Origin of the sequence: Photorhabdus africana, assembly GCF_035181445.1 — a bacterium.
GTDB lineage: Bacteria > Pseudomonadota > Gammaproteobacteria > Enterobacterales > Enterobacteriaceae > Photorhabdus > Photorhabdus laumondii.
In genome coordinates this window covers 1-57,671 of the sequence record NZ_JAXBVE010000008.1, presented here as the reverse complement: position 1 = coordinate 57,671, position 57,671 = coordinate 1, and the positions used below count along the sequence as shown (strand labels likewise).

Genomic DNA, 57,671 nt, shown 5'->3' with positions numbered 1-57,671 from the left:
ACCGGCGCCACCAGTGATTATGACTTTCATTGCGACTCTCCTTGTTTAGTAGCTTTGGTTATATATACCCGTCATCTTTCAAGCTGTCTCTTTGTTGGCTGCACTCGCTCACCCCAGTCACATCGTTTGCTATGCTCCCGGGGATTCACTCCCTTGCCGTCGCGATGCATCTTGAAATCCATAAGGTATAGGGTTTTTATCCTTATACGCTGACAGTATGCAATATCAGATTATGTTCTCGTAATTGTTGCTGCACTTTCGGTGAGAGCTGGTTGTCACAGACAATATCATTCAAACTAGAGAGCGGGCAGACCCGAAACATGCCGTATTTGCCATATTTACTGCTATCAGACACCAAAACACGCCGGCGGGAGATTTCCAATACTGCTTGTTTGACTAAAACTTTCTCTTCATACGGCGTGGAGACACCATGCTCCAGATCCCATGAACTGGTGCTAATAAAGGCAATATCTACATTCAAGTTGCGAAGCAACATGGCGGCGATAGGGCCAACACAGGAATGATTTCTCTTATCTACCTGTCCCCCGGTATGGAACAGATTTAATTGGGGTTTGTTCATCAGGTATTGGGTAATGGAGAAGTCATTTGTGATGATGGTGAGGTTAAAACGCTCAGCCAGGACTCTGGCAATTTCAAATGTGGTTGTGCCAGCGTCAAGATAGACCACTTGCCCATCTTCAACCAGAGATACTGCATAGTGACCAATTTCCCGCTTATGACGATGATTAAGTCGGGCTTTTTCATTCCAAGGCAACTCCTGACGTAAAACATCACTAAGTTGCACACCGCCACTGACACTAACGACCTTTCCTTCCTCCTCCAGAGTGTGGATATCCCGCCGTATTGTCATATGTGAGACATTCATCAGTTTAACCAGCGTACTGATGGAAATTGTCTGATATTCATGTACGTAGCGATAAATAAAGTCTCTACGCTCTGATGGAAGCATATCTTCTCCTGATTATTTCTGTGCTTTGGTCAACCAATCCAGACCATCTTCGGTGTAACCCGCAGGGTGATATTCACAGCCCAACCACCCTTGATAGCCCATTTCATCCAGTTTGTTAAATAGCCACGGATAGTTCACTTCGCCGCTATCGGGTTCATGGCGTTCGGGCACCGAGGCAATCTGGATGTGACTGAATTTGCCCCATAGACGTTCAATGGTGCGTAGCAAATCCCCTTCCATAATCTGGCAGTGATAAAGATCCAACTGGATAAGAACATTTTGACGCTCAATTTTTTTGAGTAATGTTTCAGCTTGATGCTGAGTTGTCAGAAAGTAACCTGGCATATCACGAGTATTAATCGGTTCAATTAATACGTTGATGTTATGTTCTGCCATCACATCAGCGGCATATCGAATGTTTCTGATATAACACTCACGTTGTTGTTCTGGCGTGAATTGTTCATGTAATTTTCCGGCCATCGCATGAACTTGTTTGCAGTTCAGCGCCAGTGCATATTTCAGCGCGGTTTGCACACCTGCGGCAAATTCTTTTTCACGGCCAGGCATAGAGGCTATTCCTCTTTCTCCCGCCGCCCAGTTTCCGGCGGGCATGTTGAACAGAGCTTGTGTTAATTGATGCTGTTTTAATAGGGCAGCAAGCTCTTCCGCTGCGACTTCATAAGGAAACAGATATTCAATGCCTTTAAATCCAGCTTTGGCTGCACGGGCAAAACGTGCTGTGAAAGGTACGTCATTGAACATCATGCTCAAGTTTGCCGCGAATTTAGCCATGACGAACTCCTTGTTTGTTCACTCAGTTTTTGGGTAACGAGTTTCAAGTTCTTGTACTTGCTCTTCATTTAATGTCGTGAAGCCGAGTGGCAATAAGGTTAAATAGAGCCGTGCGGTATCTTCCAATTCCTCTGCGTTGAAAAAAGCTTGCCGTAAAGTTTTGCCGCCGACAACAGGTCCGTGGTTCGAAAGGAGGATTGCGTTGTGTTTTGTGGCCAGCTTCGCAATTTCTTCACCGATTCTTTCATCTCCTGGTGGCAGATATTTGACCAGAGGCAGCTTTCCAACTTGCATTACATAGTAGGGCGTAATGGGTGGCAGGCAGTTATTTTTATCCAGATTGGGTAGGCAGGAAAGGGCAGTTAACCAAGGGGAATGTAGATGGACCACCGCATGGCATTCGGGACGGTTGCGGTACATTGCCAAATGCATGGAAACTTCTTTTGTGGGTTTGTCACCGGATAGCCAATTACCCTCTGCATCTAGCTTACTCAGGCAATCAGCTTGCAAGTCACCAAAACTGGAGTTGGTCGGTGTGATGATCATCGTGCCATCTTCCAGTTTTGCGCTGATGTTACCTGCACCGCCACTGCTATAACCCCGGTAGAACATTGAACGAGCCCATTCGACTAATTCTGTCCGTAGTGCCTGTTCACTCATGAAACATCTCCTGTACATGCAGGAAGAAATCAATATTGCCGAAGTTACCTGATTTTAATGCCAACCAATAATTGTGTTGTTGATCGTGTACCCAAGGTACGCCGGGAGTAATGGGTGCACCGATACTGAATTGTTGGATGTCCAGACTTTGTACTATCTTACCGGCAGTCTCGCCGCCTGCGACAATAAAGGTATTGAATCCGAACTGACGCAGGCTTTTTACAACGCTGGCGAAGGTGTTTTCTACAGCTTCGCTGGCAGTAGTCGCACCATATTGTTGTTGGATTTTCTGTAATGTTTTTGGGGGGTGAGTTGCGTATAGCATCGGTGCCAGATAGTTTTCGGATTGTTGAATAACCCACGTAACCAGCTTTTCAGCATATTGTGGATCATTGATACATGAATCAATATTCAGGGCCTTAGTTGGGGCTAATTTCTGATATAGAGCAACTTGTTTGTTGGTCATGACGGAACAACTGCCAGAAAGGATCACGGTGCATCTATTCTCGGCGGGTGGGGTTGCCCCTCCCTGTTGGCATGGCATCAATGGCTTACCGGTGTCTGTGCTGGCAAGGGCAGCACCAAGACCGGAACCACCAGTGATTAATTTCAGCTCTGATGCCGCTCTGGCAATAGGCAGTAGGTCATTCATGGAGAGGGTATCTGTTATTGCGTAGCGTATGTTGTGTTGCTGTAAATGATTTAGCCTTAAGCGGATTGCCTGCTCGCCCTGATGTACACATGCCAGATCCACCAGATCTGCTTTCCCCTGAGCTTGTTGTTCCATCAGGCGCAGTAGATTGGCATCTGTCATTGGTGTCACCGGATGGTGCTGCATGCCACTTTCATTAAGTAGTTGACCGTTGACGAATAGATGCCCATGCACAACTGTTCGTCCGTTAATGGGAAGGGCTGGGGAAATCAGCGTGATGTCTGTTTGTAGTTCATCCATCAGGGCATCGGTGACCGGCCCAATATTGCCTTTGCTGGTAGAGTCAAAAGTTGAGCAGTATTTGAAGAATATTTGCTGACAAGCTGTTTTCTGACGTAACCAGCGGCAGGATTTCACTGCGTTATTCACGGCTTCGTCCATCGGGCAGGAGCGGCTTTTCAGGCTGATAACAATAGCATCAATATTCTGTGGAATGGTGGTATTTTCATCAGGTGTATCCAGTAGCTGGACAACTCGCCAACCGCTTTGTGCCATAAAACCGGCGATATCGGTTGCGCCGGTAAAGTCATCAGCAATAACGCCCAATTTAATGGTCATTATTTTTTCTCCGGCAAAGTAATACCTTTAAATGTTTTGATAACTGCGCTGTCATCCCATTGGCCAAAACCTTCATTACTGGCAGCGAGGAACATTTGATGTGCAGTGGCTGATAATGGTAATGGGAATTTCAGATCCTTACCTGTTTCTAGGACTAATCCCAGATCTTTGACAAAAATGTCTACGGAGGATTTAGCCGTGTAATCCCCTGCCAGAATATGCGGAACGCGGTTTTCAAACATCCAAGAGTTACCCGCCGCATGGGTTACAATGTCGTATATCAGCTCTAGGGAAATGCCGGCTCTGGCCGCCAATGCCATACTTTCAGCTGCGGCAGCAATATGTATACCGGCAAGTAATTGATGGATTGTTTTGACGGTAGAGCCTTGACCAATTTCATTTCCAACATGGTAGAGACGTTCGGTGGTGGCATCAAATACGGGTTTTAGTTGTTCAAATAATGCTGGTTCACCGGAAGCCATAACGGTGAGTTGGCCTTGTTCAGCCTTTAGTGCGCCTCCTGAAATAGGCGCATCTAGCATGTTTAGATTGTATTGGCTAAGACGATGGGCAAAATCTTTAGCCTGTTCTGCGGCAACGGTACTGTGAAGCACAATGATCGTACCGGCTTTTAACTGGTTGACTAACGGTGTTTCGCCTTCAAACAGGATGCTTTCTATTTGAGCACCATTGGTAACAACAAGTAAGATAGCATCCAGCTCTGATGCGCAATTTGCTGCGTTGTTTGTCGCCGCTTTAGCGCCTGCTTGTAGTAGTTGGTCACAGGCTTTTTGGTTTAAATCAAATCCATACGTGGGAATGCCCGCGCGTATTAACGCGCGGGCAATTCCCATGCCCATAGCCCCCAATCCTATAATTCCTATTTTTTGTATTGATTGGCTCATGGTGGTTCCCTGGTGTTGTTGTTATAATTTGTTATTCTTTTATCATTATTTCACACATCATTTCACAAATACACGATGGTTATCACATTCGAATGCCCGCTGTTTGAAGGTGATTTTTATTATAATCACTTGATTTATATAGTTTATTGTTAATTATTGCGAAATGTTAAGTTTCACATAAAGGTGTGATAAGAAATATAATTGTAGGTACGTTAAGGTTGGGTAAGCGCTTTTCACTGAATTTTTTAAAGATGTTAGTTAGTTTCTGGAACTGTTAAGGATGGGTAATTTAGGAGCGTTGCTGTTGGTTGTCAGTCTTCGGAGAAATAAGGGTATAAATGAGGAGTATGTTCTTATTGGGTTTGTTTGTAAGGTTTGAAGGGTATTTGTGGTGGTGGGGGAAGGATTCGAACCTTCGAAGTCTGTGACGGCAGATTTACAGTCTGCTCCCTTTGGCCGCTCGGGAACCCCACCAGATTTTGAAATATATCACTGTTGCTAACAGTGGCCGGAATCATACCAAATGAGCCGCCGCTGTAAAGTAGATATTTAAAAATAAGTGACGATATGCTGATTTTCCATCCTTATTGATCTTGTTGTGAGCAAAGAAGTGGTCTGTTTGCTGGTGGCGGGGAAAGGATGACTCGTCACTGCGCTCCTCGCCCTTAAATAAGGTTATCGAGGTTATTTTTTATTGATATTTGGAGTTATTGGGGTTATGATTTTTACCAAGTTAAACAGATAGGAGTTGATTTGAGAAGTGCAGATTTAATCAAAGAAGTTGAGAAAAAAGGGTGGGTGCTGGTAAGAATCAACGGGAGCCATCATCATTTTAAGCACCCCGGACGTAATGACTTGTTGACAATTCCACATCCCAAACAAGAAATCAAAGTGGGGTTGCTTAGGAAAATACAGAAGCAAGCGGGGCTATAAGCCCCCTTATCTGCATCTGCACTAATCAAATTTCTTAAAATTATTGGAGGAGTATAACGTGTTATATCCTATTGCGATTGAAATTGGTGATGAGAACCACGCTTACGGCGTGGTTGTGCCCGATATATCAGGTTGTTTCTCGGCGGGTGATTCAATGGAGGATGCAATAAAAAACTCCAAGGAAGCGATTACTGGGCATTTAGAGTTATTGGCCGAAATGAACCAATTACCCCCTGAAGCAAAGTCATTGGATTACTGGATCAAAGATGAAGAATACGCAGGGTGGGCATGGGCCGTAATTGACATTGATGTTGAACCATATTTAGGTAAATCGACAAAATTCAACGTCACTCTGCCTGATTTGTTATCAAAGAAAATCGATGATCAAGTTAAAGCAAGCCCAAACTTGTACAAGAATCGTAGCCACTTTTTGCAAGTGGCTGCTTTGCATGAATTGCAAAACAGTATTTAGCAATAATGATGATCAATCAGCCTCATATTTTTTATGAGGCTTAATTTAATGAGGGCGTTTAAATCTGTACTTGTATATGTACATGCTACACGTAAGGATTACATTTCAAATTCAACTGGATAATCCGGCTCTCCTTCAAAACCACGTCCTTTGTAATACAGAAGTTCTCGGTTTTCTTTACTAAGAGGAAACGGCCGGACCGACCAGACGGTTTAGATGAGCCGCTTACGATTTTCCATCCTTATTGATCTTGTTGTGAGCAAATAAGTGGTTTGTTTGCTGGTGGCGGAGAAAGGATGATTCATCATTTTTGAAAAGTCACCACTACTGCTTACAACGGCCAGAATCACATCAAATGAACTGCCGCTGTAAAGCATATGCTTGAAAATAAGTTACCGTGTGCGGTTTTTGGACCTCAATTAATTCAGCCTCAAAGAATTACAGTACGGTTGCCGTAAACAAAAACCCGCTGAGCAAGAACCCAAAATAAAGCATGGCTCAGAACATTTTTTTCAACATCCCGGCCCGCTCTCATCATATCTTCAGCCGTGTATGTGTGGTCTATGTTAATGACCTTCTGAGTAATAATTGGACCTTCATCTAGGTTATTATTCACATAATGTGCTGTTGCGCCGATGATTTTTACCCCTCTCTCATAAGCCTGATGATAAGGACGCGCCCCGATAAATGCAGGTAAAAAGGAGTGGTGAATGTTAATAATCTGATTTGGATAATGCTGGACAAATTCTGGTGTCAGTACTCGCATGTATTTAGCTAATACCACGTAGTCAGGTTTGTATTGGTCAATCTGGGCAATCAGTTTTTCATCATGTTGTTCACGGGTTAAACCCTCGTGACTAATTAAATGGAAAGGAATGCCAAATTGCTCAACCAACGATTGTAATGTTGCGTGGTTGCCGATAACCGCAGCAATTTCAACATCAAGCCCATCATAAGCGCTTTTCATGAGCAAATCCCCAAGACAATGCGCTTCTTTTGTCACCATAATGACAATACGCCGACGCCCCGCACTATGTAATTCCCGTTGAGAACCTACCGGCAGTGCATCATCTAAATCAGCAAGCAATGTCTCATCATTGAAAATGCCTTCAAGCTCAGTACGCATAAAAAAGCGACCAGTATGATGATCGACGAATTCATTATTCTGAACTATATTCAGTTGGTGTTTGTAGCAAATATTAGTAATTTTGGCGATCAGTCCTTTAGCATCAGGGCAAATAGTGCGTAGAATTTTCTTTTGTATATGTTGGTGCTGCATGGATGGGATTATCCTTAAATATTTTGTGTTTGCTGTTTATGGGCCTTAACCACAACATTTTTTGTATTTTTTACCCGAACCACATGGGCAGGGGTTATTACGGCCAATTCGAGGTTTTACGCCGTCAATATAGAACCAACGCTGGTCTATACGAAGAAAACGTGAACGCTCATGAATAAGTTGCTTATCTTGGGATTTTTGATCAAGAAAGCAAGCTGAAAATTCAACATAGGCTTCGTTATCATTTTCGCCTTTTTCAGTTGTAATGACATTGAGTCCGAGCCACTGGGTAACAATAAAACTCTGTTCTATATCTAAACGCCACTTTTCAGCCTGGCAGTCAGGATGCCAACTGGTCATTAGATAATCGGCGTTGTGCTTTACATAGGCACTATATCGGGAACGCATCAGTGATTCGGCAGTTTGGGCAAATTTTATGTTTTGGAGATAAGGGGAACAGCAATCCGCAAAATCTATTCCACTACCACAAGGACATAGCTCTGTCAAAATAACTCCAAATTGTAAAGGGTGAAATACCATTTTTATGGGTTTTCTATTGCAAAGAAACGTAAGAGAACAAATGATAGTCACTTAATTGAACTAATATGAGTGATAGTACCTAAGAAAAGGTGAAGGTCGCAATATTAAGGTAAGGGAGCGTATTTATGGAAAAGGCATTGGCAGGCAAAAAAATTTTGATTGTGGAGGATGAACCTGTTTTTTGTTCTTTGCTGGCAGGGTATTTGCGAACGTTGGGCGCGAAGGTATTGGTCGCCTCTAATGGCGCTGTTGCACTACAGGTGCTAGGACGCGAAGCTCATGTTGAACTTATTTTATGTGATTTAGATATGCCGGTTATGAATGGCATTGAATTTATTGCGAAATTGACGAATGAGGGTATTAGCATTCCAGTTATTATTATTTCAGCGACTAACAAGATGGCCGAAATTGATGAAGTGCTTCGTTTGGGAGCAAAAGATGTTTTATTAAAACCGGTTTCAGATCTTAATGAGATAAAAAAATCGGTGTTGGCCTATTTACATCCTACGGTCTTTATGTCTGGTGCGATTGAACAGAATAACTTGAATAAAGATTGGTTAACTCTAAAGCATAATTCAGATGAAGCATTAAATATGCTTAAGCAGTTGCAACCCCCAGTTTCTCAAGTGATTGCCCACTGTAAAGTCAATTACCGAAAATTAAATATGATTGATAAACCAGGATTAATTCTCGATATGGCGGCATTATCTGACAATGAATTAGCTTTTTATTGTCTAGATATCAGCCGTTCAAAAGAGTATGGTGTGATTTCAGCACTATTACTTAGAGTCATATTTAACAGTTTGTTACAAGAGCATATCATCCACCATTCCCGGCGTTTACCCAATATGGCAGGTATTCTAAATAGAATTAATAACTTACTGGAAGGTGCAGGGTTACAAGGGCAATTTCCGTTGCTACTTGGGTATTACCATACCGTCAATAAAACGGTTTTGCTCACTTCCGCAGGGTTACATGCCAGTATTAAGTCGGGTAATCGCCAAATCCAATTAGACAGTGGTGTTCCTCTTGGGACATTGAGAACGATTTGTTCGAACCAAGTTTGTTCTCAGAGTGCTGAATGGCAATGTCGGATTTGGAATACAAATAGTCAAATAAATCTGATGCTTTCTTCAATATATTCTGGGTGAATATTACCAAGGTGGAATTTTGTTTAAAATGGATTTTAAACATCAAGTCACGGTAATGTAATTAAACAGAATGGTGATGTTTATCGAAGAGAATTAGCTGGTATACTCCGCCTATTATGCTTGGAAGTCTATCTAATCAGGCTATTTTATTTGCCGCTCTTTGCTACAAAGAGCGGATTTAGCACTGCTCAGATAAAAGTGATAACTTTTTGAGTGGTCAGAAGGGTGAGCGAAGCAGTGAACTTTTGTATGCATTGGTTCCTGCGTGCTGTTTGCGCGCGCGGTTTATTGACACAAAATAATCAGTAATAGTGATGACTTATTAAAGAATTGGCACTGATTTTGGACGGATTTGTTTCAGCCAAAAAACATCGGGAGAAAGGTTAATGCCATTAGTAAACGAACCATCAGTGGAAAGACCATCGGTGGAAAAAATAGTAAAGAAAGCCGTTATTCCAGTCGCGGGCTTGGGAACGAGGATGTTACCTGCGACGAAAGCAATTCCTAAAGAGATGTTGCCTTTAGTAGATAAACCTCTTATTCAGTATGTTGTCAATGAATGTATTGCCGCTGGCATTAATGAAATTATCTTGGTGACTCATTCATCAAAAAATTCAATTGAAAACCATTTTGATACCAGTTTTGAGTTAGAAGCTATCCTTGAAAAAAGGGTGAAGCGTCAGTTATTGGACGAAGTTCAATCTATTTGTCCAAGTCATGTCACCATTATGCAAACTCGTCAGGGAATTGCTAAAGGATTAGGGCATGCGGTGTTATGTGCCAAGCCTTTAATCGGTGATGAACCTTTTGCTGTGATACTGCCTGATGTTATTCTTGATGAATACAGTACAGATCTAACTAAATATAATCTGAGCGAAATGTTGGTTCGGTATAATGAAACGGGCGCGAGTCAAATATTAGTAGAACCTGTACCTCATGAAGAAGTTTCTAGTTATGGTATTGTCGATTGTCAGGGGGAAAATCTTCAACCCGGTGACAGCAAACTCATTAAGCGTGTGGTTGAAAAACCTAAACCGAAAGAAGCACCATCAAATCTTTCTATTGTTGGCCGTTACGTATTGTCCGAGAAAATTTGGCCATTATTAGCAAAAACAGCACCCGGTGCCGGTGATGAAATTCAACTTACTGATGCGATCGCGATGTTAATAGAAAGGGAACCTGTGGAAGCCTATCATTTGCAGGGTGTAAGCCATGATTGCGGTAATAAGCTTGGTTATATGCAGGCATTTGTCCAGTATGGTATGAAACATCATGCTTTGGGCAAAGAATTTACGGATTGGTTAGCGGCGTTGCAGGATCGGGTTAAAGAATAATTTTACGGAATTTAGGGATTATATGAAAGTTACGGTGTTTGGGATTGGTTATGTTGGCTTGGTTCAGGCGGCGGTTTTAGCTGAAGTCGGTCATAATGTTCTTTGTATTGATATAGATGCAAATAAAGTTGAAAATTTGGAAAACGGTCAAATTCCCATTTTTGAACCTGGATTAGCGCCACTGGTGAAAAAAAATTATGAAGAAGGCCGTCTGAATTTTAGTACAGATGCAAAGGCGGGTGTTGCACACGGTAAATTGCAATTTATTGCTGTCGGTACTCCTCCAGATGAAGATGGTTCAGCAGATTTGAAGTATGTGACAGCGGTTGCTCGTACTATTGCCGAACATATGGATAGCTATAAGGTGATTATCGATAAATCTACAGTTCCTGTTGGTACCGCAGATAAAGTTAATGCCGTTGTTAATGAGACTCTGGGTCAACGTAATATTGATATTCCATTCGATGTGGTTTCTAACCCTGAGTTCCTTAAAGAAGGCGCGGCTGTTGCAGATTGTATGCGTCCTGAGCGGATTATTATTGGGTGTGACAATGAAAGAGTCGTTGACCTAATGCATGAATTGTATGAACCATTTAACCGTAATCATGATCGTATGATTGTGATGGATATCCGTAGCGCAGAACTGACAAAGTATGCTGCTAACTGTATGTTGGCAACAAAAATCAGTTTCATGAATGAGATATCTAATTTAGCTGAAATGCTTGGCGCTGATATTGAGCATGTTCGTCAAGGAATTGGTTCTGATTCCCGTATTGGCTACCATTTTATCTATCCAGGCTGTGGTTATGGTGGTTCATGTTTCCCGAAAGATGTGCAGGCGTTAATTCGTACCGCAGAGCAAATTGGTTATCAACCTAAAATTCTTCGTGCTGTGGAGCAAGTGAATGAACTGCAAAAGCATAAATTGCCTTCTTTTGTAACGCGCCATTTCGGTGAAAATTTATCCGGTAAGACATTTTCTGTCTGGGGATTATCGTTCAAACCAAATACCGATGATATGCGTGAAGCATCAAGCCGTGTTTTGATGGAAGCATTATGGCAGGCCGGAGCCAAAATACAGGCTTACGATCCTGAGGCGATGCAGGAAGCTCAGCGTATTTATGGTCAGCGTGATGATTTATTATTGATGGGGACTAAAGAAGCCGCGCTTAAGGGAGCCGATGCCTTGATCATTTGTACTGAATGGCAAAGTTTTCGTGCGCCAGATTTTGATGTCATTAAAGAGTCTCTCAAAACGCCGGTTATCTTTGATGGCCGGAATCTCTATGATCCTGAACGCCTGCAATCCCGAGGTTTTACTTATTATGGGATTGGTCGTGGTGCTTCCATTAATCCGGTTATCTGAGTAATACAATGAAATTCTTAGTCACAGGTGCTGCTGGTTTTATTGGCTTTCATGTGAGCCAGAGATTATTGCAAATGGGGCATGAGGTTGTGGGTATCGACAACCTTAATGACTATTATGATGTGAGTCTCAAACAAGCACGGTTAGATCTATTATTTGATAAGTCAGGTTTTAAATTTGAAAAGCTAGATTTAGCTGACAGAATAGCCATTCCCGATCTTTTTTCGCGACACCAATTTCAGCGGGTTATCCATCTGGGGGCTCAGGCGGGTGTTCGCTATTCGTTGCAAAACCCAATGGCTTACATTGATTCGAATATAATAGGGCATATCAATATTTTGGAAGGTTGCCGTTACAATAATGTTGAGCATTTATTATATTCTTCTTCTAGTTCTGTTTATGGATTAAATAGAAAGCAACCGTTTTCTACAAACGATTCGGTTGATCATCCAGTTTCACTATATGCGGCCACGAAAAAATCAGATGAATTAATGTCTCACAGTTACTCTCATCTTTATCAGTTGCCGACGACAGGTTTGCGCTTCTTTACAGTATATGGTCCGTGGGGACGTCCTGATATGGCTTTATTTAAGTTCACCAAGGCTATGTTATCAGGGCAGCCTATTGATGTTTATAACCACGGTAATATGGTGAGAGATTTTACGTATATAGATGATATCGTTGAATCAATAATCAGATTGCAAGAGATCATTCCCACACCAAATGAGAGCTGGGTGGTTGAAGATGGGCAAATATCTGCCAGTTCCGCCCCTTACTGTATTTATAATATTGGTAATGGTCAACCAACTAGACTAGGTGATTTTATTGAAGCAATAGAAGAATCATTAGGCATTCGGGCTAAGAAAAATTTTATGCCCATGCAAGATGGTGATGTTCTGTCGACCTGTGCTGATTCAAGTGACATTTTCCAAACAATAGGGTTTGCCCCAAATACATCTGTGAAGCAGGGTGTGAAGCAGTTTGTAGAGTGGTATTTGAGTTTCTATCATAACTCTAAATAAGATAAGGAGCCGTTGGCTCCTTATCTATTGAATCAACGACCGTGACCAGAGAGAAGTAAATAGTTGTGCCTGTTTGATTATTAATTTATCTAGGCATTGGCTAAGTGAGTAACTAGCCTTGCTTTGCCATAAAGAAATGATACAAAAAACGGGCAACTTGACTAAATTCTTCTCAAGGATACTTATCTTGCTTACTACGATAGGCGTTAATTCTTTTGTCAGCTAAGTTGTTTCATAATAAAAACACCCTTCTATTTTAAAAGGGTGTTTTTAATTAAATTAACTTGAAAAACAATGAATTAGAGCAAGAAACTTTCCAGTGTTTTTCCTTCATCTTCAATTGCTTTTTTGATAACAGCAGGTGTACGTCCTTGGCCAGTCCAAGTTTTAGTTTCACCGTTTGTATCAACATATTGGTATTTAGCTGGACGTGCGGGACGTTTTGCTTTACCAGCAGATTTGCCGGCGCTCATTGTCTGAAGCAATTCGCTTGGATCAATTCCTTGGTCAAGAATCATTTTACGAACTTCTTCCAATTTACGTGTACGTTCCTCTAATTCAGCTTGTACCTGACTTTCTTCTTCACGACGTTCTTCAACAACGACGGTCAGTTTTTCAAGTATTTCATCTAAGAACTCAAGTTGGCATTCTCTTGCTTGGGCTCGTAAAGTACGGATGTTATTTAGGGTTTTTAAATCGCTCATTGTCCTGGTCTCAAATTATTAATGATGATGGCTGATGTGGATATAATAATAGAATGCTATTTTATTTTCTGCAATAGTCAATTTCTCATATTCCGATAAAATAGCTCTTTTTTTTTAAACGTAATTTCTTTACAAAAGTTATATAGCGCTTTTTATACAACTATTTCGATTGTCATTCCACAATAACATGTTCAGGGTACCTTTAACAAAGAGGTGACATGATAATCTCTCTAATTTATAAACCAGGTATATACTAAATCGGTAAGTAATTTTAACTGTTTCTTATCATACCTGATAAAGCAGAATAATACTAAGTTAAAAAAAACTTATGACTAATCCATGAGTTATCGCTGATTTACTGTTACCGTTTTCTAGAAGTAAATCACGCACATTATTAATTTGCATACGATATGCAACAAATCAGTCTGGCTTTCATTTTTTAATTTAAGCATGAACATTTGTCATTCAAATGCGCTTTATTACTCGGTTGGTGTGATGGTTGTCATGAATCATTAAGACATCACTAAGCTAAATACTTCGGTATATCAACCCGTGCAGCTTACTGAGATGGATAATCACGACTCAAGTTTATGGTAAACTCATCTGACTATATGGCTTTATAAATTTTGTTAAGGGGCAGGGTTGATGGCTCAACTTTATTTTTATTACTCCGCAATGAATGCTGGAAAATCGACATCTTTGTTGCAATCTTCTTATAACTATAATGAAAGAGGGATGAGAACGCTGGTTTTTACCGCGGAAATTGACACCCGGTTTGAAAATGGAAAAGTCAATTCTCGGATTGGATTATCTTCTGATGCGCTTCTGTTTAGTCAACAGACAGATATTGGTGAGTTGATCAGAAATGAAAATAAGCAGGCAAAAGTGCATTGTGTGCTTATTGATGAGTGCCATTTTCTCACGAAAGCACAGATTGAACAGATATGTAAGGTGACCGACTATGATGATATTCCGGTTCTTTGTTATGGGCTGAGAACTGATTTCAGAGGCGAGCTTTTCAATGGTAGCCAGTATCTTCTAGCGTGGGCTGATAAGTTAGTTGAATTGAAAACTATTTGCTATTGTGGACGCAAAGCGAACCGTGTATTACGTTTTGATAGCGAAGGTGCGGCCATTTATGATGGCGAACAAGTTGATATCGGTGGCAATGAAAAATATGTGTCTGTTTGCCGTAAGCACTATATGGATGCGATTAGTGAGGCGAGGAAAAACAGAAAAGACAGCGTGTAATGGAGAGACTTTCTGTGAAGCGGTCGGATGTCCGTTTTGAGAGTTTGTATTAAGATATTAAAAATAGAGCGGCGGTAAGTTAAAGGGTGCTGATATTAGCACCCTTAAGTGGTATTTAATCAGTTAATAAATTTGTTCTTATTGGCTTTTTTCTGTTGCAACGGCTTCTGTGAATTCTCGTCCATAGTATGAATCCAACAGCAATTGTTTCAGTTCGGAAATTAGTGGGTAGCGTGGGTTAGCACCGGTACATTGGTCGTCGAAGGCATCTTCAGATAACTTATCAATTTTTGCCAGGAAGTCAGCTTCTTGAATGCCCGCTTCACGGATAGATGTCGGGATACCTAGCTCAGATTTGAGCGCTTTCAGCCAGGCTAACAGCTTTTCAATTTTTGTGGCAGTATGGTCACCAGTAGCCGATAAACCGAGATGATCGGCAATTTCAGCGTAACGACGGCGGGCCTGTGGGCGATCATATTGACTGAATGCAGTCTGTTTGGTTGGGTTATCATTAGCGTTATAACGAATAACATTACAAATCAGCAATGCGTTAGCCAGGCCATGTGGGATATGGAACTCAGAACCCAGTTTATGCGCCATAGAGTGGCATACCCCCAAGAAGGCATTAGCAAATGCAATCCCTGCAATAGTTGCTGCATTGTGAACCCGTTCACGGGCAACTGGGTTAGTGGCCCCTTCATGATAGCTGGTTGGGAGGAACTCTTTTAGTAGTTTTAGCGCTTGCAGTGCTTGTCCGTCAGAGTATTCGTTTGCTAAGACTGATACATAAGCTTCCAAAGCGTGAGTGATGGCATCTATCCCACCAAAAGCACAGAGTGATTTCGGCATATCCATGACTAGATTGGCATCAACGATAGCGATATTAGGCGTCAATTCATAATCAGCCAGTGGATATTTCTGACCGGTTGCATCATCAGTGACAACCGCAAATGGTGTCACTTCAGAACCTGTGCCGGAAGTTGTGGTAATGGCGACCATTTTCGCTTTAACCCCCATTTTGGGGAATCTATAGATGCGTTTACGGATATCCATAAATCGTAGAGCTAGCTCTTCGAAATGAGTTTCTGGGTGTTCATACATCACCCACATAATTTTGGCCGCGTCCATTGGGGACCCTCCCCCTAGGGCAATAATGATGTCCGGTTTGAATGAGTGCATTTGTTCCGCACCCTTACGAACAGTGCTTAGGGTAGGGTCTGCTTCAACTTCAAAGAAAACTTCTGTTTCTATCCCGTGGGATTTCAGCACATCAGTGACTTGATCAGCATAACCATGATTAAATAAAAAACGGTCTGTTACGATAAAAGCGCGTTTTGCACCGTCGGTTGCAATTTCTTCTAATGCCACAGGCAGGGAGCCGCGACGGAAGTAAATTGATTTCGGAAGTTTATGCCACAGCATATTTTCTGCTCTTTTCGCCACGGTTTTGGTATTGATGAGATGTTTGGGCCCTACATTTTCAGAGATGGAATTTCCTCCCCAAGAGCCGCAACCTAGTGTCAGAGATGGGGCAAGCTTGAAGTTGTAGAGATCACCGATACCGCCCTGAGAAGCAGGAGTATTCACGAGAATACGCGCTGTTTTCATTTTATCGCCGAAATACTGGATTCGTGCCGCCTGATTGTCCTGATCGGTATACAAGCAGGAAGTGTGACCAATTCCGCCCATTTCAACCAATTTTTCTGCCTTTTCTACGGCATCTTCAAAGCTATTACCACGATACATAGCGAGCAGTGGAGACAATTTTTCGTGAGCAAAGGGTTCTGCTTCATCAGTTAAACTCACTTCTCCAATCAAGATCTTGGTCCTTTCTGGAACATTAATGCCTGCCATTTCGGCAATTTTTGTTGCAGATTGACCAACAATTTCCGCATTTAGACTACCGTTTTTCAGAATGATATCTTGAACAGCTTGCAGTTCCTTGCCTTGTAACAGATAACCGCCATGAGTAAAGAAACGTTTACGCACTTGATCATAAACTGCATCCACCACGATAACGGATTGTTCTGAAGCGCAGATGACGCCGTTGTCAAAGGTTTTAGACATCAGAATAGATGCAACAGCACGTTTAATATCAGCTGATTCATCAATGACAACCGGGGTGTTACCGGCACCGACGCCGATTGCGGGCTTACCAGAGCTGTAAGCCGCTTTTACCATACCTGGACCACCGGTCGCCAGGATGAGATTGATGTCTTGGTGGTGCATCAGTGCATTGGAAAGTTCAACGGAGGGTTCATCAATCCAGCCAATAATATCTTTTGGCGCACCAGCGGCAACCGCAGCGGATAGAACCAATTCTGCTGCTTTGGTTGTTGCTTTTTTGGCGCGTGGGTGGGGTGAGAGAATAATGCCGTTACGGGTTTTTAGGCTGATGAGGGCCTTAAAAATAGCGGTAGATGTTGGATTGGTGGTTGGCACGATACCGCAGATTAAGCCAATAGGCTCGGCGATAGTGATGGTGCCGAATGTTTTGTCTTCAGATAAAATGCCGCAGGTTTTCTCATCTTTATAAGCGTTATAGATATATTCAGAAGCAAAGTGGTTTTTGATTACTTTGTCTTCGACAATACCCATACCGGATTCTGCTACAGCTAATTTTGCTAAAGGGATACGTGCATCTGCCGCTGCAAGGGCCGCTGCGCGGAAGATTTTGTCAACTTGCTCCTGAGAAAAGTTAGCAAATTCACGTTGTGCTTTTTTTACCCGAGCAACGAGTTCGTTCAGTTCAGTAACATGAGTTACAGTCATAAAGAAGTACTCCTGGAAAATATTAAAAACCCTTTAATATCAATGAATAAGTATTTTTTAGACCATTTAATTGGGTGATTTTTTGGTAACTACAGGTTACCATTTGGTATTAAATATATATTGATCTTAATCACATAAATTCCCAAGCTGATTCCTTTCAGCTTGGGTCAGTGATAATTATTATTGATTGGGTTGTAAATAGCGTTAAAAGGTTGAATTTTTAATCTAATAAAAATATCGGGTTAACAACTTGTTATATAAGATATTTTAAATTAAAAAAAGCGTTGTGGTTGATGGAAAAGGGAACTTCGCCAGTATAAAGTGAAGAAAAAATTAAGTTTTATATGATCTTTGGGAGAGCAATCATGAGGATGTTTTTAACAACACAGCGTAACTCAATAGAGGTTCTTCGTGGGTGACTTACTGCTGGATCTGCCTGGTTACATTAAGTTTTTTGTTGGGCTGTTTGCACTGGTCAATCCTGTTGGTATTTTGCCGGTTTTTATCAGTATGACTCACTACCAAGCCCAATCGGCGCGTAATAGAACTAACTTTATTGCTAATATTTCTGTTGCCATCATTTTATGGACAGCTTTGCTGTTAGGTGACTCGATACTGCGTATGTTTGGCATTTCCATTGACTCTTTTCGTATTGCCGGTGGGATTTTGGTTGTGACCATCGCGATGTCGATGATTAACGGTAAACTTGGAGAGGACAAACAGAATAAGCAGGAAAAATCAGAAACAGCCGTTAGAGAAAGTGTTGGTGTGGTGCCGCTGGCATTGCCGTTAATGGCAGGTCCCGGTGCAATCAGTTCTTGTATTGTCTGGAGTTCTCGTTATCAGGGATGGCAGAATTTTATTGGGTTGGTGCTTACCAGCGCGTTGTTTGCTTTTTGCTGTTGGTTATTATTTCGATCTGCACCTTTAGTCGTCAAATATCTTGGGCAAACAGGCATTAACGTTATCACCCGAATTATGGGGCTGCTATTGATGTCTTTGGGGATTGAACTGATTGTGACGGGGATCAGAGCGCTATTCCCAGGGTTGCTTTGATATGATTTACGATAAAAGGTGTTAGCTCTCTTTCTGGTGAAATTACAAATTATAATATTCTTATCATCTTTATTATAAAGCCTATTTCATAGGCTTTTCTCCCTTCTTTTACCGGTACTTCCTGAATTTTATACAAATAACCCAATATTTTTCTAAATTATTCTTTCCTGCTAGTTCAATGTGTAACTGGTTGCTTCCACCACTGTTTTGTGATGAATGTAGGTTTTTAATTTGCATTGATTGCAATTTGTTAAAATTATGTTTATTTTCATCTTTAGTCTAGCTTTGTTTACTATTTTAGTTAAGTTTTAAGTTGATAATGTTATACATATCAATTAGTTGTAATGAATTTTGGGATATTTTATCAATTAATGTAATAAGTTGTACTAAGTTGTTTGTAAGGATGATTTTTGCAATATGGGAGCGATATTTTAACAATTGGTATGATAAGTTGCCTTTAATATTTAATCCGTTACTTTGGGTTAAATAATGTGAAGATACCGGCCTTGATGGGATATGTGGAATGAACCGGTCCATCAAACTGGAGGTAAAAAATGAAGATCAAACGATTAAAATTACATAAGTTTATTTCCTGTATATTTTTATTATCGGCGTTTTCTGTTACAGCCGTGTCTGCCGCTGAACTTCCAGATGGTGTGAAACTTGCGGATAAACAGCAGATTATTATTAATAATGGCGCAGAAGTTGCTTCGCTTGATCCACATAAAGTCGAAGGTGTTCCAGAAAGCAACATTATTCTTAATCTCCTGGAAGGGCTAGTGAGTACAGGCTCCGAGGGGGAAGTTGTGCCAGGTGTTGCGGCCCATTGGGAAAATCAGGATTACAGGGTATGGACTTTTTACCTGCGTGATAATGCTAAATGGAGTGATGGAACGCCTGTCACTGCCCACGATTTTGTCTATAGCTGGCAACGGTTAGCTGACCCAAAAGTGGGTTCACCTTATGCCAGCTATCTTCAATATGCTTACGTTGAAAATATTAGTGATGTTCTAAAGGGTAAAAAATCGCCTGATCAGTTGGGTGTAAAAGCGCTGGATGATCATCGTTTAGAGGTGACTCTGACGCATCCTGTGCCTTATTTCGTCAGTATGCTCAGCCATACGGCAATGAAACCGGTGAAAAAGGATGTAGTTGAAAAGTTGGGCAATAAATGGACGCTGCCAGAAAATTATGTCGGTAATGGGGCGTATCTGTTAAAAGAGTGGGTGGTCAATGAGCGGATAGTGATCGAACGCAACCCGCGATATTGGAACAATGCAAAAACAGTTATTGATCAAGCGACTCTTTTACCCCTTCAATCCGAAACCAGTGATATTAACCGCTATCGTAGTGGAGAGGTAAATATCACCAACAGCGCCATTCCGCCGACTCTGTATCAGAAAATGAAAAAAGAGCTCCCTGAACAGGTTCGTGTCAGTCCTTATCTTTGTACGTTTTATTACGAAATTAACAATAAAAAACCGCCGTTTACTGATGTTAGAGTTCGAGAAGCCGTCAAATTAAGTCTCGACCGGGATATTATCGCGGGGAAAATTATGGGGCAGGGGCAAATACCGGCTTATGGTTTCACGCCAATATTTATCGGTGGTGGCGATTTTGTTAAGCCAGAATGGGCTAATTGGACACAGGAACAGCGCAATAAACGCGCCAAAGAATTGTTAGCCCAAGCCGGTTTCAATCAGGCGAATCCATTGAAGTTCACCTTGTTGTACAACACCTCTGAGCAAAATAAACAGCAGGCTATTGCTGCCGCTTCCATGTGGAAAAAGAATCTGGGAGCGGAGGTGATTTTGCAGAATCAGGAATGGAAAACCTCCCTTGAAAGCCGCCATCAAGGGAATTATGAGGTGACCAGAGCAACCTGGTGTGCTGACTACAATGAACCTACAGCATTTTTAAACATGTTGTTGTCAGACAGCAGCAATAACACGACTTTCTATCAAAATAAAAATTTTGATAGCTATCTGGAACAGGCACTAATTGCTAAGGATGCTATTGAGCGTAAGAAATTATACCAACAAGCCGAGTTTCAATTGGATAAAGACTCGGTGCTGATTCCCGTTTATTACCGGGTGAGTGTACGGCTAGTTAGCCCATCAGTGGGAGGGTTTTCAGGGAAAGACCCATTGGATTATATGGATATTAAGCGACTGTATAGGATAAAAAATTAGACAGTCGCTTTATTCAAAAGAGTTACTGAGATCCTGCAAACAAAATCGTTCCTTTTGTATGCGGGTAGTAATCCACCCCTTATTTCTGGGCCGTCAGGCTGATAACAAATCTGACGGTATAAAATTGGAGTAGAAAAAGATGATAAACACAACGAAAAAGAGACTACTTACTGTCAGCATCAGCGCTGCACTGAGTATAGTAATGGCAAGTCAGGTCTTTGCTGCAAAAGTGCCTGATGGTGTTCAATTAGCTGATAAACAGGTTTTAGTCCGTAATAACGGCTCTGAACCGCAATCGTTAGACCCGCATAAGATTGAAGGAGTACCAGAATCACATTTGGCCCGCGATCTGTTTGAAGGGGTCGTCATCGTTGGTCCGAATGGCGAAATTTTACCGGGTTCTGCGACCAGTTGGGAAAATAAAGACTTCACCGTCTGGACATTCCATATGCGTAAAGATTCCAAGTGGTCTAATGGTGACCCTGTCACAGCACATGATTTTGTTTACAGTTGGCAACGTCTGGCCGATCCTAATACTGCTTCTCCCTATGAAAGTTACCTCCAGTATGCCCATATCACCAATATTGATGACATCATCAGTGGTAAAAAGAAACCAGATGCTCTGGGAGTAAAGGCGCTGGATGACTATACATTGCAGCTTACATTGAGCGAAGCGGTTCCTTATCTACCAAGGCTTTTGGCTCACTCTTCAATGTCACCGGTGCATAAAGCGACGGTAGAAAAATATGGCGAAAAATGGACTCAGTCACAGAATTTTGTCGGTAATGGGGCTTATAAACTGAAAAATTGGGTAGTTAACGAACGTATTGTGATGGAGCGCAGCCCAACATATTGGGATAACAAAAATACCGTTATTGATCAGGTTACTTTCCTGCCAATTTCGTCAGAGGTCACGGATGTAAACCGTTATCGCAGTGGTGAAATTGATATGACTTATACCAATTTACCGATTGAGCTATTCCAGAAGCTGAAAAAAGAGATCCCGGACGAATTACGCATTAGCCCACTTTTATGTACTTATTACTACGAAATTAATAACGAAAAACCCCCATTTAATGATCCCCGCGTTCGTACCGCACTGAAATTGGCTATGGACCGCGACATTGTGACCAATAAAGTAAAAGCACAGGGTGATATCCCGGCTTCCGGTTATACACCGCCGGTGACTGATGGTATGAAAGAGATGAAACCGGTGTGGTTTACTGGTTGGAGTCAGGAACAGCGCAACCAGGAAGCCAAAAAATTACTGGCGGAAGCCGGTTATACTAAAGATAATCCACTGAAGTTTAACTTGCTTTATAACACCTCTGATCTACATAAAAAAATTGCAATCGCGGTATCTTCTGTTTGGAAGAAAAATTTAGGTGCTGATGTTCGTTTAGAAAACCAAGAGTGGAAAACTTTCCTTGATACTCGACATCAAGGGAATTATGACGTAGCCCGTGCTGGCTGGTGTGCCGATTACAACGAACCTTCTTCATTCCTGAATTCAATGCTTTCTTACAGTAGTAATAACACGGCTCATTATAAGAGTGATGAGTTTGATAAACTGATGAAACAATCTCTGAAAGTGGCAACAGATGATGAGCGTGCTGCTGTTTACCAGCAAGCAGAAGCGCAGTTAGATAAAGATTCGGCTATTGTCCCTCTCTATTACTATGTGAATACCCGGTTAGTGAAGCCCTATGTTGGTGGCTATACAGGGAAAGATCCTTTGGATAATTTACACACCAAAGATTTTTATATTATCAAACACTAACGTTTTAAAGCAGCCCGGAGAGGGCTGCTTTAGGGTCAAATTATTTTAAGGCCAGGGTTGAGGGCCAACACATAGGAACGGGCGATGCTTAAATTTATTTTACGCCGTTGTTTAGAGGCGATCCCGACACTTTTTATCCTTATCACTATTTCGTTTTTCATGATGCGGTTAGCGCCGGGCAGCCCATTTACCGGTGAACGGAAATTGCCACCAGAAGTGCTGGCAAATATTGAAGCGAAATATCATCTGAATGATCCAATTTATAAACAATATTTTGATTACTTAATTCAACTCACTAAAGGAGATTTTGGGCCCTCTTTTAAATATAAGGACTACTCTGTTAACGATCTCGTGGCAACAGCGTTTCCAGTATCGGCTAAATTAGGCGTCTCGGCATTTATCATGGCGGTTGTCTTGGGGGTCAGCGCCGGGGTTATTGCGGCACTTAATCAAAATACCAAATGGGATTATACGGTTATGGGGTTCGCCATGACGGGGGTTGTTATCCCGGGGTTTGTCGTGGCACCGTTACTGGTGCTGGGGTTCGCTATTCATCTTAAATGGCTACCGGGAGGAGGCTGGAATGGCGGTGCGCCTAAATATATGATTTTGCCGATGGTGGCATTGTCTTTGGCTTATATCGCCAGTATCTCCCGTATTACCCGGAGTTCAATGATAGAAGTGCTGCACTCTAACTTTATTCGTACTGCGCGAGCTAAAGGGTTGCCATTGCGCATCATTATTTTCCGCCATGCTTTAAAGCCCGCATTATTACCGGTTATCTCTTATATGGGGCCTGCTTTTGTCGGCATTCTTACCGGCTCAATGGTGATTGAAACGATCTTCGGGTTACCGGGAATAGGGCAGTTGTTTGTTAATGGTGCATTGAACCGTGACTATTCGTTGGTGTTAAGTCTGACTATTTTAGTTGGTAGCTTAACGATTCTGTTCAATGCGATTGTTGATGTATTGTACGCTGTTATCGATCCGAAGATTCGTTATTAAGACTGGAGCACGCAATGATAGTTAATAAACAAAATAGCGAAGCTCTGGAAAATTTCTCTGAGCAATTAGAAATTGAAGGCCGTAGTTTGTGGCAGGATGCACGACGTCGTTTTATTCACAACCGGGCAGCGATTACCAGTTTGTGTTTGTTATCTTTGATTACCTTGTTTGTGATCTTGGCACCGATGTTAGCTCAATTTACTTATGACGATACTGACTGGGCCATGATGTCGATGCGGCCTGATTTTGAATCTGGTCACTATTTTGGTACCGATTCTTCCGGTCGTGATTTGCTGGTGCGTGTTGCCATTGGGGGGCGCATTTCATTGATGGTTGGGGTGGCAGCCGCTTTGGTGGCGGTCGTCGTCGGGACCTTATATGGATCATTATCCGGCTATATGGGCGGAAAAATAGATTCAGTCATGATGCGTATGTTGGAAATTTTAAACTCATTTCCATTTATGTTCTTTGTGATCCTGCTGGTGACCTTCTTCGGACAGAATATTTTTCTGATATTTATCGCCATCGGTATGGTGTCATGGCTGGATATGGCGCGTATTGTCCGCGGTCAGACACTGAGCTTGAAACGTAAGGAGTTTATTGAGGCGGCGTTGGTGTGTGGTGTGCCAACCCGTCATATTGTGCTGCGCCATATTGTCCCTAATGTGTTGGGAGTGGTGGTGGTTTATGCCTCTTTATTGGTGCCAAGCATGATTCTGTTTGAATCATTTCTTAGTTTTCTGGGATTGGGAACTCAAGAGCCGTTAAGCAGTTGGGGCGCATTGTTAAGTGATGGTGCGAATTCGATGGAAGTTTCCCCGTGGTTGCTGATGTTTCCCGCCGGTTTTCTGGTGGTGACACTGTTTTGTTTTAACTTTATCGGCGATGGCTTGCGTGATGCCCTCGATCCGAAAGATCGTTAAGGAGGTAACATGGACAGCGTTAGAAACCAGAAAAGTTCTGAGCCGTTGTTAATTGTTAAAGAGTTGGACGTGACTTTTAGTACCCCAGATGGGGATGTTACAGCGGTGAACAAGCTGAATTTTGATTTACGAGCAGGGGAAACACTAGGCATTGTGGGTGAATCGGGTTCTGGCAAATCACAAACCGCTTTCGCTTTGATGGGGCTACTGGCCAGAAACGGCAAAATTGGTGGTTCCGCTATTTTTAATGGCAGGGAAATTCTTAACCTTGAAGAGAAAGCGCTTAACCGCATGAGAGCAGAAGAGATATCAATGATATTTCAGGACCCAATGACATCTCTCAATCCCTATATGCGTATCGGCGATCAGCTTACAGAAGTATTGATGTTGCATAAGCATATGAGTAAAAGTGAAGCATACCTTGAATCGATACGGATGCTGGATGCCGTCAAAATGCCAGAAGCACTTAAGCGAATGCGGATGTACCCTCATGAATTTTCTGGTGGGATGCGTCAGCGTGTGATGATCGCAATGGCGTTGTTATGTCGACCAAAATTGCTTATTGCTGACGAACCGACAACCGCACTTGATGTCACGGTTCAGGCTCAGATTATGACTTTACTGAATGAGCTGAAACGGGAATTTAATACTGCAATTATTATGATTACTCACGATTTAGGGGTGGTTGCTGGTATTTGTGACAAAGTGTTGGTGATGTATGCAGGGAGAACGATGGAATATGGTTCGGCCCGTGAAGTGTTTTATCAACCAACCCATCCTTATTCTATTGGCTTGCTTAATGCTGTTCCACGTCTTGATGGTGATGAAGCATCGTTGACGACCATTCCCGGAAATCCACCTAACTTATTACGGTTGCCGAAAGGGTGTCCGTTCCAGCCACGCTGCCAGTTTTCAGTAGATCGTTGTGTAAATTGTGAACCAAGGTTAGAGACATTTGGCAACGGGCGTTTGCGAGCTTGTTTTAAAGCACCGGGGGAATTGGTATGAGTCCGATTGAAGAAAGACGTGTGCTGCTGGAAGTAGCAGATCTGAAAGTTCACTTTGATATCAAAGATGGCAAACAATGGTTTTGGCAACCAACAAAAACCTTGAAAGCGGTTGATGGTGTCACATTAAGATTATACGAAGGGGAAACCCTTGGTGTGGTTGGTGAATCCGGTTGCGGTAAATCGACTTTTGCGCGTGCAATTATCGGATTGGTTAAGTCTTCCGGTGGTTCGGTAACGTGGTTGGGGAAAAGCCTGCTGGATATGGATGATAAACAGTGGCGGGATATTCGTAGTGATATCCAGATGATATTCCAAGATCCATTAGCATCCTTGAACCCGCGAATGACGATTGGCGATATTATCGCTGAGCCACTGCGCACTTATCATCCAAAGATGAAAGGGCTGGAAATTAAAGAGCGGGTAAAAGCCATGATGATGAAGGTCGGGTTATTACCGAATTTGATTAACCGTTATCCGCACGAATTCTCTGGTGGTCAATGTCAGCGTATTGGAATTGCTCGTGCGCTTATCCTTGAACCTAAATTGGTGATTTGTGATGAGCCGGTATCTGCACTTGATGTATCCATTCAGGCTCAGGTCGTTAACTTGTTGCAAAAATTACAACGGGACATGGGGCTGTCGCTGATTTTTATCGCTCATGATCTGGCGGTGGTTAAACACATATCTGACCGTGTATTGGTGATGTACCTTGGGCATGCTGTGGAATTGGGCACTTATGATGAGGTTTACCATAATCCACAACATCCTTACACCAAAGCGTTGATGTCGGCGGTACCGGTGCCTGATCCAGATAAAGAACGAAATAAGCACATTGAATTGTTGGAAGGTGAATTACCGTCACCTATCAACCCGCCATCAGGATGTGTTTTCCGTACGCGTTGCCCAATGGCAGATCCTGAATGTGCTAAAACACGGCCATTGATGGAGGGAAGTTTCCGTCATGCCGTGTCTTGTTTGAAGGTTGATCCATTGTAGTTATTGAGGAACTTTATAAGATATTCAATGTGAGAGTGACTTTTGGGGTTTTATATCAGGATTCAGACCTGCATTAAAACGGGTCGCTCTCACTTTTTGCAGAAAAAAGAGCAGATCAAAATAACTAACTTTAATTTTTCACTCTTTCCACAAAATATGGTAAATCGGGTGAGATTTTTCTCGACAAATAAGGATGCGGGCAAAAACATCGTTGATCTCAGCATCTTCAGATTCTGCTAGCCCGATAATGACTTCGGCAAAGAAATCAGGGGTTGGATTGAAATCCACGCGTTCAAGCCACTCATCAGAAGGGGGCAGTAATTCTGCACCGCCACGTATTTCGAATTGCAAGCTAAATAGCAGAATATCCGCGGGGTCAAGGTTGAACGAAGCCAGTTCGAGAAAGATGTCATAGGCTTTCTCAAGGGTTTCATCTTCTGTCATTCGGTTATTGAGGTCTAAATCCATAGCTTGTGAGGATCTGTTGTCCATATTGATTTATTCGTGGGTCATGATGAGGGAATTAAAGCATGATGAAGCATTGATTGGTACCCCCGTCTTTACAAGACGAGGGTATTGGTCACAATAGCGGACTAAAAAAGTAACAAATGCGCTCAATAATCCGATGCCACAAAGGGCGTTGTTCCCACTCACTGGTTTCCAGCAATGTGGAATGGGCGATGTAATCGTATTGCACCAGCGTTAGATCATTACCAAAGTTTTCATCATCAATCACCACGGTAATTTCGAAATTTAGCCACAGACTACGCATATCGAGATTAACGGAACCCACCATGCTGAGTTGGCCATCAACTAAAACGCTTTTGGTATGTAGCAATCCATCTTCAAATTGATAAATCTTAACACCGGCGTTTAATAGTTCAGCAAAAAATGCCCGGCTTGCCCAACGAACTAAAAAGAAATTATTTCTGCGTGGAACGATAATAATAACTTCAACTCCTCGTAAGGCCGCGGTGCAAATAGCATTTGTCAGGTCATCACTGGGAACAAAATAAGGGGTAGTTAAAATCAGTTGTTTACGGGCAGAGAAAATAGCCGTCATTAAAGATTGTTGAATCAATTCCTCAGGGAATCCGGGGCCGGATGCAATAACCTGAGTTGTGTGCCCACTGGCCTGTTCAAATGGCATAATATTGTTATCTGGTGATGGCGGAAAGATACGTTGACCTGTTTCCATTTCCCAGTCACAAGCGTAAATAACCCCCATAGTTGTGGTAACCGGCCCTTCCATTCGTACCATGATATCGATCCATTGCCCAACACCGGCATCTTGTTTAAAAAAGCGTGGATCGACCATATTCATACTGCCGGCATAAGAGATATAATCGTCTATCAAGATAATTTTACGATGCTGGCGCAGATCCATACGGCGTAGAAATAGACGGAATATATTGACTTGCAAAGCTTCAACAAATTCAATTCCCGCCTGGCGCATGATATCCGGGTATTGGCTACGGCAATATAACCAGCTACCGGCTGAATCCACCATAATACGGCATCTGACTCCTCGGTGTGCTGCGGCCATCAGAGCATCTGTCACTTGTTCAACCAAGCCGCCGGTTTGCCAGATGTAAAACACCATATCAATACTGTGTTTGGCATTCTCAATATCTTTGATAATGGTTTTTAGTGAATGGTCATAGGTTTTCAGTAGTTGGATCTTGTTACCTTTAACACCCGCCAGCCCTTGCCGTCGTTCGCAAAGCTGGAATAGTGGTGTCGCGACTTCGCTATTTTCTGTCGCGAAGATATGACGAGATTTGCGCAATTCTTCAAGCCATACGGTTGTTGAAGGCCACATGGCTTTTGCTTGTTCAACTCTGCGTTTTCCCAAATGCAGCTCACCAAATGACAGGTAAGCGATGATTCCAACTAAGGGAAGGATATAGATAATCAGCAGCCAGGTCATGGCAGAAGTGACCGGCCGGCGTTTTATCAGAATGCGTAAGGTGATACTGGCAACAATCAGCCAATAAAAGAAAATAGCAAGCCAACTTAGGACGGAATAAAAGGTTGTCATATTCGGCAATCAATCCTGTTTTGTTCAGACATCTTTGGTGGCGTTTAACGCGGTTTCCTCAAGACTAGGGTATATACCCGTTATCTTTCAAGCTGCCTCTTTGTTGGCTGCACTCTCTCACCCCGGTCACATAGTTTATCTATGCTCCCGGGGATTCGCTCCCTTGCCGTCGCGATGCAACTTGAAATCCATAGGGTATAAACGATCTCATTAACTTGGTGAATTTACCAAAAAATCGGCAAATATACTGCAAGCATCATACTTGATATTGGTCATTTCGCATTATTGATACAAAAAGTACTATCCAGATACGCCTTGGATATCTTTTTTAAAGGCTTATAATGAGCGTGATGTTTTTATAGGTAGATTTTATGAAACGTAGTCGGAATGAAGTAGGGCGGTGGCGGATGTTACGCCAGAATCTCAACCGCCGTCGCCGTTGGTTGGAAGGGCAATCAAGACGTAATTTGCGTATTTATTCATTACGTAAATTAGGTGGTTATAAACAGCGTCGAGCTTTATTGTTTGTTCAGCATGGCGAATGGATACATTGAAAAAATAATATTTTTGGCCTTATATTCACGCTCACCTACAATCTTTATTGAATATGATTGCTATTTGCATTTAAACTAGCAGTCATTCGAGGATTGACTTTATGCTGCTAATCAAGAATTCCCTTATGCGCTGGATACATTGGCCAATATTGTTGTCAGTTTGTTTACACGTTTCTGTTGCTGCCGCACTTTTTTGTTCTGCAATATCGGAAAAGCAGCCTGATGCTGCACTTATGTCTGTTGCTATGATTCAGTTAGCTGCCGAAGAAGCGCCTGTTTCAGAGCCAGCAGCGCCTGAACCTGAGTCAGAGCCAGAGGAGCCGGAACCTGTTCCAGAGCCGGTAATGCCAAAACCAGAGGTGAAGAAGCCGAAACCGGAAGTGAAGAAAAAGGTTGTTAAAAAGCAATCTGAACCCGTTGAAAAGAGGGCTGAACAACCGGAAAAGCCGTTGTTTAATCAGAATGCATTAGCTAACCGTACTGATAATAATCAGAATAAACCGGTGGTTAAACCGCAGAATGGGCCAAGAGCATTAAGTAAAGCATTACCTGTCTACCCATCCAGAGCTTCAGCCTTGGGCACCGAAGGTTATGTGAAAGTCAAATATGATATTGATGAAGACGGACGGGTAAAAAATATAGAAGTGATTGGTGCTAATCCACCCAATGTTTTTGAAAGGGAGGTGAAAAAAGCGATGAGAAAATGGCGCTTTGAAAAAATACCCGCGCTTGGTTATATCACAACCGTCGAATTTAAAATTACGGGTATATCTCAATCCTGATATTGTCGGGGAAATACAAATAAAAAAGGAGCATTATTAACGCGCTCCTTTTTCCATTAATGTTTATTCGCTAGTACTGCTAGCGAGTTGAAAGTGGGTTTTACCTTCTGGTAACCGACGTGAAGTATTATCTTCATTTACCGCAACATAAGTGAATACCGCTTCGGTTGCACGGTAGCGTTGGCCGACAGGTTCAGAGGCGACTTTCTTCACCCAGACTTCGATGTTGATGGTAATCGAACTGTTACCGGTTTTGAGACAATGCGCATAGCAGCAGACGACATCACCAACGGCAACAGGTTTCAGGAAAGTAATACCATCTACTTTGACAGTGACAACACGGCCTTCCGCAATTTCTTTTGCCAGAATTGCACCACCAATATCCATTTGTGACATTAACCATCCACCAAAAATATCTCCATTGGCGTTGGTATCAGCGGGCATAGCCAGTGTGCGGAGGACTAACTCTCCGTTAGGTAATTGTTGTTGTGTCATTGAAAATTTTACTTTATTTGATGAAAAAACAATACCTGCCTACAGACGATAGCAGGCAGGTATCCATTTGAATAGGGTTACTTCTGTTCGCGTGGCAGGTGACGGTAAATATATACTACACTGAGCACGGTGAAAACTAGAGTCAGGGCAGTCAGACCAAATACTTTAAAATTAACCCAGACATCTTGTGGTAACCAGAATGCGACATAAATATTAGCCAGTGCGCAGGCTGTAAAAAACAGCGCCCATGCCATATTGAGTTTATTCCAAACAAGATTGGGTAAAATTAACTCTTTTCCTAGCATTTTCTGAATAAGTGGTTTTTTCATAAACCACTGGCTGCCTAGCAAAGCTAATGCGAATAATGCATAGATTACAGTGACTTTCCATTTAATAAATAGATCACTGTGGAAAGCTAAAGTTAACGTACCGAAAACAGCAACCATGATAAACGTGATCAGGGAGGCTTTCTCTACTTTCCGGTAGATGAAATAAGTCATCGCGACAGCTAAACCGGTAGCGGCGATCAACGCCCCGGAAGCGTAGAAAATATCATACATCTTGTATACGACAAAAAAGACGACTAGAGGTAGAAAGTCTAAAAGTTGTTTCATATTTGAACCTATTGTAATTCCGGCATCTGATTATCTTTCAATAAAAAAGGTTTTTATCGATCGGTTTCGCACAATTTTACCATAAAGAGCGGTGTAATTAACTTCCGGTTGTCAGTGAACATATAACGCAGCATTATAACGAAAACCCGTTGAAAAATAAGAGGGCATAAACCAGATGCAGTGGAAAAAACTACAGCGTTGGATGCCAGGGTTGGGCAATTTTTCTCATTATCGTAAGGAATGGCTTAGTCATGATTTAAGAGCTGGGCTTTCTGTCGCCGCAGTTGCTCTGCCAGTTGCTATTGCTTACGCTGAATTGATGGGAATAAGTGCAATTATCGGTCTTTATGCCTGCATTTTACCCATGTTCGCTTATGCACTATTTGGTACTTCAAGACAGTTGATTGTCGGGCCAGATGCCGCAACGTGTGCCGTTATTGCAGCGGCTGTCGCGCCATTGGTTTTTGATAATGAAGATGTACGCTGGCAGCTCACGATCGTAATGACCTTAATGACCGGGATATGGTGTGTTCTCGCCAGTCACTTCCGATTAGGTGCGTTTGCTGATTTTCTTTCCAAACCGATCCTGAAAGGATTAATGAACGGTGTTGCATTGACAATCATTGTGGATCAGCTAGCTAAAGTCTTTGGTTTTGCTGGCGTTCCGGCGGGATTGATTGAACGGGTGATCGCATTACCTGCCAAGCTCATGAGTACACATTTACCGACGTTAGCAATGTCTGTTGCTATGGTATTGATTTTGCTCACTGTGCGTTTCTTGCGTCCGACTTGGCCGGGGCCTTTGTTGGCAATGGTATTAGCGACTTATATAAGCTGGCAATTTGATCTGGAAAAATATGGCATTCAGATTGTTGGCAGTGTCAGCGGCGGGGGATTACCTGTTGTGCCAATGCCCGATTTCCAGCCAGGCATTATGCGTGAGCTAGTTATCCCATCGTTGAACCTTGCTGTTATCAGTTTTGTCAGTTTCATGATGACGGCCCGTAGCTTCGCCAGTAAAAACGGTTATCAGATTGATGCAGATTGTGAACTTAGGGCCTTAGGCATTGCGAACATTGCTTCTGCTTTATCACAAGGATTTGCTGTCAGTGCTGCCAGCAGTCGTACCGCGGTTAATGATGCGATTGGTGGGAAAACGCAATTGGTCTCTGTTATTGCAGCGACCATTATTTTGCTGGTTTTGTTATTTATGACCAATTTCCTGGCTTATATCCCACTGTCATCTCTTGGTGTAGTGCTGATTTATTCGGCATCGTCACTGTTGGATTTACGGCGGATTTGGTCACTGAGGAAACGAAATCATCAGGCGTTTACTTTATCGCTGTTTACATTGGTTGCTGTGCTGGTGGTGGGTTTGATTAACGGTGTTGGTTTCGCTGTTCTGCTTGGTTTATTACAGTTCTTGCGAATTATATTCCGCCCGACAGATCAACTCCTGGGGGTAAATGATCAAGGAATGATTCATTCAATTAATCATGGCAATGATATTAAACCAATAGATGGTGTGATGATGTACCGATTTAACTCGCCATTGACTTATTTCAATGTTAGCTATTTTAAAAAACGGGTACTACAGCATGTCGACAGAATTCAAAAAATTAACAAAACGCAAAAACGTCCGGGTTGGCTGGTTGTCGATGCGGCTGTTAGTTTTACCCATGATGATGTCAGTGTCTTTGCTGCTATTGATGAGTTGATTAGTGAATTGAAAGTAAGAGATATCACCTTGGTGCTCGCCGGTCGTCGGACAGAACTTACCCGTTGGATAAAACAGAATAAACTGCGAAGTAGTGATGACGATCTGATTGTGGTGCCCGATCTCTATTTTGCGGTCCGAATGATTCAAAGTAAGCCTGAATGGTACTCTAATTATGCCAAAAGATATAATAGCGTTATTGAAATTAACCAATAAATACGAGAAATAAAATAATCACATTGATAATTGTAATTGGAAAAATAGTTCTTAATTCCCGAAAGTATAATTATTGACCGTTATTCTTCTATTATCTGAGATATCAGATCCTGAATACCTGCTTTATTTAAAAATTTCTTGTTAAAAAACAATATGATTGGAGTATTAAGTATTTTATACCACGTTACATTTTGTTTTTCGATAAGTATATTTTAACAAAGCAAAATCATGATTACTTGTACAATAACTATTTAGGACGTTCCAATGAAAAAGGCATTGATAGCCTCAGCAGTGGCAGTGGGTTTATCTGTATTCGCATTTGCAGCAAATGCCGGTGAACATACGATTTCTGGTGGCTATGCTCAGAGTCATGTGAAAGTTGATGGTGAAAAGCTTGATGAAAATCCAAAAGGCTTTAACCTGAAATACCGTTACGAACTGGATAATAATTTTGGTGTTATTGGGTCATTCACACTGACACATCAGGGTTATGATTTCTACGATTATGGCAGCAAAGTTGGTACGGGTGATTTAGATTATTATTCTCTAATGGTTGGCCCCACATACCGCTTTAATGAGTACGTGAGTGTATACGGTTTGGTGGGTGCTGCACATGGGAAAGCAAAGAGTGAAATTTCTGCCTATGGCTATGACTTTGAATATAAAGAGAGTAATACCTCTGCTGCTTATGGTTTAGGATTGCAGTTTAACCCCATGCCAAATTGGGTTATTGATGCATCTTATGAATATTCAAAAGTAGGTGACTACAAAGTAGGCACTTGGGTAATTGGTGCTGGTTATCGATTTTAAATAGTGTTTCCAATGTAGTCGTTCCTTTAAAGGGAATTCAGTCCAACTTTTGTGATCTGTGCAATCACATTAAGTGACTGAAGATAATAAATTAATGTTAGCACCCACTCTCTGTTAGCTTGTTAGATAGTTTATTTAAAGGCTATCGAAATAATGAGAATAGAGAGTACAGATTTTCATCAGGGATTATTGAAACCGGATATATGTTTTTGACTACGGGTTTAGTGTCCATATATCTATTTAGTTGAAATTGCTAGTCCATGTTTAGCCATGTAATCTGAAGATTATTCCTTTATTAGTTATCACTATCTATTCTAGACAAAATTCCCTGTTGTAAGACAGGGAATTTTTTTGCTTTTATCTCAATAGCAAAGTGATGAAATGCTAATAAGTACAAAAAATATCTGATTAAGATGGAAAGATTATCTTGCTCAGTATGGAAAGCAGTCATTGCCTTATCTTGTTAAACGGAAATTTAACAAAAAATGGGATTGAGTTGTTTTCTATTGATTGTTGATAAATAATCGCGCCTCGTAATTAATCTTTTCTATAATTTTATATAATATTAGGGATTTTCAATGAAAAGAACATTAGTGGCCTCAGTGGTAGCGGTAGGTTTATCTGTATTTGCATTTGCGGCAAATGCCGGTGAAAGTACGATTTCGGGTGGTTATGCTCAAAGTCATGCAAAGTTTAAAGATAGTAAGATTGACGATCATCCAAAGGGTCTTAACTTAAAATACCGTTACGAATTGGATAATAATTGGGGCGTTATCAGCTCATTTACGTATACATATTTGGGTTACGAGTTTTATAACGGTGGCCGAAAAGTAGGTAAAGCTGATATGGATTATTATTCTCTGATGGCGGGTCCTACATATCGTTTTAATGACTATGTTAGTGCATACGGTTTGATTGGTGCTGCGCATAGAAAGGCAAAGGGTGAATCTTTTGTTTCGGGTTATGAGCTTCTTGACCATAAGGGGAGTAAAACATCAGTGGCTTATGGCCTAGGATTACAGTTTAACCCTGTTCCGAACTGGACTATTGATACATCCTATGAATATTCAAAACTGGATGACCTTAAAGTAGGCACTTGGGTAGTTGGTGTAGGTTATCGGTTCTAATAGAAATTTGCTAATTTGTACTTAATTTGGCTAACTCTTCTATAGAAATTCCCTGTTATATGACAGGGAATTTTTTGTGTTTATATCAATAGCAACGATGTGTTCACCCAGCTATCACTAGCTTATTCTGTTTACCCCCATAGTTTTATCACTATGGGGTTTTGTTTGAATCGTTATTTTATATTGATTTTTGTTGTGGAGAGGCAATCAGCATATACAACCGGTATAGATAAATCAGCAAAATAGCTGAAATGAGGTTATTAAACACACCGAGAATAATCCCTGCCATCTCGCTGTGAATGAATGTTAGGCGGTCAATAATAAACACCAGCAAGAGCCTCGCGGTCAGCCATAAAAGAATTGCCGGAACCAGCAAGCGAATATTGGCAAATGCCAGTTTCCAGCTTATTTTCATAGAAGCAAAAACGCCGCGACGCTCGGCAGTCATAATCACGGGTGATAAAGCCAGCGCGATAGACAAAATAATGCCTGGTACCAGCATCAGCATTAAGCCAAATTGAATCAACAGGGTGCAGATAAGCAGTAACAGGAACAGTTTCGGTAATTGGCTTGCTGATAAACCAATTGCCTGTAATGAAGAGATACGATTTCCCGCTGAAACCGCCGCAACCAGCGTCAATACACCACCAACCAGTAGCACGCTGCCAATCATACTTGAGAAAATGGTTCCGATTCCCGCACGCATGATCATTGATTGTTGCTCTGGAGTCATTTGAGACACCAGCTCCTGAATACCGGCCTTGCCTGAGGTAGCAAACGTGAATTCTGCTTCTGTCAGCAACTTCATCTGTTCGCTGTCAGGAATAAACAGGTGCCCCAATAAGGTGGTAACCAGAGCCGCCAGAACGGCCAGGGTCAGGGTACTTAACAGTTGATTCTTGAAAAAGTTAAAACTGTCACGGTACAGGGTATTCGCCGTGATTGGCATGAAGACAGCTCCTATCAGGTTAAACAACAATTATCAGGTTAAACAACAACGCATAGGGGGTGATTGTACCTTGTTATGGGGAAACGTGGATAGTAGAAACGAGATGATACGGATAAATTAATGATTAGTTGTGATTGTTGATAACAGAAAAAAATTCTTCACATTATATTCTTAAGATAAAAATAAACATAAAATTAACCTTATTAAAACATAATGGAAATATAATGAGAGGAAAAATAAAACATCGGAATGGGTAAAAAGATTTCTAACTGATTAATAATAAATAACTTTGATTTGGATCAAGTTAAAATAATTCCTAATTGAAATAATAATATTATAGATATGCGGTTTTACTGAAATTTTTTGAAAGATGTGATCTGTCTTGGATCATAATTTCTAATATATGAGTATATTTTGATTGACTTGAAATCACAGGAATGGGATGAATAATGAAAAAAATTTCTGCATTTGTATTAGCAGCGGCAACTTTAGCACCATCATTTGCTTTTGCTCATGAAGCCGGTGATTTTATTTTCCGCACAGGTACGGCAACAGTAAGACCTAATACGGGTTCTGATAATGTATTAGGGGTGGGTTCTTTGAGTGCGGATAATAATACCCAAATGGGTTTGACCTTCAGTTATATGATGACCGATAATATTGGTTTTGAATTACTGGCAGGGACACCTTTCCAGCATCGGGTAAGTTTACCGGGTGTGGGTGATATTGCTAAAGTAAAACATCTACCGCCGACATTAATGGCGCAGTACTATTTCGGTTCTAAAGAAAGTAGTTTTCGCCCTTATGTTGGTGTTGGTTTGAACTATACCACTTTCTTTAACGAAAAATTCAATGGTAATTCGGCTGTTAAAGATAATAACTTACATAGTCTGGACTTGAAGGATTCCTGGGGTATTGCGGGGCAGGTTGGTTTGGATTATGAGTTAGATCAGAATTGGATGTTGAACGCCTCTGTGTGGTGGGTAAACATTGAAACGGATGTGAAATTTAAAGCAGGTGACCAGCAATATAAAATTGATACCCGGCTTGATCCGTGGGTGTTTATGTTTGGGGTTGGTTATCACTTTTAATATAAAAATGGGGCAGATTTTGCCCCATTCTTTGTATTAAAGTTGAGTGGCAGACTTCATTTTTGATACAAATTCAGTCAGTTTTTTCAGCATTATTTCTGGCTGAGAAAGATTTTCTTCGATAATTTTAACGACGGCAGATCCTGAAATGGCTCCCGCTGCGCCACTGGCTAATGTTTCTTTTACCTGCTCAGGTTCTGAAATACCAAATCCTTGTAACGGTGGTGCAGCATGATATTCCTGTAGTTTATTGACTAGATGATTTAACGGTTTTTCACCTCGTCTTTCTATACCGGTCACTCCCGCTCTTGATAATAAGTAGGTATATCCGCGGCCATAAGAAGCAATTTTCTGTAATAGTTCATCTTCCGCGTCGGGGGGACAAATAAAAATGGGGGCAATCCCATGTTTCATGGCTGCGGTACGGAATGGCAGTGATTCTGACATAGGAACATCTGCAACTAATACGGAATCGATATCTGTATCTTTGCAACGGCGGTAGAACTCATCTATTCCATGATGAAAAACCAGGTTGGCATACATTAATAAACCAATAGGAATATCAGGATATTTTGCCCGAATTTTTGTTAATAGCTTAAAACAGAGCGTGGGAGTCACATTTGAGGAGAAAGCACGCAGATTAGCATTCTGAATTGTCGGGCCGTCAGCCAGCGGATCGGAAAAAGGAATACTTAACTCAAGAGCATCAGCACCACCAGTAATCAGTGCATCAATAATTTTCAATGATAATTCTGGGGTTGGATCACCGAGTGTGACAAAGGGGACAAAAGCACCTTGTTTACGACTTTCCAGTTGCTTAAATAGCTGCTCGTAACGTTCCATTAGATTTCCCCTCTGGATTTTAAAATATCGTGGACAGTAAATATGTCTTTATCACCGCGACCGGATAGGTTAACGATCAGTAATTGCTCTTTATCAGGAGCTTGATGGATCATTTTCAAAGCATAAGCCAGCGCATGAGAGGATTCGAGGGCTGGAATAATGCCTTCCTCACGGGAAAGGGTTTTGAATGCTTCTAATGCTTCATCATCGGTGATGGAAACATAGTCAGCCCGACCAATGCTATTCAGATAGGCATGTTGAGGGCCAACGGAAGGGAAATCCAGACCGGCGGAAATAGAATAAGATTCTTCAATCTGGCCTTCATCTGTCTGCATCATCGGCGATTTCATACCAAAATAGATACCCAATTTACCATGTTTCAATGGAGCGCCATGTTTACCGGTTTCGATACCGAGCCCGGCAGGTTCAATACCAATCAGGCGGACCGATGTTTCAGGAATAAATTCGGCAAACATGCCAATGGCATTGGAGCCCCCGCCAACACAGGCCAACACGGCATCGGGCAGGCGTCCCTCTCTTGCCAGAATCTGGGATTTGGCTTCTTCGCCGATCATACGCTGGAACTCTCGGACCATCGTTGGATAAGGGTGTGGTCCGGCGGCAGTCCCTAATAAATAGTGGGCTTTATCATAGCTACCAGACCAATCACGTAACGCTTCATTGCAGGCATCTTTTAAGGTGGCAGAACCGCTGTGAACCGGAATAACTTCGGCTCCCATCAGACGCATGCGGAAAACATTAGGGGATTGGCGCTCCACATCTTTAGCACCCATATAAATGCGGCATTTCATATTTAAAAGTGCGCAGGTAAGGGCGGTGGCTACACCATGTTGACCGGCACCGGTTTCTGCAATAATTTCGTTTTTGCCCATGCGTTTCGCTAATAGAGCCTGACCAAGTACCTGATTGGTTTTATGAGCACCGCCGTGTAATAGATCTTCTCGTTTCAGATAAAGGCGCGTTTTGGTGCCTTTTGTCAGATTACGGCATAACGTTAATGCCGTTGGCCTGCCTGCATAATTTTTCAGTAGATCTTGAAATTCTTGCTGGAATTCGGGATCTTGCTGAGCGGCAATAAATGCGGCTTCTAATTGTTCAAGGGCGGGAATAAGGATCTGTGGTACAAATTGCCCACCGAAATCACCAAAATAGGGGTTAAGCTTACTCATTATTCTATCTGTCCATTGTAATTAATCGAAATATACCCGTCATCTTTCAAGTTGCCTCTTTGTTGGCTGCGCTCACTCACCCCGGTCACATAGTTATCTATGCTCCCGGGGATTCGTTCCCTTGCCGTCGCGATCCATCTTGAAATCCATAGGGTATATAGTAGTTAATCGAAATATAGTAATTAATCAGAAAACAGTAATTAATTGAAAAATTGCTGTTTATTGGTAACAGCGTAACAGTTGAAACACCTTATTTAGTTTATGACTGCTTTTGATACCGGGTGCGTTTTCGACGCCAGAGTTAAAATCAAGTCCGCAACAGCCATATTTTGCGGCTTGTTGGCAATTTTCTTCATTTAATCCACCGGCTAGCATGATGTTGGCGAGTGATTGTTTTTCAAGTAATTGCCAATCGAAACTTTGGCCGGTTCCACCTTTGCCGTTATCAAGTAAATAACGGTCAACATTTCCGGCTTTAGTATGAAATTCATCTTTCGACATATCAATTGCTTTCCAGATTTGACAATTTTCAGGCAATGTTTTTCGTAATTCCTCAATATAAACTTCGCCTTCGGCGCCATGTAACTGCACCGCAGCCAGAGAAAGGGCACGGGCGGTATGACTGATGAATGCGGATGATTGATTTTGAAATACCCCGACATATTTGAGATTTGCTGCATTGATAATTTGTTGGGCCTGTTGGATATTAATTTTACGCGGTGAATGTTCAGCAAATATCAAACCACCATAAACAGCACCTGCCTGTAATGCCACTTTCGCATCTTGTGGGCGAGTTAATCCACAGACTTTATTTTCACCCAGAATCAGTTGACGTAATGCTAAATCCAGATTGGGTTGGGCCATCAAAGCACTGCCAATGAGAAAGCCATTAGCATAATGGCTAAGCTCACGAATTTGTTGATGCTGGTGGATACCCGATTCGCTAATAACAATGGTTTCTTCCGGTAACTGTGGCGCAAGTTGTTTGGTCCGGTTTAAATCGATAGAAAGATCTCTCAGATCACGGTTATTGATACCAATAACTTTAGCTTTTAGTGCAACCGCTCTGGCTCGCTCTTCTTCTGAGCTGATTTCAGTCAGCACGCCCATATTCAGGCTATGCGCAAGTTCAGACAGCGTAATATATTGCTGATCATCGAGAACGGACAGCATCAGCAAAATCGCATCGGCTTGATAATAACGGGCAAGATAAACCTGATAAGGATCGATAATAAAATCTTTGCACAATACTGGTTGGTGAACGGCATCACTGACTAAACGAAGAAATTCATAGTTGCCTTGAAAATATTTTTCATCAGTTAATACAGAGATGGCAGTTGCATAGGGCTGATAAATTTTCGCTATCTGAATGGGATCAAAATCCTGGCGAATAACGCCTTTAGAAGGCGATGCCTTTTTACACTCCAGAATAAAAACGGTCTGTTCGCTGTTTAGTGCCTGATAAAAATGACGGTTGCTGGCAACAACAGCGTTAATAAAACTTTCCAATGGTTGTTGCTGTTTACGATTAATAAGATAGTCGGCTTTATCATTAACAATTTTCTGTAAAATGGTAGCTTGCATGATTAACTCCTTGTTGCAAGTGCAATAACTCGTTCATAAGCTCGGCCACTGTGAATGGTTTCGAGAGCTTGTTGGGTGTTATGACGTAAATCTTCTTGTCCATGAATTTTCATTAACAGAGCAACGTTAGCCGCAACGGCGTCAGCATGGGCTTTCTTACCCCGTCCTTGTAACAATAAACTGAGCATTTCACGATTATCCGTTGGTGAACCTCCTTTTAATGCTGACATTGGATGACGTTGTAAACCAAAATCTTCAGCATTTAATTGATAATGGATAATTTCTCCATCGTTAATTTCTGCCACTTTCGTTGGTGCATGCAGTGCGACTTCATCCATGCCACCACTGTGTACAACCGCTGCCCGTTGATAGCCGAGAACCCGTAAAGTGCGGGCAATCGGTTCAACGAGCTCCGGGCTGTAGACGCCAATTAATGCTAATGGCGGACGTGCCGGGTTAATCAAAGGACCTAATATATTAAATATAGTCCGGGTTTTCAGTTGTTGACGTACCGGCATCGCATGACAGAATCCCAGATGATAATGTGGCGCAAATAGGAAACAGATGCCGATTTCATCCAGTGCACTACGGGCACATTCCGCGCTGATGTCAAGGGCGATACCAAACGCTGCCAGCAAATCAGAAGAACCTGATTGGCTGGAAACACTACGGTTACCATGTTTGGCAATTTTAATCTGGCAAGCCGAGGCGACAAAGGCACTGGCGGTTGAAATATTGATACTGTTCGCACCATCACCGCCCGTTCCGACGATATCGCAGAAAGTGTAATCCGGCCGTGGAAATGGCAGGGCATTTGCCAATAAGGCTTGGGCTGCACCGGCAATCTCCTGTGGTTGTTCACCTCGTAATTTCATGCTGATAAGTACAGCAGCGAGTTGTGGTTCACTTAATTCTCCTTGAATAATGGCGGCAAATAGTTGCTGGCTTTCTTGTTGTGTTAGTGTTTGCGCATTAAACAATTTGTTGAAAATAGCTTGCATTTTCATCTCCCTTTTAATTTAGTGCCCAAACCAGAGTTTGTTCAAGCAATTTAGCGCCATGAGTTGTGAGAATCGATTCTGGGTGAAATTGAAATCCACAAACCTTATGTTTATCGTGGCGAACGGCCATAACGGTGTCGCCACAACGGGCAGAAATAGTCAGTTCAGATGGAATTCGGCTCCCCGTGAGAGAGTGATAACGGGCAACGGGCAGCGGGTTTTCCAGATTGGCGAACATAGCTTGATTATCGTGTTTTGCCAGAGAAGCTTTGCCGTGTAGGATTTCATCAGCAGCAGAAATTTCTCCACCATAAGCTTCAATAATGGCTTGATGTCCAAGACAGATGCCGATCACTGGGATTTTGCCGATGATTTGTTGGAGTAATTGCGGCATACAACCTGAGTCAGATGGTTTACCCGGTCCCGGTGAAAGCATCAATAGCGGAGAGGAGAGCATGCTTAATTGCTGCATAATCATTTCAGTTGCCACAGTATTACGATAGATAACAACCTGATGACCATGATTACGTAATTGATCGACCAGGTTATAGGTGAATGAATCCACGTTATCGAGCAGAAGAATATTTGCCATTAGAAAGTCTCCTCTGCCTGATGAGCCTCAATAATTGCACGAATGACGGCTCTTGCTTTGTTACGCGTCTCTTCGGATTCGGCTAACGGTTCGGAATCCAGTACGATACCTGCGCCAACCTGAATAGTCGCTATGCCATCTTCCACGTAAGCAGAGCGAATAACGATACAATTATCCATATCCCCTTTGCCGGTGAAATAACCGACAGCACCACCGTAGCTGCCACGGCGTTCGCTTTCATAGTGAGCGATAAGTTGCATTGCGCGTACTTTCGGTGCGCCGGTAAGGGTGCCCATATTCATACAAGCTTGATAGGCATGAAAGGTGTCTAAATCATGGCGTAATGTCCCCACGACGCGGGAGACCAGATGCATAACAAAAGAGTAGCGATCGACTTTTGTCAGATCCGCGACATAGCGACTGCCCGGTTCACAAATGCGGGCCAGGTCATTACGCGCCAAATCAACTAACATTAAGTGCTCAGCTAGCTCCTTATGATCTGTTCGCATTTCCAGTTCGGTCCGGCTATCAAGATCCGCATCCAGCTCGCCAGCCGCATTGCGCCCACGGGGGCGTGTGCCGGCGATTGGGTAGATCTCAATTTGGCGATTAGATGCATCATATTTAAGTGCGCTTTCAGGAGACGCGCCAAACAGACAGAAATCTTTGTCCTGCATGAAAAACATGTAGGGACTTGGATTGCGGTGCTTAAGTTTTTCGTAAGCATGAAGCGGTGCCGGGCAGGGCAGAAAGAAGCGTCTTGATGGCACTACTTGAAAAATATCCCCTTGGCGGATGTATTGTTGCAACTGTGCCACCGTTTCTGCATAGCTCTTGTCATCCCGATTGTATGAAACTTTCATGGTTGGCAGAGAGATTTGTTGTACTGGCTCAATGGGCTCGGTAATGAGCGCCACTAATGTTTTCAATCGTTGTTTAAGGCGTTGCTCTTCTGCTTGAGAATCACTGAAAAGAGAGAGTTGCAAGCGTGCATTTTTATTCTGGTGGTCGATCACCAATAACGTTTCTGCGAGATAAAAACAGAAATCTGGGCAGCGTTGAACGGTTTTTACTGCCGGTAATGGTTCAAATCCAGCCACCAGATCGTAGGAAAAAAGGCCGCCAACGAATATCGCTTCTGCGCTTGACGAATTGTATGGTGACGGCTCTTCCGCCAGAGAAAGCAGGGCACGCAGTGCATCAAATACGGATACCGCTTTCAGACGATTATCTTCATCTATATTGTGATTGATGGGTGGGAAAATCACTTGAAGAGCATTGTCTGTTATTTCAGATTGAACGTCGCTGGAAAATTTGTTGGCCAAAATGGGTAATAAATTTCGGCCATTTTCTGTTAACGCGTCAAAAGTAACCTGATTGCCGTTGGCACTGATGCGCAAGGCACTATCGATAATGAGCAGACTTTTTAAGTTTTTTTTGCTGTTAATTTCCGCAGATTCTAGCAATAAAGTTGCTGGTCGCTCACCGCAGAGTTGGTTGAATAGTTGCGTAGGATCGGGTTGGTAAGCGGCTTCCTGCTCGATTACTGTGATTTTTGGTTGTTTATCCGTCATTTTGTCGTCCTGTTAATAAGCTATGCATATAAAAAAACCCGCTGATTAGGCGGGTTTTGGTAATTTGGCACTGTTGATTTATGTGCGTGACCATACCGCCCTTACTGGGAAGTTATGCCACCAACGGATAGACGTCATCAATACAGCCATTTTCAGTGCCTCTTCATTATCACTCTTGTACTAGTAAACTGGAACGAAATTGGTGTGTCAAGTATTTTTTGGTGCGTTTATTAAAACGTTACAGGTAGTGCATTTCCCACAGAATCTATTCAAGAGATAACCCTGTTTAATTTTAATAAAATTATTATTTTATTGTCACAAATAACTCATATTATTATTTTATGGTATACCTATGATATATATTTAGTAATATTAAGTATGTAAATCATGTTTCATGAAAAAAAGAATTTAGCGATAGTAAAAATTGGTTAAAGAGCAGAATTGGCTGGATTTTGTTTGAGTCAATAGGCAAACGGAGAAAATAGATAATCAATTTTTATATCTGTATATGAAAAAAAGAGGTTTAGCTAATATTACTATGAGCAGTAGTATTCATCACTCTAACATATCGTGTTATTTAAAATTTAGATCTTTATAAGTTAACACTATGTAATTCTTTGTATTTAATACGTTATAGGTATGCCAGAGGCGCGATTTTTAATCTGAATACTTATAGATTTCTACTTAATTCTGGCATCGGTCGCCATGATTTAACTCTCTGATGTTTAAAATAATTGTACTATTAGTGGAGTAAGATATGAGTGAAAATGAACCAAAAGCAGATAGCCAATTGGTGTATGAAACTGATCCATATAAGGTTAAGGATTCGGAAGAAGGCGCGGCGCAAAAAACTTATCGGTTAAATGGTTTTGATCCTAAGACAACCGATGGCGCATTATCCTATACCCCAACAAGACTGGCTAAAACGGTTTTTAATATTTATGAGCAGAAGGATGATTTTGGCGTTTTCTGTTATTTAACTGATTGGTCAATCTATGATGCGCGTTTTATTGACACAGCAAGCGAAGATGATTTTAAAAAGAATGGTGGCAGAGGCTCTGACTTAATGCGCTTTAAGGGTGATAAAGACAAGGGAAAGCCGTTTCAGCGAATTATCTTTAGCTTTGCAGGTATTATTGGTGATCCCGGAGAGAAGAAAGCAACTATCATTGCTGCTGCGGGTAAAAATGGATGGCAAATGGGGGATGCTGAACAAGATATTCTTGAGAATCATGAAGGAAAACCTATTCCAATTGATCCTTGGGCTGATGTTGCAGCCTATCTTAATTGTGGTTTTACTCAGTGGGCGGGCAATCCTGTAGACTTATATCAGCAAGATAAAGCCCAAGGGGTATTAGGAGGATTGAACTTACTCAGAGAAGAAAACCCAGATTTGGAGATTTCTGTCAGTGTTGGCGGCTGGTCAATGAGCGGTGCTTTTTATAAAGTTTGTCGTGATGAGAAACTGCGCCAACGGTTTGTTGAGGGGGTTAAAGATTTATACACCAGATTCCCCATGCTAACCCATATTGATCTTGATTGGGAATATCCTGGTTCTGCGGGGGAAAGTAATCAATTTGATGAAGATGATTATAAGTATTTTGCTGAGCTTATTAAGGATTTAAAAAACGCAAATATCAGTAATTTGAAAGGAATTAGTATTGCAGCTTCTGCTGATGTAGAAAAGATTAAAGCCGCACATATTCCAGAATTGATCGCTGCCGGTGTCAATGAAATCAACTTAATGACTTATGATTTCTTTACATTGGGCGATGGGAAACTTTCTCATCATACTAATCTTTATCGTAATCAGGATGACCAGTATTCTAAATATTCAGTCGATGATGCAGTTAACTATCTTATCTCTTTAGGTATTAATAAGAAATTTATCTATATCGGTTATTCGGGTTATACGCGTAATGCCAGAACTGCGGAGTTAGAGAGTAAGGATAATGAACAGCTAGTTGGTAAATATACTGATGGAACATCCACGGTAGGGAGTTTTGAATACAGCGTAATTGAATGGACAGATATTATCTATCACTATGTTGATTATGAAAATAAAATAGGTCGTAATGGCTTTACGGTTATTCATGATCCGGTTGCTAAAGCTGATTATCTTTACAATAAAGATCTCAAAGTATTTATGTCGTTAGATACGCCCCGCTCAGTAAGAGATAAAGGCCGCTATGTTAAAGAAAAAGGGCTTGGTGGTTTATTTATTTGGACCGGCGATCAGGATAATGGCTTATTAACGAATGCGGCTCATGAAGGGTTAGGCCGTAAAGCCGTTAAAAAAGTCATAGAAATGGAGCCATTTTATTTCGAAGGTGAACTTCCTTCTTACGATAAACCGAAAGAGAAACAGTGTGAAGCATGTAAATTAAATTGAATTTATGCTTTTAAAAATCTCACTACTTAACGTGGTTATAGTCTCTATAACTATTCTGTTCAGGTGTTTCCGATTAATTAGGTTGGGAATAATATAATGGATAAATATAAAAGTATTTCTCGTGAAAAACAGGATATAACAAAAGTATCACCATTATTAGCTGCGGTGGCAGAAGTCAAATCGCCAAAATCGCCATCAGGTTATAGGTTATTAAACGCAGTAGAGAAAGCAGATAATTCCACTACCACGCTGGTTAATACACTCCAGCGTTTGGGATATCACTCAATTTTTGATATTGCAGAAGTATCAAAGCAGCGATTTATTAAACGCCATAATCAATCATTATCAGGTCATGCAGAGGTCATTTTTGATAAAGCAGTGAGTGCGGCTAATCAATTGGTACAAAGTTATCGGCAAAGACAATTGAGGGACTACGATGGCGCATTATTAACAAAAACGAGTCATCAGGTAAGATATTTTTCTTATAGTAATAATAATGTAGATGATAAAGAAAAATTACCTGATTACAGTAGTTTATTTCCTGAGCCTTGGGATAACTTCTGTCAGCCAAACGCTATTGAGTCCCTTGACAGTCCGGTAAATTACTTGCTTGATCTTTATAAGTTTGTACAACAAATAGAGTTAGATGGTTCTAATAATGCCGTGGGATTGGAGCAAAGGCGTGCTGATATTCCTGATTTATTACTGAACAGTGATAATCTTTACAAAGAGATCACGGCAATATCTATTGTGAATGATGTTTTGTCGAAAAGTGCCAGGGAATATATTGATCAGACTGGTCAGGCGCAAAAACCGGTTAATCAGGTTTTGGGAGAGACTCGTTTTCCCTTTACATTACCTTATAGTTTACCCTCTCAACAGATCAATAAAGGTTTGGCCGAAAAAGAGACTGAATTAGGTACAGTTATTCAGCAAGTGAATCAACAATTTCCTTGGCATATCTTAACGGAAAAACGTGATCAGGCTCTGCTGGCTTATACTCAATTAAGTAAGGAGCAAATGACTTTACTGACAGAGAAAAGCCCATTTGCGCAAAATTTTTTATCACGCGAACAACTTATTAATAGCTATTTCAGCACAAGTACAACAGAAGTATTGCCTGAACGTGATGTTGCAAAACATGCTTATATTATTCATGCTGATGAAAATGTCACTGGCCCGACATTATTGAGTGATAATGTTGATAAAGCTTATGATGAAATTGTTGTTACTTGTGAAAATAAAGCTAAAGAGATGATCAAAGTTAAACTTCGTGGTGAAAATGTTCTGACCTATAATCGCATAAAAGCGAGGATGGAGCCTTTCGATAATTCATCACCATTTAGTCGCCAGTTAAAATTGACTTATGTAGAAAGTGATAATAGTGATATCGGTAATTTAGATAATGGTCCTTTCTTTGGTGAAATGATAGTTTATGCTGCGATACCAGGAGAGAATACAAATAATTCTTCGGTAAATATTGAAGGTATTAATTTCCTGACCATGACTTACCGTTTTGCTATTGCGAAACAAGGGACTGCACAATCAGAATTATTGCCAGAAGCAGAGACATTTTTCCAAGATAACTATGGCGTTTCTGCGGATGAAAGTGTGAAATTAAAAGAGATTTTATCTTTTGGTCAACAAACAGGATCGAAAGTGACAGATCTCGAACACTTGTTTAGTAGTGGTGATTTCCGCCCTTTAGTTTCGCCAAATGTGGTCTTTTCTAATCCTATCTTCGGTAGTGGACAAACATCAGAACACTTTCCTGCACCTTATCACTATGGTGGAATTTATATAAATGCGGGGCAATTAGACGCATTAAGCATTGTGAGAACGGACTCTGGACGGGAAATAGATGCAGTTTCTGATTTTCGTTATGATCGAATGAACCGCTTTATTCGTTTACAGCGTTGGTTAGCGTTACCTTATCATCAGCTTGATTTATTGGTAATTTCAGCAATAAAAGCTGAGCCCAATAATACCGATTTGGCTATCTCTAATAATACATTAAGAGCATTAGGTTTATTCCGCCATTTATCGACACAATATAAAGTATTACCGGAGACGTTTGCCGGATGGATATATCAAATTACGCCATTTGCTATCAGCAATAATGTTCCATTTTTTGATCAACTGTTTAATCACTCTAAACTTTTCGATCAGCCTTTAATTCTGGATGGGAAAGAATTTAACTATACGGAAAATCAAGGCGATGGAGCAAAAACAGTTAAACAATTGTGTGCTGGGTTAGCCATTTCTTTATCCACATTTCAAGTAATTGCGCCTATCGTTGAGAACGCGTTGAAGCTCTCTGCTGGCAAATTGGTGCGTAATCTTGATGTCGTATCCAGACTTTATCGCTTGGTGACTATTCCACGATTATTTGGTTTTTCTGCGGAAGATGGATTAATTTTGGTGGATATTTTAACGGATAAAAGCGAATATCTGGCAAATATACCGGCTTTAGGAGAGAAAGATGACATCCTCAGTATTATTGCTCAAATGGAGGTTTTAACTTCCTGGCTTGCTAAAACGAAACTGACACCAATCAAGCTTTCTCTATTATTAGGTAAAACTCAGCTTCCGGTCGTGCCAACAAGTGGTATGTTAACCTTTTATAAAGGAATTTCTGACGGCCTTACTGATAATGTACGTTTGCAAGAATCTGATTTTAATCGGCAAGAAATAAATGGTACAGATTGGTGGACCATTCTGTCAGATGAAAATGGTGTTTTTGATAGGGATAATGGATTAATCAAAGATATTCCATTGATATGGGGAAAAACAGACGAAGAATCTCTGAGGAAAAAGATAGAAGATATTGTAAAAGAGAAAAAGATAACTCCAGATAATAATCAAATTAATATTGTCTTGCAGCTCATATTGCAAGCTAAAACCGCACAAGAGAGTCTATTATCTAGCGCGATTGCGGGTGAATATGGGGTATCAAGAGATATTGTGCCACTACAATTGCGTTGGTTAGGAAGTGGTGTTTATTCAGTGTTGAAAATGGTGTTAGATAATACACCAGAAAAAGTTGAAGATATTAAAAAAGAGTTTCTGGACTTGACCTATAGTCTGTTAGTTTATACCCAATTAATTAATGCGTTGAGCATAGGTAATAATCTATTGTTATTGCGCCTGACAAATCCTAAATGGCTTGGATTAAACATAGATGAAAAAACAGAAATATCATTGTCGTTAGATGAAATTTTCCTGTTGAATCGCTATCAAGATTTACTGGAAAATGCGAGACAAAATGAAGATAAGGTTCAAGAATATTTTACTTTTGCTAACAGTGAAATTTTACCGAAGACAGACGAGGATGATAATAATTATAAATGTGCACAATTACTGGCTGAAATTTTAGATTGGGATTCTGATGAAATTTATCTTGCTTGCGATAAAGGAGGATTAGAAAGAAAACGTGCGATGACCTTATCTCAAATAGATTGGATACGACGGCTACAACAATTTTCGGTGAAAACCAATTTATCTGTTGAGCCTTTATTAGGTGCTGGTGCACTTGATGTTAATTCAGATTTTGAAGCTTTCCAAAGCATCGGTGAAGCGATAATGGCTGCATTAAAAGCGCAAGGAGATGACGAGAATGTCTAATTTAATTGAAGCAAAATTACAGGAAAATTTGCGTGATGCATTAGTTGACTATTATCTTGGTCAAATTGTTCCGCATGATACTGCTTTTCAATCTCAGCGTGAAGGAATTAAAAACGTTGATGATTTATATGATTTTCTATTGTTAGACACTCAGGTTTCTTCCAAAGTAAAAACAGCCCGTGTCGCGCATGTTACCCAATCGGTACAACAATATATTAACCGTATTGTTTTGAATTTAGAGTCAGGTTTATCGATGACTCAGGAAGAGGCAGATAATTGGCAGGAGTTTGCTAATCGTTATGGTTATTGGGCGGCAAATCAACAACTGGCTATTTACCCGGAAGTCTATGTTGATCCCACATTACGTTTAACCAAAACGGAATTCTTTTTCCAACTTGAAAGCGCACTTAATCAAGGCAAGCTCACGGATGATGTTGCTCAGAAAGCAATATTAGGATACCTGAATAATTTCGAAGAGGTCAGTAATTTAGAGATTATTGCTGGCTATGAAGATGGTATTGATATTGCCGATGATAAGATCTATTTCATTGCCAAGACCCGTACTCAACCTTACCGTTATTTTTGGCGCACATTAGATGCCAAACAGCGTAATAATCAGACTGACGAACTCAATCCTACCGCTTGGGGTGAGTGGAAGCTGATTAATGTTCCTTTAGAAAATGCCTATAATAGTATTATTCGCCCAATTATTCTAAATAGCCGATTGTATATTAGTTGGTTTGAAGTTTCTGAAGAAAAACAAGATAAAGATAATAGTATTAAGTATCGCACCAAAATTAATTTGGCACATTTAGCGTTTGATGGTACCTGGAGTACCGGTACTACCGTTCGTGAAGATTTACTTGACCATTCAATGAAAGAGTTGATTGCGGTTCTCGATCGTACTGGAGACGCTGAACGTTTAGCGTTGGTGGCATTTGTACGTTTGAAAGGTTCGGATCAGGGAACACCGTACGATTATGATGAAGTCTTCACTTATGTTTGTGACAACCTATTAATGGAAGCAACGGATTTACCCAAATCTACTTCAACGCTATCCGATCTGGATGCATATGGCGCTGCTTTAGTCTGGTTCTATTTCCGGGAACCCTCAAATGGTGGGCCGGATGAATATAAGCAATTGGTGCTTTATCCCGTTAATAATAATATGAAATGGCCGATTGCCGAACCACCAATATTTGAAGGGCAACTGGGTACAATAGACGATTTCAAGCTGGATGCGACTTATGTTGAAGGGAAATTGAATATGTATCTTACGTCCACTTCAACGTATAAATATGATTTTAGCAGAAGTAAAAATATCCTCTATTGTATTTGGTTGGAAGATAGCAAGGGTGATCGGTGTTGGCTTGATTATAAGATACTGACTCCAGAAGATTATGATCCAAAGCTAAGTGTCACATTGAACCGTTGTGATAGGAGTGATGTAACGGTTGTTACGGGTTTTAGTTTACCGTCGGAAACGGGAGATGTTGCTGGTAGAATTAAAACTAAACTTAGTGTGGGAAAATTGCTTCGTGATAAGGTGCAAATTAAACAGACTAAACAAACCCAATATTTGCAATTTCCAAAAGAGAAGCAGCCAGAGGAGCAACCAGAAAGTTGGTATTCTGACAAAGCGATTCGTTTAAATACCCTGTTTGCAAAAGAGTTAATTAGTAAGGCGAGTCAAAAACTGGACAAAGTTCTCAGTTGGGAAACTCAAAATATTCATGAAGAGCCGATTACCGGCAATGTTTCAAAACCTATCGACCTGAAAGGGGCAAATGGTATTTATTTCTGGGAATTATTCTTCCATATGCCATTTATGGTGGCTTGGCGGTTTAATGTCGAACAGCGTTATGAAGAAGCCAGTCGCTGGATTAAGTTTATTTTTAATCCTTTTGAAAGCAATGATGAACTAGCGCTGGAAAAAGATAAGCCACGTTATTGGAATAGTCGCCCGATAATTGATGAGCCCAAGAGATTACGTAGTCTGATAGAACCGGCTGATCCTGATGCAATTTCTGCCAGTGAACCTATTCATTATCGTAAAGCTATTTTTAACTTCTACGTTAAGAATGTTATCGATCAGGGTGATATGGAATATCGCAAGTTACAGCCTACGGCCAGAACGCTGGCACGTCTGAGTTATGCAACGGCAAGTTCATTATTAGGTGCGCGTCCTGATCTCCAATTAGCCAGTTTCTGGCAGCCAATAACCCTTGAGGATGCATCATATAAGAAGAATAGCGCAGTACGTGCATTGGAGATGATAAGTTATCCTTTGCCTTATGCCCCGGTGGTGCATGATAAAACGATTCGTGCGCTGGATAATGATCTCTTTATGAAACCAATTAATGAAGAGTTAACGGCCCTGTGGGATAAAATAGAAAACCGGATTTACAATTTACGGCATAATTTAACGCTGGATGGTAAAGAAATTTCTATGGATCTTTATGATTCGAAAATTTCTCCTCGTGGATTAATGAATCAGCGTTATCAGCGGGTTGTTGCTGCCAGAAATGCTAGCAGAATGAATTTCAGAGTACCCAATTATCGTTTTGAACCGATGTTGGCGCGGGCGAAATCGGGTGTCGATACGTTGATACAATTTGGCAGCACGTTGTTAAGCCTGTTGGAACGGAAAGATAATCTGAGTTTTGAATCATTCCAGATGGTGCAGAATAATGATCTCTACCGTTTTGCGGTTGACCTCCAACAACAAGATATCAATATTAATCAGGCCAGTCTTGATGCATTGCAAGTGAGTAAACAATCTGCTCAGGAGCGGTACGAACATTATAAAAGTCTTTACGATGAAAATATTTCGTCAACGGAGCAGCAGGTTATTGAATTACAGGCTCAGGCATCTTCTGCGCTGTTAGCTTCACAAGTATCAAGAACAGCGGCGGCAGCACTGGATTTAGTGCCCAATATTTATGGATTGGCAGTTGGGGGTTCACGTTGGGGGGCCGCTTTAAATGCTGTTGCTGAAATAGCAACCTTGAAACATCAGTCTGATAGTACTAAAGCTGAAAGTCTCAGTGTTTCTGAATCTTATCGCCGTCGCCGGCAGGAGTGGGAACTGCAATATAAACAAGCTGAATGGGAAGCAAAGTCTATTGATCAACAAATTAATATTCAGCAGTTGCAGGTCAGTGCTGCACGTAAGCGTTTGGCGCAAGTTGAAGCACAACAGCAACAATCTCAGGCACTGTTGGCTTATTTCTCTAGCCGTTTTACCAATGAAAGTTTATATACTTGGATGATTAGCCAGATCTCAAGCCTCTATTTACAGGTTTATGATGCCGTTTCATCGTTGTGTTTATCCGCACAAGCCTCTTTACAGTATGAGCTTGGGCTAGGCGAGCAGAATTTTATTGATGGCGCGAGTTGGAATGATCTCTATCAAGGGTTGTTGGTCGGTGAAAATCTGAAATTGGCGTTGCAACGTATGGAACGCACTTATGTTGAGCAAAATTCACGTAAATTGGAAATTATCAAAACGATTTCGCTTAAATCTTTATTGGGTGAGGAGTGGGAGACAAAACTTCAAACCTTGAAATCGCATAACCAAATTACGTTTAATTTGGATGAAACCAAACATTTTGTTCCAGATTATACGGGCTTATTTAATCGGCGGATTAAATCAGTTTCAGTGACGCTGCCGATGTTAATTGGGCCTTATGAAGATATCTGTGCCAAATTAAGTTTGTCGGGTGTGAGTAGCTATACGACAAAAGCGGATCTCAAAACCGTTGAAAAGATGTTGAAAGAAGGAGCTCGTGCGGAAACACCTTATACGGTGCGCAGCATCCAGCCTAATCAACAAATCGCTTTATCTACGGGTATTAATGACAGTGGAATGTTCACACTTAATTTCGATGATGAACGTTTCTTACCCTTTGAGGGGGTAGGGGTAGGATCGAGTTGGAATTTCCAATTTACCAATACCTCACAGGATTTAGAAAGTTTAACCGATGTTATTCTTCAAATTCGATATACCGCGCAAGAAGGATCCGCATCATTTGGCTCGGCTGTTAAGGCATTATTGAGTAAGGAAAACCCAGATTTGTGATAACGAGAATTAAGCATTAAGCGAATCAGTCACCTGAATTTAAAATGCTTACTCATTATCTTTAACATTCAAATTAGCCTCTTCTCATGATGTGGAGGCTAAATATAAATCGCATTGGAGTTTATAAATGGTAAATAAATATACTTATACCTCATCGAAATCCATGTCCGATATCAGTGATATTGTTGGTGAACCATTAACTGCATGGAAAAATCAGGCAGGTGGCCAAGTTTATAATGTTATTTTTAATCGTGGTGTTTATACCAATACCTATTGGGTTGAGCGCTGGCATATTCCTGATCCTACGGCTAACGAGGGAACACCGCATAATGCTTGGCAATATATTCGTCCAGCGACGGAAGATGAGATAAAACAGCACGGAAATCCTACCGATGGGCGTGTTGATCCAACCGAAGATATTCCTTCACCGGTTTTACAACCAGATGATATTACAGAACAAACCTATCAACGGCCGGATGTTAATTTTAAACCTGATGGTTCAGCGGGTAACCTTTCTTATACTGCGACGCGTGTTTGTCGCCCGATGTATAATGAATATGAACGTGATAAATCCAGACCGAAGCTTTCTGCTTATATTACTGATTGGTGCCAATATGATGCACGTTTGGATGGTGAGGATGAAGACGCTGATCATCGGGGAAGAGGATTTGATTTAAGCACTATCAATGTCACCGCTTATGATAAATTAATATTCAGCTTCTTAGGTATTTACGGTGATACGGGCGTAAAAGGGGATAAGATCAAAGAAGTTGCTGATGGCTGGAATAGCCAGAGTGACATCAAAATTACCGAAGGCCATATTGTTCCTCTTGATCCTTATGGCGATTTAGGGACTGCCCGTAATGTGGGATTACCGAAAGAAAGCGCGAATACTAATATTAATCCAGGAACATTTCTGCCTTTTTATCAACAAAAGAAAGCGTCCGGTTTATTGGGTGGATTACGCGAATTACAAAAAACGGCGCGTTTAGCGGGTCATAAACTTGACCTGGCTTTTAGTATTGGTGGCTGGAGTATGTCCGGTTATTTCTCCGTGATGGCGGCTGATGAAACAAAACGTGGTGTTTTTGTTGACAGTATTGTTGATTTCTTTGAGCGCTTTCCTATGTTCAGTTGTGTCGATATTGACTGGGAATATCCCGGAAGCCCGGGTGAGGAGGGTAATGTTTACGATCCGAAAGATGGAGAACATTACGCTCTGTTAGTTAAAGAATTACGTGAATCTTTGGATAGTCGATTTGGTCGAGAGGATAGAAAAGAGATCTCCATTGCTTGTAGTGGTGTAAAAGCGAAATTAAAAACCTCTAATATTGCCGAATTAGTTAAGAATGGTCTGGATAATATTTATTTAATGAGTTACGACTATTTTGGTACCGGGTGGGCACCTTATATCGGCCATCATACTAATCTCTATTCGCCAAAAGATCCTGATCCATCAGATGCGTCTGATTTATCCGCGGAAGTTGCTATCCATTACTTACATCAGGATCTTGGCATCCCTTTGGAGAAAATTCATTTAGGTTATGCCAACTATGGTCGTGCAGGAAAAGGGGCAAATCTTGAAACGCGCGAATATAATAAAACTGGCGAGGCGTTAGGAACAATGGAAAAAGGCTCACCGGAATTCTTTGATATTGTTAATAATTATCTTGATAGCGAACACACTCTTGCTACCGGGAAAAATGGCTTTGTATTAATGACGGATACCAATGCTGATGCCGATTTCTTGTTTAGTGAAACAGAGGGACATTTTATCTCATTAGATACGCCACGCACGGTGAAGCAGAAAGCGGAATATGTTGCTAAGAATAAATTGGGCGGTATATTTTCTTGGTCAGGCGATCAGGATTGTGGCTTGTTGGCGAATGCAGCCAGAGAAGGGATGGGCTATATTGCTAAATCTAATGATGAAACCATCGATATGGGGCCACTCTATAATCCGGGTAAGCCCTATTATTTGAAATCGATTGGTTAGGTGAAGAAAAACGCCGGTTAATTCTTCTTTGCCAATAAAAAGGGATATCGCTTTTCTTATCTGTTCTGTCAGTTTTTTCATTCTTAAAATAATCATGTTTAGCCCGATATACTAGGGCTGAACATGATTATTTCTGTAAAACGCGACCATTTACCGTTAAGCTATCCCATCAAGCGTTTTAAGCTATTCGGGCAGAGAAAGAGATAATGACAAATTCAGCCACTGAGTTAGTAACAATTTACGATCTGCATAGCCATACGACTGCATCGGATGGTTTACTTTCACCCGCGGAATTGGTCGAACGCGCGGTGGCAATGGGCGTTAATGTATTGGCCGTGACTGATCACGATACGACGGACGCTATTTTGCCAGCCTATGAATATATTAACCAACATGATTTGCCATTAAAGCTCATATCGGGGGTTGAGATATCCACCCTGTGGCAAAATATCGAGATTCATATTGTTGGTCTGAACATTGATATTCAGTCAAATGCAATGATTGAATTACTTAATAAACAATCTGAACTCAGGAAAGAACGAGGAATTGAAATAGGTCGCAAACTGGCAAAGGTGGGTATTCCCGATGCTTGGACAGGAGCGAGCCGATTAGCAAATGGTGGACAAGTAACACGAGGCCATTTTGCCCGTTATTTAATTGAAATGGGCAAAGAACCAACAATGGCGAAAATATTTAAAAAGTATCTGGCAAAGGGAAAAATCGGATATGCTCCACCGCAATGGTGTACAATTGAACAAGCTATTGATGCCATTCATCAATCAGGTGGTCAAGCAGTCATTGCGCATCCGGGACGATATGATTTATCGACTAAATGGTTGAAGCGTCTGATTGTCTGGTTTAAACAACATGGTGGTGATGCAATGGAAGTTGCACAGTGCCAGCAGGCACCTAACGAGCGGAAATATCTCGGTCAGTTGTCACGGGAATATGATTTGATGGTTTCGTTAGGTTCTGATTTTCACCAGCCTTGTTCATGGATAGAGTTAGGGCGTAAATTGTGGTTACCCGGTGATGTGGTACCAATATGGCGTAACTGGTCACTGTAGGGGCTGCATAAAATTAAGAGGTAATTTATGAGCCAGTTTTTTTATATTCATCCAGATAATCCGCAGCCCCGCTTAATAGGGCAAAGTGTGGATGTGTTGAAAAAAGGTGGGGTGGTTGTTTACCCCACTGATTCCGGTTATGCGATTGGTTGCCGTTTGGAAGATAAAGATTCGATGACTCGGATATGTCGTATTCGCCAGTTAGACAGTCATCATAATTTCACCTTAATGTGCCGGGATTTGTCGGAAATATCGACTTATGCTTATGTCGATAATTCGGCTTTTCGTCTGATTAAGAATAATACTCCGGGCAATTACACGTTTATTTTGCGTGCGACGAAAGAAGTACCTCGTCGTTTGATGAATGATAAGCGGAAAACCATTGGATTACGTGTTCCATCTAATCCAATTGCCTTGGCGCTTCTTGAACAAGTGGGTGAGCCATTGATGTCCACGAGCCTGATTTTGCCAGGCAATGATTTTGCTGAATCTGATCCTGAAGAAATTAAAGATAATTTGGGAAAACGGGTTGATCTGATTATTCATGGGGGTTATTTAGGGCAACAACCGACCACCGTAATTGATTTAACTGAGGATACGCCGGTTGTAATACGGGAGGGGGCTGGCAATATCACGCCATTCTTATAAGTTACTCAGTAATTATTTTCAGAATCTATATAAAGCCTGTGTATTATATGCAGGCTTTATACCCGTCATCTTTCAAGTTGCCTCTTTGTTGGCTGCACTCGCTCACCCCGGTCACATAGTTTGCTATGCTCCCGGGGATTCACTCCCTTGCCGCCGCGATCCATCTTGAAATCCATAGGGTATATATTTTCCTGATTACCATCGAATCTCAGCTAGCTTGAGTAAATACTCAGGTATAGGTGCTGCCCGGATACATGAATAAATAAGCTGTTCGAATGTTTTTTTAAGGTTAAAGCGCCA

At 41.3% G+C, this 57,671-nt stretch carries 47 protein-coding genes, 1 tRNA gene, 1 pseudogene and 1 other annotated feature (1 of these 50 running past the window's edge); of the genes and pseudogenes, 26 read left to right on the top strand and 23 right to left on the bottom strand.

The features are described from left to right. From denD to SLS51_RS06615, 7 genes are all read right to left on the bottom strand, one after another. Window positions 1-30 carry the start of a D-erythronate dehydrogenase gene (gene denD / locus SLS51_RS06645; RefSeq protein ID WP_323836663.1) on the bottom strand. Its footprint begins 936 nt before the window's first position, so 30 of the gene's 966 nt are visible here — the first part of the coding sequence; its start codon is at window positions 28-30; its stop codon lies off the left edge, out of view. 172 nt (window positions 31-202) lie between these two features. After that, window positions 203-970, bottom strand: a complete 768-nt coding sequence (locus SLS51_RS06640; protein ID WP_323836661.1) for a DeoR/GlpR family DNA-binding transcription regulator — start codon at window positions 968-970, stop codon at window positions 203-205. Between the two features lie 12 nt (window positions 971-982). Further along, a complete protein-coding gene (otnI, locus tag SLS51_RS06635; protein WP_323836659.1) occupies window positions 983-1,762 on the bottom strand; it encodes a 2-oxo-tetronate isomerase in 780 nt (259 codons plus the stop codon). Window positions 1,763-1,780: 18 nt separating this feature from the next. Next, window positions 1,781-2,422 (bottom strand): 3-oxo-tetronate 4-phosphate decarboxylase, encoded by a 642-nt coding sequence (gene otnC / locus SLS51_RS06630; protein ID WP_323836657.1) that lies wholly within the window; start codon window positions 2,420-2,422, stop codon window positions 1,781-1,783. Further along, window positions 2,415-3,692, bottom strand: a complete 1,278-nt coding sequence (gene otnK, locus SLS51_RS06625; RefSeq protein ID WP_323836655.1) for a 3-oxo-tetronate kinase — start codon at window positions 3,690-3,692, stop codon at window positions 2,415-2,417. Before otnK ends, otnC begins: the two co-directional genes overlap by 8 nt. After that, entirely contained in the window at window positions 3,692-4,597 is a 906-nt protein-coding gene (gene ltnD, locus SLS51_RS06620) for an L-threonate dehydrogenase (protein ID WP_323836653.1), read from the bottom strand. Before ltnD ends, otnK begins: the two co-directional genes overlap by 1 nt. A 389-nt stretch (window positions 4,598-4,986) precedes the next feature. Then, window positions 4,987-5,071 (bottom strand) — tRNA-Tyr (locus SLS51_RS06615). 279 nt (window positions 5,072-5,350) lie between these two features. On the opposite strand from SLS51_RS06615, the gene SLS51_RS06610 reads away from it, so the two are divergent. Both SLS51_RS06610 and SLS51_RS06605 read left to right on the top strand, forming a co-directional pair. Then, window positions 5,351-5,530, top strand: a complete 180-nt coding sequence (locus tag SLS51_RS06610; RefSeq protein ID WP_323836651.1) for a type II toxin-antitoxin system HicA family toxin — start codon at window positions 5,351-5,353, stop codon at window positions 5,528-5,530. Between the two features lie 58 nt (window positions 5,531-5,588). Then, complete coding sequence (locus SLS51_RS06605) at window positions 5,589-6,002, top strand: type II toxin-antitoxin system HicB family antitoxin (protein WP_011146729.1); 414 nt, start codon at window positions 5,589-5,591, stop codon at window positions 6,000-6,002. Between the two features lie 430 nt (window positions 6,003-6,432). On the opposite strand, the gene purU is transcribed toward SLS51_RS06605, so the two are convergent. Together purU and SLS51_RS06595 are read right to left on the bottom strand one after the other, a co-directional pair. Beyond that, a complete protein-coding gene (gene purU, locus SLS51_RS06600) occupies window positions 6,433-7,281 on the bottom strand; it encodes a formyltetrahydrofolate deformylase (protein WP_323836649.1) in 849 nt (282 codons plus the stop codon). A gap of 45 nt (window positions 7,282-7,326) precedes the next feature. Continuing rightward, window positions 7,327-7,788, bottom strand: a complete 462-nt coding sequence (locus SLS51_RS06595; RefSeq protein WP_323836647.1) for a YchJ family protein — start codon at window positions 7,786-7,788, stop codon at window positions 7,327-7,329. A 158-nt stretch (window positions 7,789-7,946) separates the two neighbouring features. Here SLS51_RS06595 and rssB point away from each other — a divergent pair, with 158 nt between their 5' ends. The 4 genes from rssB to SLS51_RS06575 all read left to right on the top strand — a co-directional run bounded on the left by rssB (window position 7,947) and on the right by SLS51_RS06575 (window position 12,694). Continuing rightward, window positions 7,947-8,972 (top strand): two-component system response regulator RssB, encoded by a 1,026-nt coding sequence (gene rssB, locus SLS51_RS06590; protein ID WP_323836645.1) that lies wholly within the window; start codon window positions 7,947-7,949, stop codon window positions 8,970-8,972. A gap of 386 nt (window positions 8,973-9,358) precedes the next feature. Beyond that, window positions 9,359-10,306 (top strand): UTP--glucose-1-phosphate uridylyltransferase GalU, encoded by a 948-nt coding sequence (gene galU, locus SLS51_RS06585; protein WP_323836644.1) that lies wholly within the window; start codon window positions 9,359-9,361, stop codon window positions 10,304-10,306. A 22-nt stretch (window positions 10,307-10,328) separates the two neighbouring features. After that, window positions 10,329-11,672, top strand: a complete 1,344-nt coding sequence (locus tag SLS51_RS06580) for a UDP-glucose dehydrogenase family protein (RefSeq protein WP_323836642.1) — start codon at window positions 10,329-10,331, stop codon at window positions 11,670-11,672. A gap of 8 nt (window positions 11,673-11,680) precedes the next feature. Next, entirely contained in the window at window positions 11,681-12,694 is a 1,014-nt protein-coding gene (locus SLS51_RS06575; protein ID WP_323836640.1) for an NAD-dependent epimerase, read from the top strand. A gap of 299 nt (window positions 12,695-12,993) precedes the next feature. On the opposite strand, the gene hns is transcribed toward SLS51_RS06575, so the two are convergent. Then, window positions 12,994-13,398 (bottom strand): histone-like nucleoid-structuring protein H-NS, encoded by a 405-nt coding sequence (gene hns / locus SLS51_RS06570; RefSeq protein WP_323836638.1) that lies wholly within the window; start codon window positions 13,396-13,398, stop codon window positions 12,994-12,996. Between the two features lie 645 nt (window positions 13,399-14,043). On the opposite strand from hns, the gene SLS51_RS06565 reads away from it, so the two are divergent. Beyond that, window positions 14,044-14,649, top strand: coding sequence for a thymidine kinase (locus SLS51_RS06565; RefSeq protein ID WP_323836636.1), 606 nt, complete (start codon window positions 14,044-14,046; stop codon window positions 14,647-14,649). A gap of 138 nt (window positions 14,650-14,787) precedes the next feature. On the opposite strand, the gene adhE is transcribed toward SLS51_RS06565, so the two are convergent. Continuing rightward, window positions 14,788-17,421 (bottom strand): bifunctional acetaldehyde-CoA/alcohol dehydrogenase, encoded by a 2,634-nt coding sequence (adhE, locus tag SLS51_RS06560; protein WP_323836634.1) that lies wholly within the window; start codon window positions 17,419-17,421, stop codon window positions 14,788-14,790. 411 nt (window positions 17,422-17,832) lie between these two features. Here adhE and SLS51_RS06555 point away from each other — a divergent pair, with 411 nt between their 5' ends. The 7 genes from SLS51_RS06555 (at window position 17,833) to oppF (ending at window position 26,383) form a co-directional block, all read left to right on the top strand. Beyond that, on the top strand, window positions 17,833-18,477 hold the full coding sequence (locus SLS51_RS06555) for a YchE family NAAT transporter (protein WP_323836632.1): 645 nt from the start codon (window positions 17,833-17,835) through the stop codon (window positions 18,475-18,477). A gap of 554 nt (window positions 18,478-19,031) precedes the next feature. Continuing rightward, a complete protein-coding gene (locus tag SLS51_RS06550; protein WP_323836630.1) occupies window positions 19,032-20,669 on the top strand; it encodes an ABC transporter substrate-binding protein in 1,638 nt (545 codons plus the stop codon). A gap of 139 nt (window positions 20,670-20,808) precedes the next feature. Then, on the top strand, window positions 20,809-22,449 hold the full coding sequence (gene oppA / locus SLS51_RS06545; protein WP_323836628.1) for an oligopeptide ABC transporter substrate-binding protein OppA: 1,641 nt from the start codon (window positions 20,809-20,811) through the stop codon (window positions 22,447-22,449). Between the two features lie 84 nt (window positions 22,450-22,533). Next, on the top strand, window positions 22,534-23,454 hold the full coding sequence (gene oppB / locus SLS51_RS06540) for an oligopeptide ABC transporter permease OppB (protein WP_011146715.1): 921 nt from the start codon (window positions 22,534-22,536) through the stop codon (window positions 23,452-23,454). Between the two features lie 14 nt (window positions 23,455-23,468). Beyond that, window positions 23,469-24,377 (top strand): oligopeptide ABC transporter permease OppC, encoded by a 909-nt coding sequence (gene oppC, locus SLS51_RS06535; protein ID WP_323836626.1) that lies wholly within the window; start codon window positions 23,469-23,471, stop codon window positions 24,375-24,377. A gap of 9 nt (window positions 24,378-24,386) precedes the next feature. Then, window positions 24,387-25,385: an ABC transporter ATP-binding protein gene (locus SLS51_RS06530; protein ID WP_112893871.1), complete on the top strand. Its 999-nt coding sequence runs from the start codon at window positions 24,387-24,389 to the stop codon at window positions 25,383-25,385. After that, window positions 25,382-26,383: a murein tripeptide/oligopeptide ABC transporter ATP binding protein OppF gene (gene oppF / locus SLS51_RS06525; RefSeq protein WP_323836623.1), complete on the top strand. Its 1,002-nt coding sequence runs from the start codon at window positions 25,382-25,384 to the stop codon at window positions 26,381-26,383. The genes SLS51_RS06530 and oppF overlap by 4 nt, the downstream gene beginning before the upstream one ends. Window positions 26,384-26,521: 138 nt before the next feature. Here oppF and SLS51_RS06520 read toward each other — a convergent pair whose 3' ends face one another. Both SLS51_RS06520 and cls read right to left on the bottom strand, forming a co-directional pair. Then, window positions 26,522-26,851 (bottom strand): HI1450 family dsDNA-mimic protein, encoded by a 330-nt coding sequence (locus tag SLS51_RS06520; protein ID WP_323836824.1) that lies wholly within the window; start codon window positions 26,849-26,851, stop codon window positions 26,522-26,524. Window positions 26,852-26,963: 112 nt separating this feature from the next. Beyond that, window positions 26,964-28,424: a cardiolipin synthase gene (gene cls, locus SLS51_RS06515; protein WP_323836621.1), complete on the bottom strand. Its 1,461-nt coding sequence runs from the start codon at window positions 28,422-28,424 to the stop codon at window positions 26,964-26,966. 371 nt (window positions 28,425-28,795) lie between these two features. On the opposite strand from cls, the gene SLS51_RS06510 reads away from it, so the two are divergent. Further along, on the top strand, window positions 28,796-28,978 hold the full coding sequence (locus SLS51_RS06510; RefSeq protein ID WP_323836619.1) for a YciY family protein: 183 nt from the start codon (window positions 28,796-28,798) through the stop codon (window positions 28,976-28,978). Between the two features lie 101 nt (window positions 28,979-29,079). Further along, window positions 29,080-29,760 (top strand): TonB system transport protein TonB, encoded by a 681-nt coding sequence (gene tonB / locus SLS51_RS06505; protein ID WP_323836617.1) that lies wholly within the window; start codon window positions 29,080-29,082, stop codon window positions 29,758-29,760. Window positions 29,761-29,823: 63 nt separating this feature from the next. On the opposite strand, the gene yciA is transcribed toward tonB, so the two are convergent. Further along, on the bottom strand, window positions 29,824-30,255 hold the full coding sequence (gene yciA, locus SLS51_RS06500) for an acyl-CoA thioester hydrolase YciA (RefSeq protein ID WP_323836615.1): 432 nt from the start codon (window positions 30,253-30,255) through the stop codon (window positions 29,824-29,826). Between the two features lie 77 nt (window positions 30,256-30,332). Further along, complete coding sequence (locus tag SLS51_RS06495) at window positions 30,333-30,869, bottom strand: septation protein A (protein WP_323836613.1); 537 nt, start codon at window positions 30,867-30,869, stop codon at window positions 30,333-30,335. A 175-nt stretch (window positions 30,870-31,044) separates the two neighbouring features. On the opposite strand from SLS51_RS06495, the gene SLS51_RS06490 reads away from it, so the two are divergent. The 3 genes from SLS51_RS06490 (at window position 31,045) to SLS51_RS06480 (ending at window position 34,739) form a co-directional block, all read left to right on the top strand. Then, window positions 31,045-32,802 (top strand): SulP family inorganic anion transporter, encoded by a 1,758-nt coding sequence (locus tag SLS51_RS06490; RefSeq protein ID WP_323836611.1) that lies wholly within the window; start codon window positions 31,045-31,047, stop codon window positions 32,800-32,802. A gap of 264 nt (window positions 32,803-33,066) precedes the next feature. Beyond that, the gene (locus SLS51_RS06485) at window positions 33,067-33,612 is read left to right on the top strand and encodes an Ail/Lom family outer membrane beta-barrel protein (RefSeq protein WP_323836609.1); all 546 of its coding nucleotides are present in this window, start codon (window positions 33,067-33,069) and stop codon (window positions 33,610-33,612) included. A 578-nt stretch (window positions 33,613-34,190) separates the two neighbouring features. Beyond that, entirely contained in the window at window positions 34,191-34,739 is a 549-nt protein-coding gene (locus tag SLS51_RS06480) for an Ail/Lom family outer membrane beta-barrel protein (RefSeq protein WP_323836607.1), read from the top strand. A 178-nt stretch (window positions 34,740-34,917) separates the two neighbouring features. Here SLS51_RS06480 and SLS51_RS06475 read toward each other — a convergent pair whose 3' ends face one another. Then, the gene (locus SLS51_RS06475; protein ID WP_011146702.1) at window positions 34,918-35,688 is read right to left on the bottom strand and encodes a YciC family protein; all 771 of its coding nucleotides are present in this window, start codon (window positions 35,686-35,688) and stop codon (window positions 34,918-34,920) included. 449 nt (window positions 35,689-36,137) lie between these two features. On the opposite strand from SLS51_RS06475, the gene ompW reads away from it, so the two are divergent. Then, complete coding sequence (ompW, locus tag SLS51_RS06470) at window positions 36,138-36,779, top strand: outer membrane protein OmpW (protein ID WP_323836604.1); 642 nt, start codon at window positions 36,138-36,140, stop codon at window positions 36,777-36,779. A 36-nt stretch (window positions 36,780-36,815) separates the two neighbouring features. Here ompW and trpA read toward each other — a convergent pair whose 3' ends face one another. From trpA to SLS51_RS06440, 6 genes are all read right to left on the bottom strand, one after another. Beyond that, a complete protein-coding gene (trpA, locus tag SLS51_RS06465) occupies window positions 36,816-37,622 on the bottom strand; it encodes a tryptophan synthase subunit alpha (RefSeq protein WP_323836602.1) in 807 nt (268 codons plus the stop codon). Beyond that, window positions 37,622-38,812 carry a tryptophan synthase subunit beta gene (trpB, locus tag SLS51_RS06460; RefSeq protein ID WP_011146690.1) on the bottom strand — a complete coding sequence of 397 codons (1,191 nt, stop codon included), beginning with the start codon at window positions 38,810-38,812 and terminating at the stop codon, window positions 37,622-37,624. The genes trpA and trpB overlap by 1 nt, the downstream gene beginning before the upstream one ends. A gap of 219 nt (window positions 38,813-39,031) precedes the next feature. After that, on the bottom strand, window positions 39,032-40,396 hold the full coding sequence (gene trpCF / locus SLS51_RS06455; protein WP_323836599.1) for a bifunctional indole-3-glycerol-phosphate synthase TrpC/phosphoribosylanthranilate isomerase TrpF: 1,365 nt from the start codon (window positions 40,394-40,396) through the stop codon (window positions 39,032-39,034). A 2-nt stretch (window positions 40,397-40,398) separates the two neighbouring features. Next, window positions 40,399-41,397, bottom strand: a complete 999-nt coding sequence (trpD, locus tag SLS51_RS06450; protein ID WP_323836597.1) for an anthranilate phosphoribosyltransferase — start codon at window positions 41,395-41,397, stop codon at window positions 40,399-40,401. A gap of 13 nt (window positions 41,398-41,410) precedes the next feature. Next, on the bottom strand, window positions 41,411-41,989 hold the full coding sequence (locus SLS51_RS06445) for a glutamine amidotransferase-related protein (protein WP_323836595.1): 579 nt from the start codon (window positions 41,987-41,989) through the stop codon (window positions 41,411-41,413). After that, a complete protein-coding gene (locus SLS51_RS06440) occupies window positions 41,989-43,563 on the bottom strand; it encodes an anthranilate synthase component 1 (RefSeq protein ID WP_323836593.1) in 1,575 nt (524 codons plus the stop codon). Before SLS51_RS06440 ends, SLS51_RS06445 begins: the two co-directional genes overlap by 1 nt. A gap of 28 nt (window positions 43,564-43,591) precedes the next feature. Then, window positions 43,592-43,692, bottom strand: a sequence feature (Trp leader region). Between the two features lie 628 nt (window positions 43,693-44,320). On the opposite strand from SLS51_RS06440, the gene SLS51_RS06435 reads away from it, so the two are divergent. The 6 genes from SLS51_RS06435 (at window position 44,321) to SLS51_RS06410 (ending at window position 57,371) form a co-directional block, all read left to right on the top strand. Further along, entirely contained in the window at window positions 44,321-45,955 is a 1,635-nt protein-coding gene (locus SLS51_RS06435) for a glycoside hydrolase family 18 protein (RefSeq protein WP_323836591.1), read from the top strand. Window positions 45,956-46,051: 96 nt separating this feature from the next. Further along, window positions 46,052-49,579: a Tc toxin subunit A gene (locus tag SLS51_RS06430; RefSeq protein WP_323836589.1), complete on the top strand. Its 3,528-nt coding sequence runs from the start codon at window positions 46,052-46,054 to the stop codon at window positions 49,577-49,579. Further along, on the top strand, window positions 49,572-53,660 hold the full coding sequence (locus SLS51_RS06425) for a Tc toxin subunit A-related protein (protein WP_323836587.1): 4,089 nt from the start codon (window positions 49,572-49,574) through the stop codon (window positions 53,658-53,660). Before SLS51_RS06430 ends, SLS51_RS06425 begins: the two co-directional genes overlap by 8 nt. Window positions 53,661-53,787: 127 nt before the next feature. Next, a complete protein-coding gene (locus SLS51_RS06420; protein WP_323836585.1) occupies window positions 53,788-55,656 on the top strand; it encodes a glycoside hydrolase family 18 protein in 1,869 nt (622 codons plus the stop codon). A gap of 206 nt (window positions 55,657-55,862) precedes the next feature. Further along, a complete protein-coding gene (gene rnm, locus SLS51_RS06415) occupies window positions 55,863-56,723 on the top strand; it encodes an RNase RNM (RefSeq protein WP_323836583.1) in 861 nt (286 codons plus the stop codon). 27 nt (window positions 56,724-56,750) lie between these two features. Then, window positions 56,751-57,371 (top strand): L-threonylcarbamoyladenylate synthase, encoded by a 621-nt coding sequence (locus SLS51_RS06410; RefSeq protein WP_323836581.1) that lies wholly within the window; start codon window positions 56,751-56,753, stop codon window positions 57,369-57,371. A 195-nt stretch (window positions 57,372-57,566) separates the two neighbouring features. Here the strand turns inward: SLS51_RS06410 and SLS51_RS06405 are convergent. After that, a pseudogene (locus SLS51_RS06405) lies at window positions 57,567-57,671 on the bottom strand (IS1595 family transposase); the annotation flags it as partial.

What these genes read in the sequence shown, in the direction of transcription:
- SLS51_RS06640 (WP_323836661.1), bottom strand. Translation starts at nt 970, where the DNA reads ATGCTTCCATCAGAGCGTAGAGACTTTATTTATCGCTACGTACATGAA.
- otnI (WP_323836659.1), bottom strand. Translation starts at nt 1,762, where the DNA reads ATGGCTAAATTCGCGGCAAACTTGAGCATGATGTTCAATGACGTACCT.
- otnC (WP_323836657.1), bottom strand. Translation starts at nt 2,422, where the DNA reads ATGAGTGAACAGGCACTACGGACAGAATTAGTCGAATGGGCTCGTTCA.
- otnK (WP_323836655.1), bottom strand. Translation starts at nt 3,692, where the DNA reads ATGACCATTAAATTGGGCGTTATTGCTGATGACTTTACCGGCGCAACC.
- ltnD (WP_323836653.1), bottom strand. Translation starts at nt 4,597, where the DNA reads ATGAGCCAATCAATACAAAAAATAGGAATTATAGGATTGGGGGCTATG.
- purU (WP_323836649.1), bottom strand. Translation starts at nt 7,281, where the DNA reads ATGCAGCACCAACATATACAAAAGAAAATTCTACGCACTATTTGCCCT.
- rssB (WP_323836645.1), top strand. Translation starts at nt 7,947, where the DNA reads ATGGAAAAGGCATTGGCAGGCAAAAAAATTTTGATTGTGGAGGATGAA.
- galU (WP_323836644.1), top strand. Translation starts at nt 9,359, where the DNA reads ATGCCATTAGTAAACGAACCATCAGTGGAAAGACCATCGGTGGAAAAA.
- SLS51_RS06580 (WP_323836642.1), top strand. Translation starts at nt 10,329, where the DNA reads ATGAAAGTTACGGTGTTTGGGATTGGTTATGTTGGCTTGGTTCAGGCG.
- SLS51_RS06575 (WP_323836640.1), top strand. Translation starts at nt 11,681, where the DNA reads ATGAAATTCTTAGTCACAGGTGCTGCTGGTTTTATTGGCTTTCATGTG.
- hns (WP_323836638.1), bottom strand. Translation starts at nt 13,398, where the DNA reads ATGAGCGATTTAAAAACCCTAAATAACATCCGTACTTTACGAGCCCAA.
- SLS51_RS06565 (WP_323836636.1), top strand. Translation starts at nt 14,044, where the DNA reads ATGGCTCAACTTTATTTTTATTACTCCGCAATGAATGCTGGAAAATCG.
- adhE (WP_323836634.1), bottom strand. Translation starts at nt 17,421, where the DNA reads ATGACTGTAACTCATGTTACTGAACTGAACGAACTCGTTGCTCGGGTA.
- SLS51_RS06550 (WP_323836630.1), top strand. Translation starts at nt 19,032, where the DNA reads ATGAAGATCAAACGATTAAAATTACATAAGTTTATTTCCTGTATATTT.
- oppA (WP_323836628.1), top strand. Translation starts at nt 20,809, where the DNA reads ATGATAAACACAACGAAAAAGAGACTACTTACTGTCAGCATCAGCGCT.
- oppB (WP_011146715.1), top strand. Translation starts at nt 22,534, where the DNA reads ATGCTTAAATTTATTTTACGCCGTTGTTTAGAGGCGATCCCGACACTT.
- oppC (WP_323836626.1), top strand. Translation starts at nt 23,469, where the DNA reads ATGATAGTTAATAAACAAAATAGCGAAGCTCTGGAAAATTTCTCTGAG.
- SLS51_RS06530 (WP_112893871.1), top strand. Translation starts at nt 24,387, where the DNA reads ATGGACAGCGTTAGAAACCAGAAAAGTTCTGAGCCGTTGTTAATTGTT.
- oppF (WP_323836623.1), top strand. Translation starts at nt 25,382, where the DNA reads ATGAGTCCGATTGAAGAAAGACGTGTGCTGCTGGAAGTAGCAGATCTG.
- SLS51_RS06520 (WP_323836824.1), bottom strand. Translation starts at nt 26,851, where the DNA reads ATGGATTTAGACCTCAATAACCGAATGACAGAAGATGAAACCCTTGAG.
- cls (WP_323836621.1), bottom strand. Translation starts at nt 28,424, where the DNA reads ATGACAACCTTTTATTCCGTCCTAAGTTGGCTTGCTATTTTCTTTTAT.
- SLS51_RS06510 (WP_323836619.1), top strand. Translation starts at nt 28,796, where the DNA reads ATGAAACGTAGTCGGAATGAAGTAGGGCGGTGGCGGATGTTACGCCAG.
- tonB (WP_323836617.1), top strand. Translation starts at nt 29,080, where the DNA reads ATGCTGCTAATCAAGAATTCCCTTATGCGCTGGATACATTGGCCAATA.
- yciA (WP_323836615.1), bottom strand. Translation starts at nt 30,255, where the DNA reads ATGACACAACAACAATTACCTAACGGAGAGTTAGTCCTCCGCACACTG.
- SLS51_RS06495 (WP_323836613.1), bottom strand. Translation starts at nt 30,869, where the DNA reads ATGAAACAACTTTTAGACTTTCTACCTCTAGTCGTCTTTTTTGTCGTA.
- SLS51_RS06490 (WP_323836611.1), top strand. Translation starts at nt 31,045, where the DNA reads ATGCAGTGGAAAAAACTACAGCGTTGGATGCCAGGGTTGGGCAATTTT.
- SLS51_RS06485 (WP_323836609.1), top strand. Translation starts at nt 33,067, where the DNA reads ATGAAAAAGGCATTGATAGCCTCAGCAGTGGCAGTGGGTTTATCTGTA.
- SLS51_RS06480 (WP_323836607.1), top strand. Translation starts at nt 34,191, where the DNA reads ATGAAAAGAACATTAGTGGCCTCAGTGGTAGCGGTAGGTTTATCTGTA.
- SLS51_RS06475 (WP_011146702.1), bottom strand. Translation starts at nt 35,688, where the DNA reads ATGCCAATCACGGCGAATACCCTGTACCGTGACAGTTTTAACTTTTTC.
- ompW (WP_323836604.1), top strand. Translation starts at nt 36,138, where the DNA reads ATGAAAAAAATTTCTGCATTTGTATTAGCAGCGGCAACTTTAGCACCA.
- trpA (WP_323836602.1), bottom strand. Translation starts at nt 37,622, where the DNA reads ATGGAACGTTACGAGCAGCTATTTAAGCAACTGGAAAGTCGTAAACAA.
- trpB (WP_011146690.1), bottom strand. Translation starts at nt 38,812, where the DNA reads ATGAGTAAGCTTAACCCCTATTTTGGTGATTTCGGTGGGCAATTTGTA.
- trpCF (WP_323836599.1), bottom strand. Translation starts at nt 40,396, where the DNA reads ATGCAAGCTACCATTTTACAGAAAATTGTTAATGATAAAGCCGACTAT.
- trpD (WP_323836597.1), bottom strand. Translation starts at nt 41,397, where the DNA reads ATGCAAGCTATTTTCAACAAATTGTTTAATGCGCAAACACTAACACAA.
- SLS51_RS06445 (WP_323836595.1), bottom strand. Translation starts at nt 41,989, where the DNA reads ATGGCAAATATTCTTCTGCTCGATAACGTGGATTCATTCACCTATAAC.
- SLS51_RS06440 (WP_323836593.1), bottom strand. Translation starts at nt 43,563, where the DNA reads ATGACGGATAAACAACCAAAAATCACAGTAATCGAGCAGGAAGCCGCT.
- SLS51_RS06435 (WP_323836591.1), top strand. Translation starts at nt 44,321, where the DNA reads ATGAGTGAAAATGAACCAAAAGCAGATAGCCAATTGGTGTATGAAACT.
- SLS51_RS06430 (WP_323836589.1), top strand. Translation starts at nt 46,052, where the DNA reads ATGGATAAATATAAAAGTATTTCTCGTGAAAAACAGGATATAACAAAA.
- SLS51_RS06425 (WP_323836587.1), top strand. Translation starts at nt 49,572, where the DNA reads ATGTCTAATTTAATTGAAGCAAAATTACAGGAAAATTTGCGTGATGCA.
- SLS51_RS06420 (WP_323836585.1), top strand. Translation starts at nt 53,788, where the DNA reads ATGGTAAATAAATATACTTATACCTCATCGAAATCCATGTCCGATATC.
- rnm (WP_323836583.1), top strand. Translation starts at nt 55,863, where the DNA reads ATGACAAATTCAGCCACTGAGTTAGTAACAATTTACGATCTGCATAGC.
- SLS51_RS06410 (WP_323836581.1), top strand. Translation starts at nt 56,751, where the DNA reads ATGAGCCAGTTTTTTTATATTCATCCAGATAATCCGCAGCCCCGCTTA.